At 40.0% G+C, this 57,671-nt stretch carries 54 protein-coding genes and 1 tRNA gene (2 of these 55 running past the window's edge); 20 read left to right on the top strand and 35 right to left on the bottom strand.

Annotation, left to right across the window (positions count from 1 at the left end):
- The 3 genes in view from PMI13_RS05465 to PMI13_RS05455 are tightly spaced (at most 20 nt apart) and all read left to right on the top strand, a layout consistent with a single transcriptional unit that may run on beyond the window.
- Window positions 1–952 carry the final stretch of a SusC/RagA family TonB-linked outer membrane protein gene (locus tag PMI13_RS05465; RefSeq protein WP_051957016.1) on the top strand. 2,603 nt of this gene lie to the left of the window's left edge, so 952 of the gene's 3,555 nt are visible here — the last part of the coding sequence; its start codon lies off the left edge, out of view; its stop codon occupies window positions 950–952.
- 20 nt (window positions 953–972) lie between these two features.
- A complete protein-coding gene (locus PMI13_RS05460) occupies window positions 973–2,364 on the top strand; it encodes a RagB/SusD family nutrient uptake outer membrane protein (protein WP_007841473.1) in 1,392 nt (463 codons plus the stop codon).
- 19 nt (window positions 2,365–2,383) lie between these two features.
- The gene (locus PMI13_RS05455) at window positions 2,384–3,805 is read left to right on the top strand and encodes a TlpA family protein disulfide reductase (protein ID WP_007841471.1); all 1,422 of its coding nucleotides are present in this window, start codon (window positions 2,384–2,386) and stop codon (window positions 3,803–3,805) included.
- A gap of 66 nt (window positions 3,806–3,871) precedes the next feature.
- Here PMI13_RS05455 and PMI13_RS05450 read toward each other — a convergent pair whose 3' ends face one another.
- Entirely contained in the window at window positions 3,872–4,177 is a 306-nt protein-coding gene (locus PMI13_RS05450) for a hypothetical protein (protein ID WP_007841470.1), read from the bottom strand.
- Window positions 4,178–4,340: 163 nt separating this feature from the next.
- Between PMI13_RS05450 and PMI13_RS21095 the strand changes: the two genes are divergently transcribed.
- Window positions 4,341–4,559, top strand: coding sequence for a hypothetical protein (locus PMI13_RS21095; RefSeq protein WP_156104379.1), 219 nt, complete (start codon window positions 4,341–4,343; stop codon window positions 4,557–4,559).
- Window positions 4,560–4,741: 182 nt separating this feature from the next.
- On the opposite strand, the gene PMI13_RS05445 is transcribed toward PMI13_RS21095, so the two are convergent.
- The 5 genes from PMI13_RS05445 to traM form a co-directional block, all read right to left on the bottom strand.
- A complete protein-coding gene (locus PMI13_RS05445) occupies window positions 4,742–5,692 on the bottom strand; it encodes a helix-turn-helix domain-containing protein (RefSeq protein WP_007841468.1) in 951 nt (316 codons plus the stop codon).
- Window positions 5,693–6,113: 421 nt separating this feature from the next.
- On the bottom strand, window positions 6,114–6,575 hold the full coding sequence (locus PMI13_RS05440) for a TraQ conjugal transfer family protein (RefSeq protein WP_007841467.1): 462 nt from the start codon (window positions 6,573–6,575) through the stop codon (window positions 6,114–6,116).
- A 14-nt stretch (window positions 6,576–6,589) separates the two neighbouring features.
- A complete protein-coding gene (locus PMI13_RS05435) occupies window positions 6,590–7,153 on the bottom strand; it encodes a conjugal transfer protein TraO (protein ID WP_007841465.1) in 564 nt (187 codons plus the stop codon).
- A gap of 21 nt (window positions 7,154–7,174) precedes the next feature.
- On the bottom strand, window positions 7,175–8,095 hold the full coding sequence (traN, locus tag PMI13_RS05430; RefSeq protein WP_007841462.1) for a conjugative transposon protein TraN: 921 nt from the start codon (window positions 8,093–8,095) through the stop codon (window positions 7,175–7,177).
- A 72-nt stretch (window positions 8,096–8,167) separates the two neighbouring features.
- Entirely contained in the window at window positions 8,168–9,472 is a 1,305-nt protein-coding gene (gene traM / locus PMI13_RS05425) for a conjugative transposon protein TraM (RefSeq protein ID WP_007841461.1), read from the bottom strand.
- A gap of 4 nt (window positions 9,473–9,476) precedes the next feature.
- On the opposite strand from traM, the gene PMI13_RS21665 reads away from it, so the two are divergent.
- Window positions 9,477–9,605, top strand: coding sequence for a hypothetical protein (locus tag PMI13_RS21665; RefSeq protein ID WP_262483285.1), 129 nt, complete (start codon window positions 9,477–9,479; stop codon window positions 9,603–9,605).
- A 167-nt stretch (window positions 9,606–9,772) separates the two neighbouring features.
- Here the strand turns inward: PMI13_RS21665 and traK are convergent, their stop codons facing one another.
- The 6 genes from traK to PMI13_RS05390 all read right to left on the bottom strand — a co-directional run bounded on the left by traK (window position 9,773) and on the right by PMI13_RS05390 (window position 15,394).
- A complete protein-coding gene (gene traK, locus PMI13_RS05415) occupies window positions 9,773–10,396 on the bottom strand; it encodes a conjugative transposon protein TraK (protein ID WP_007841460.1) in 624 nt (207 codons plus the stop codon).
- Window positions 10,397–10,524: 128 nt separating this feature from the next.
- On the bottom strand, window positions 10,525–11,535 hold the full coding sequence (gene traJ / locus PMI13_RS05410; RefSeq protein ID WP_034669314.1) for a conjugative transposon protein TraJ: 1,011 nt from the start codon (window positions 11,533–11,535) through the stop codon (window positions 10,525–10,527).
- A gap of 23 nt (window positions 11,536–11,558) precedes the next feature.
- Window positions 11,559–12,188 carry a DUF4141 domain-containing protein gene (locus PMI13_RS05405; RefSeq protein ID WP_007841458.1) on the bottom strand — a complete coding sequence of 210 codons (630 nt, stop codon included), beginning with the start codon at window positions 12,186–12,188 and terminating at the stop codon, window positions 11,559–11,561.
- A gap of 66 nt (window positions 12,189–12,254) precedes the next feature.
- Window positions 12,255–14,756 carry a TraG family conjugative transposon ATPase gene (locus PMI13_RS05400; RefSeq protein ID WP_007841457.1) on the bottom strand — a complete coding sequence of 834 codons (2,502 nt, stop codon included), beginning with the start codon at window positions 14,754–14,756 and terminating at the stop codon, window positions 12,255–12,257.
- Window positions 14,753–15,085 (bottom strand): DUF4133 domain-containing protein, encoded by a 333-nt coding sequence (locus tag PMI13_RS05395; protein WP_007841456.1) that lies wholly within the window; start codon window positions 15,083–15,085, stop codon window positions 14,753–14,755. Before PMI13_RS05395 ends, PMI13_RS05400 begins: the two co-directional genes overlap by 4 nt.
- 3 nt (window positions 15,086–15,088) lie before the next feature.
- On the bottom strand, window positions 15,089–15,394 hold the full coding sequence (locus PMI13_RS05390) for a DUF4134 domain-containing protein (protein ID WP_007841455.1): 306 nt from the start codon (window positions 15,392–15,394) through the stop codon (window positions 15,089–15,091).
- 344 nt (window positions 15,395–15,738) lie between these two features.
- Here PMI13_RS05390 and PMI13_RS05385 point away from each other — a divergent pair, with 344 nt between their 5' ends.
- Window positions 15,739–16,338, top strand: a complete 600-nt coding sequence (locus PMI13_RS05385) for a hypothetical protein (RefSeq protein WP_007841452.1) — start codon at window positions 15,739–15,741, stop codon at window positions 16,336–16,338.
- 68 nt (window positions 16,339–16,406) lie between these two features.
- On the opposite strand, the gene PMI13_RS05380 is transcribed toward PMI13_RS05385, so the two are convergent.
- The 4 genes from PMI13_RS05380 to PMI13_RS05365 are packed head-to-tail and all read right to left on the bottom strand — an operon-like array spanning window position 16,407 to window position 19,110.
- Entirely contained in the window at window positions 16,407–17,237 is an 831-nt protein-coding gene (locus PMI13_RS05380; protein ID WP_007841450.1) for a hypothetical protein, read from the bottom strand.
- A gap of 52 nt (window positions 17,238–17,289) precedes the next feature.
- Window positions 17,290–17,895: a conjugal transfer protein TraD gene (locus PMI13_RS05375; RefSeq protein ID WP_449384733.1), complete on the bottom strand. Its 606-nt coding sequence runs from the start codon at window positions 17,893–17,895 to the stop codon at window positions 17,290–17,292.
- 35 nt (window positions 17,896–17,930) lie between these two features.
- On the bottom strand, window positions 17,931–18,338 hold the full coding sequence (locus tag PMI13_RS05370) for a DUF3408 domain-containing protein (protein ID WP_007841447.1): 408 nt from the start codon (window positions 18,336–18,338) through the stop codon (window positions 17,931–17,933).
- Between the two features lie 4 nt (window positions 18,339–18,342).
- Complete coding sequence (locus PMI13_RS05365) at window positions 18,343–19,110, bottom strand: ParA family protein (RefSeq protein WP_007841446.1); 768 nt, start codon at window positions 19,108–19,110, stop codon at window positions 18,343–18,345.
- 713 nt (window positions 19,111–19,823) lie between these two features.
- Between PMI13_RS05365 and mobA the strand changes: the two genes are divergently transcribed.
- From mobA to mobC, 3 genes are all read left to right on the top strand, one after another.
- Window positions 19,824–20,261, top strand: a complete 438-nt coding sequence (mobA, locus tag PMI13_RS05360) for a conjugal transfer protein MobA (RefSeq protein WP_007841444.1) — start codon at window positions 19,824–19,826, stop codon at window positions 20,259–20,261.
- Window position 20,262: 1 nt separating this feature from the next.
- Window positions 20,263–21,573, top strand: a complete 1,311-nt coding sequence (gene mobB / locus PMI13_RS05355) for a conjugal transfer protein MobB (RefSeq protein WP_007841442.1) — start codon at window positions 20,263–20,265, stop codon at window positions 21,571–21,573.
- 131 nt (window positions 21,574–21,704) lie between these two features.
- Window positions 21,705–23,723, top strand: a complete 2,019-nt coding sequence (mobC, locus tag PMI13_RS05350; RefSeq protein ID WP_007841436.1) for a conjugal transfer protein MobC — start codon at window positions 21,705–21,707, stop codon at window positions 23,721–23,723.
- A gap of 210 nt (window positions 23,724–23,933) precedes the next feature.
- On the opposite strand, the gene PMI13_RS05345 is transcribed toward mobC, so the two are convergent.
- Entirely contained in the window at window positions 23,934–24,728 is a 795-nt protein-coding gene (locus PMI13_RS05345; protein WP_007841435.1) for an SDR family oxidoreductase, read from the bottom strand.
- 88 nt (window positions 24,729–24,816) lie between these two features.
- Here PMI13_RS05345 and PMI13_RS05340 point away from each other — a divergent pair, with 88 nt between their 5' ends.
- A complete protein-coding gene (locus tag PMI13_RS05340) occupies window positions 24,817–25,158 on the top strand; it encodes a winged helix-turn-helix transcriptional regulator (protein WP_007841434.1) in 342 nt (113 codons plus the stop codon).
- A 139-nt stretch (window positions 25,159–25,297) separates the two neighbouring features.
- Here PMI13_RS05340 and PMI13_RS05335 read toward each other — a convergent pair whose 3' ends face one another.
- Together PMI13_RS05335 and PMI13_RS05330 are read right to left on the bottom strand one after the other, a co-directional pair.
- A complete protein-coding gene (locus PMI13_RS05335; protein ID WP_007841433.1) occupies window positions 25,298–30,784 on the bottom strand; it encodes an N-6 DNA methylase in 5,487 nt (1,828 codons plus the stop codon).
- Complete coding sequence (locus PMI13_RS05330) at window positions 30,774–31,208, bottom strand: DUF1896 domain-containing protein (RefSeq protein ID WP_007841432.1); 435 nt, start codon at window positions 31,206–31,208, stop codon at window positions 30,774–30,776. The genes PMI13_RS05335 and PMI13_RS05330 overlap by 11 nt, the downstream gene beginning before the upstream one ends.
- 165 nt (window positions 31,209–31,373) lie before the next feature.
- On the opposite strand from PMI13_RS05330, the gene PMI13_RS05325 reads away from it, so the two are divergent.
- Window positions 31,374–31,553 carry a histone H1 gene (locus PMI13_RS05325; RefSeq protein WP_007841431.1) on the top strand — a complete coding sequence of 60 codons (180 nt, stop codon included), beginning with the start codon at window positions 31,374–31,376 and terminating at the stop codon, window positions 31,551–31,553.
- Window positions 31,554–31,792: 239 nt separating this feature from the next.
- Here the strand turns inward: PMI13_RS05325 and PMI13_RS05320 are convergent, their stop codons facing one another.
- Window positions 31,793–32,026, bottom strand: coding sequence for a helix-turn-helix domain-containing protein (locus PMI13_RS05320; protein WP_034669245.1), 234 nt, complete (start codon window positions 32,024–32,026; stop codon window positions 31,793–31,795).
- Between the two features lie 308 nt (window positions 32,027–32,334).
- Here PMI13_RS05320 and PMI13_RS21090 point away from each other — a divergent pair, with 308 nt between their 5' ends.
- The 3 genes from PMI13_RS21090 to PMI13_RS05305 all read left to right on the top strand — a co-directional run bounded on the left by PMI13_RS21090 (window position 32,335) and on the right by PMI13_RS05305 (window position 35,840).
- Window positions 32,335–32,526, top strand: a complete 192-nt coding sequence (locus tag PMI13_RS21090; protein ID WP_007841428.1) for a hypothetical protein — start codon at window positions 32,335–32,337, stop codon at window positions 32,524–32,526.
- 514 nt (window positions 32,527–33,040) lie between these two features.
- The gene (locus PMI13_RS05310) at window positions 33,041–34,783 is read left to right on the top strand and encodes an ATP-binding response regulator (RefSeq protein WP_007841426.1); all 1,743 of its coding nucleotides are present in this window, start codon (window positions 33,041–33,043) and stop codon (window positions 34,781–34,783) included.
- A gap of 109 nt (window positions 34,784–34,892) precedes the next feature.
- Window positions 34,893–35,840 carry a terpene synthase family protein gene (locus tag PMI13_RS05305; protein ID WP_007841425.1) on the top strand — a complete coding sequence of 316 codons (948 nt, stop codon included), beginning with the start codon at window positions 34,893–34,895 and terminating at the stop codon, window positions 35,838–35,840.
- Window positions 35,841–35,980: 140 nt separating this feature from the next.
- Here the strand turns inward: PMI13_RS05305 and PMI13_RS05300 are convergent, their stop codons facing one another.
- The gene (locus PMI13_RS05300) at window positions 35,981–36,346 is read right to left on the bottom strand and encodes a winged helix-turn-helix transcriptional regulator (protein ID WP_034669248.1); all 366 of its coding nucleotides are present in this window, start codon (window positions 36,344–36,346) and stop codon (window positions 35,981–35,983) included.
- 122 nt (window positions 36,347–36,468) lie between these two features.
- Here PMI13_RS05300 and PMI13_RS05295 point away from each other — a divergent pair, with 122 nt between their 5' ends.
- The 4 genes from PMI13_RS05295 to PMI13_RS05280 all read left to right on the top strand — a co-directional run bounded on the left by PMI13_RS05295 (window position 36,469) and on the right by PMI13_RS05280 (window position 42,154).
- Window positions 36,469–36,843 carry a DoxX family protein gene (locus tag PMI13_RS05295; RefSeq protein ID WP_007841421.1) on the top strand — a complete coding sequence of 125 codons (375 nt, stop codon included), beginning with the start codon at window positions 36,469–36,471 and terminating at the stop codon, window positions 36,841–36,843.
- A gap of 24 nt (window positions 36,844–36,867) precedes the next feature.
- Window positions 36,868–37,746, top strand: coding sequence for an SDR family oxidoreductase (locus tag PMI13_RS05290; RefSeq protein ID WP_007841419.1), 879 nt, complete (start codon window positions 36,868–36,870; stop codon window positions 37,744–37,746).
- An 894-nt stretch (window positions 37,747–38,640) separates the two neighbouring features.
- The gene (locus PMI13_RS05285; protein WP_007841417.1) at window positions 38,641–39,015 is read left to right on the top strand and encodes a hypothetical protein; all 375 of its coding nucleotides are present in this window, start codon (window positions 38,641–38,643) and stop codon (window positions 39,013–39,015) included.
- 676 nt (window positions 39,016–39,691) lie between these two features.
- Complete coding sequence (locus PMI13_RS05280) at window positions 39,692–42,154, top strand: S8 family peptidase (RefSeq protein WP_007841412.1); 2,463 nt, start codon at window positions 39,692–39,694, stop codon at window positions 42,152–42,154.
- Between the two features lie 662 nt (window positions 42,155–42,816).
- Here PMI13_RS05280 and PMI13_RS05275 read toward each other — a convergent pair.
- From PMI13_RS05275 to PMI13_RS05240, 7 genes are all read right to left on the bottom strand, one after another.
- Window positions 42,817–43,446, bottom strand: coding sequence for a hypothetical protein (locus PMI13_RS05275; RefSeq protein ID WP_007841409.1), 630 nt, complete (start codon window positions 43,444–43,446; stop codon window positions 42,817–42,819).
- A 278-nt stretch (window positions 43,447–43,724) separates the two neighbouring features.
- Window positions 43,725–44,519 carry a DNA adenine methylase gene (locus PMI13_RS05270; protein WP_007841407.1) on the bottom strand — a complete coding sequence of 265 codons (795 nt, stop codon included), beginning with the start codon at window positions 44,517–44,519 and terminating at the stop codon, window positions 43,725–43,727.
- Window positions 44,520–44,580: 61 nt separating this feature from the next.
- Window positions 44,581–46,665: a type IA DNA topoisomerase gene (locus tag PMI13_RS05265; protein WP_034669318.1), complete on the bottom strand. Its 2,085-nt coding sequence runs from the start codon at window positions 46,663–46,665 to the stop codon at window positions 44,581–44,583.
- A gap of 68 nt (window positions 46,666–46,733) precedes the next feature.
- The gene (locus tag PMI13_RS05260; protein WP_007841403.1) at window positions 46,734–48,194 is read right to left on the bottom strand and encodes a DUF3945 domain-containing protein; all 1,461 of its coding nucleotides are present in this window, start codon (window positions 48,192–48,194) and stop codon (window positions 46,734–46,736) included.
- 101 nt (window positions 48,195–48,295) lie between these two features.
- Window positions 48,296–48,595 carry a helix-turn-helix domain-containing protein gene (locus tag PMI13_RS05255; RefSeq protein WP_007841401.1) on the bottom strand — a complete coding sequence of 100 codons (300 nt, stop codon included), beginning with the start codon at window positions 48,593–48,595 and terminating at the stop codon, window positions 48,296–48,298.
- Window positions 48,596–48,830: 235 nt separating this feature from the next.
- Window positions 48,831–49,676 (bottom strand): RteC domain-containing protein, encoded by an 846-nt coding sequence (locus PMI13_RS05250; protein WP_007841400.1) that lies wholly within the window; start codon window positions 49,674–49,676, stop codon window positions 48,831–48,833.
- 851 nt (window positions 49,677–50,527) lie between these two features.
- Entirely contained in the window at window positions 50,528–51,712 is a 1,185-nt protein-coding gene (locus PMI13_RS05240; protein ID WP_007841396.1) for a helix-turn-helix domain-containing protein, read from the bottom strand.
- Window positions 51,713–52,121: 409 nt separating this feature from the next.
- Between PMI13_RS05240 and PMI13_RS05235 the strand changes: the two genes are divergently transcribed.
- Together PMI13_RS05235 and PMI13_RS05230 are read left to right on the top strand one after the other, a co-directional pair.
- Window positions 52,122–52,406: a helix-turn-helix domain-containing protein gene (locus PMI13_RS05235; RefSeq protein ID WP_007841394.1), complete on the top strand. Its 285-nt coding sequence runs from the start codon at window positions 52,122–52,124 to the stop codon at window positions 52,404–52,406.
- Window positions 52,393–52,695 (top strand): hypothetical protein, encoded by a 303-nt coding sequence (locus PMI13_RS05230; RefSeq protein WP_007841392.1) that lies wholly within the window; start codon window positions 52,393–52,395, stop codon window positions 52,693–52,695. The genes PMI13_RS05235 and PMI13_RS05230 overlap by 14 nt, the downstream gene beginning before the upstream one ends.
- A 63-nt stretch (window positions 52,696–52,758) precedes the next feature.
- Here the strand turns inward: PMI13_RS05230 and PMI13_RS05225 are convergent, their stop codons facing one another.
- The 7 genes from PMI13_RS05225 to PMI13_RS05195 form a co-directional block, all read right to left on the bottom strand.
- A complete protein-coding gene (locus PMI13_RS05225) occupies window positions 52,759–54,153 on the bottom strand; it encodes a site-specific integrase (protein ID WP_007841390.1) in 1,395 nt (464 codons plus the stop codon).
- 269 nt (window positions 54,154–54,422) lie between these two features.
- Window positions 54,423–54,496 (bottom strand) — tRNA-Asp (locus PMI13_RS05220).
- 126 nt (window positions 54,497–54,622) lie between these two features.
- A complete protein-coding gene (gene trxA, locus PMI13_RS05215) occupies window positions 54,623–54,940 on the bottom strand; it encodes a thioredoxin (RefSeq protein WP_007841388.1) in 318 nt (105 codons plus the stop codon).
- A gap of 84 nt (window positions 54,941–55,024) precedes the next feature.
- Window positions 55,025–56,197: a cysteine desulfurase family protein gene (locus tag PMI13_RS05210; protein WP_007841386.1), complete on the bottom strand. Its 1,173-nt coding sequence runs from the start codon at window positions 56,195–56,197 to the stop codon at window positions 55,025–55,027.
- Window position 56,198: 1 nt separating this feature from the next.
- Entirely contained in the window at window positions 56,199–56,666 is a 468-nt protein-coding gene (locus tag PMI13_RS05205) for a hypothetical protein (protein ID WP_007841385.1), read from the bottom strand.
- Between the two features lie 23 nt (window positions 56,667–56,689).
- On the bottom strand, window positions 56,690–57,277 hold the full coding sequence (locus PMI13_RS05200; protein WP_007841383.1) for an HAD-IB family hydrolase: 588 nt from the start codon (window positions 57,275–57,277) through the stop codon (window positions 56,690–56,692).
- 4 nt (window positions 57,278–57,281) lie between these two features.
- Window positions 57,282–57,671, bottom strand: partial view of an SDR family NAD(P)-dependent oxidoreductase gene (locus PMI13_RS05195; protein WP_007841381.1) — the 3' portion only. 336 nt of this gene lie beyond the right edge of the window; the window shows 390 of its 726 coding nt (coding positions 337–726); the start codon falls outside the window, past its right edge; its stop codon occupies window positions 57,282–57,284.

Genomic DNA, 57,671 nt, shown 5'->3' with positions numbered 1-57,671 from the left:
AAGTAACAACCGGTTTTCAGGCAGTATTGAATATTACCGGAAAAATGGAATTGACCTGTTCGGAAATATGCCCTTACCGGGATACTCCGGTTGGCCGACATTTAAAGGAAATTATGCGACGACAAAAGGAAGTGGTTGGGACGTAGTGCTAGGCGCCCAAAACATCCAAAAGAACAGCTTTTCATGGCATACCCAACTCATATTCAGTAAAGCACAGGATATTGTAACCCGGTACGATGTTAAAGGTGATGTTGGCAACTATCTGTTATTCAGCAATGGAAATAATGGGTTAATATATCCACTGGCGGGTAAGCCTCTATTTGCAATCTATGCCTATAAAAGTGCCGGCCTTACCCATGATACAGGAGATCCACAGGGTTACCTGAACGGTAAACTAAGCACTGATTACAGCGCTATTCTCAATGCCACCACGATTGATAGTATGGTCTATATGGGTCCTTCCCGGCCCACTATCTTTGGGTCGTTAAGAAATACTTTTTCATTTAAACAGTTTTCAGTCTCCTTCAATATTGCCTATAAACTCAATTACTATTTCAGAAGAAATTCAATATTTTATTCCCAGTTGTTTACTTCATGGAACGGACATGAAGATTTCACCAAAAGATGGCAAAAGCCAGGTGATGAAGCATTTACCGGTGTGCCTTCTCTTCAATATCCACCGGCAAACTCTGCCCGTGAAACCTTCTATCTGAACTCCCAGGCTTTGGTGAACAAAGGTGATCATGTGCGCTTACAGGACATAACATTAAGTTACGATATTGATAAAAGCTCATGGAAAGCCTCGCCCTTTAATCACCTGCAATTATATTGCTATGTAAATAATATTGGGATTCTCTGGCGAGCCAATAACCACGGATTAGATCCTGACCTCAATGGAAGCGGGTTGCCGCTTCCCCGAAGTTTCGCCGCAGGTTTACGCATCAATTTTTAACCACTTTCACACATTCGATCATGAAATTCTTAATCCATAAATTGAGTTACTTCCCGGCCGTACTCTGCTGTGTGCTGCTGCTATCGGGTTGCGACAAGCAAAACGAGTTTCTTCAGGCCAAGCCGGACCAGGCGCTGACCATCCCTAAAACCTTAGCAGACCTGGATTTGATTCTTAATAATGAGGAAGTTTTCAACGCCTATTCATGTCCTTCAATGGGGTTTATATCTTCCGATGAATATTACCTGACCACAGAAAATTATGATAATTCATGGGATGAGATGGGTCAAAAGGTGTATATTTTTGGAAGCGATATTTATAAGGGCGGAACCATCCCGGGTGCAGATTGGAACAAATCCTACAACCAGGTATTTGTTGCCAATACAGTGCTGGAAGTACTCAAAAGTATTAGGTACAGTGAGGACGAGGCTAATCATTATAACGAAATCAAAGGAACTTCTCTTTTCTTCAGGGCTTTTGCATTCTATAATCTCGTTCAGACTTTTTCCCTGCCGTATGATTCTATGACATCCTCCACCGATATGGGCGTGCCCCTTCGACTCAACTCTGACCTTACCGAAAAAATTAAGAGGGCATCTGTAAAGGAATCTTATGACCAAATCATCCGCGATCTTACCACGGCTTATGATCTTTTACCCCTTAAAGCAAAAACCATTACAAAACCGTCAAAGGTTGCTGTTAATGCAATGCTAAGTAGAATATATCTGGGAATGGGGGCTTATAGTGAATCATTGAAATACGCAAAGCTTTGTTTAGCTCAGTATGGCCCAATCACCGACTATAATCTGATTACTCCGACCAAATATTCTATCAATTCTGATTTTCTGGCTGAGGATATTTTCCATACTTCTTTAATTAACTACAGTATCATGTCTCCTGCGATACCTGATTCCAATATCTATAGATCGTATGAAAACAATGATCTCAGAAAAAGTTACTTCTTCAGGGTGGCGGGTGATGGGAGTCTGCGGTTTCGCGGGTCTTACGATGCGAGGCAAAGCAATAAGTATTGTGGTGTAGCCACTGATGAGATCTATCTTAACAGGGCTGAATGCTATGCACGGGAAGGAAACAAAGAGGACGCTATGAAAGACCTCAATTTACTGTTAGCACACAGGTACAAAACAGGCACCTTTACACCTTTAACCGCTACTACCAGTGACGAAGCCCTGTATCTTATATTGGAAGAAAGAAAAAAAGAACTTCTATTCCGGGGGCTACGCTGGACGGATTTGAGGAGGTTAAACAAAGAAGCAAGGTTCAAAAAAGATGTCATCCATATAGTAAGGGGAATATCCTACCTGCTTAAACCCCAAAGTATGAATTATGCCATGCTTATACCTGATCCGGAAATTCAGCTAGGTGGATTAACACAAAATCCACGACAATAACCAGATAATTAACAACTACATGATGAAACAGCTATTATTAGTGGCCCTGCTTATCGTGGGTGGTCTGAGCGCAGCAGCAGGTAAGGATTCTATTACCATATCCGGATACTTTAGATATCTCACGGATCGGGACTCCGTTACCCTTAGAGTATATGACTATTACCATACATCGTACAACCTAAATGCAGAAAAAATATATCAGGCTAAAGTAAAAGGAAACTCATTTATCTTTCACATTCCGCAGAAAGGTGTTCCTCAATACGTAGATCTGATTCTCCCTAACGGCACCGAGGACTCTACAAGGAATTTGACTCTCTACTCCTATTTATTGACGGACGGGGATTCGATACACTATTCTGATCGGATAAAAGATCACTTTGCAGGAAAAAGGGCTGAGAAATGGAGAATCCGGAATCAACTTGAAAAAATATACATCTTCTACGCCTCAAAAGCGAGCCAATTTGAGGGACATAGTATAAAAAGCACTTTTTCAGCATCCATAATGGATACTCTGCTTTTACGCCAACTGGCACTGATCGAACTGTATAAAAATACATTGTCCAGGCAGACTTATGACCTCCTGAAAGCAGATGCCGTAGCCAGTACAATTGCTGCTAAGCTCACTAGCTTATCCTACATGAATGCCTATAATAAAAATGCTGTCGAGGATTTTCATGATTCCGGGATTACTGATTCCCTGCTCAGCTCATTGAGCAGAAACAAGGAAATGTTATATTCTCATGATTACTACAGTGCTATATTAGGATCTTTTAAAATCCTGTGCTTTTCTAAAAAACAAACCTTTGAAATACAAAATTGCTACAACTACATAAGGGAAAACTTCAGTTTTCAGGTTGCTGAAAAGGCAATTACCGGTCTCTTATATGATAACAGAAACAGAAGCTCAGATATATCTGAAATTATACCGGAGGCACTATCATGGACGAAGGATGAGAATTTTAAACGCATTTTATCAAACCTTCAACAAACCCGGCTAAAAGGGGCATCAGCTAAAAATTTTGAATTACCCGATCCCAAAGGGAAAATAGTAAAGCTTTCCGATCTAAGAGGAAAGGTCCTTGTAATGGATTTTTGGTACACAGGCTGTGGAGGATGCGCCGGCCTTGCTCCAAAGCTTGTCAAAATCAAAAAGCAGCTTTCTAATAAAGACGTAATTTTTGTGTCTATCAGCGCGGATAAATCAAAAGAAATATGGCTCAAAAGTATTAAACAAGGCATATATACAGACAAAAGTAATACTAATTTATTGGCTGAGGGACTAAGATATAACCATCCGGTCTTAAAGGACTATTCGGTAACTGGATTCCCAACCCTGATATTGATTGATAAACAAGGAAAAATCATGAATAATCCGGTTGATCCGGGCAAAGATGAAGGAAAGAGCTTGATTTCTATCGTAAAACAGGGACTCGCTGAGTAATAATATAACAAGACTGGCAACTTCCTGCTGCCAGTCTTGCCTTTTTTATTTAAAAAATTTAACATATTATTTCGGCTGAAGGACCATGTTGGTTTGCGTGTAGCCCGCCGGAATGGTATTGGGTGCTGGCGGTGTGTCTGCATTAAATCCAGCACATCCAGCTGCTCCGGCTACACATTCATAATCGTTAAGGTTAATCTGCTGCCACGAAAAAGTAGAAGGGCCGGTTCTTACAGGATAATAAGTATTGAGTACTTTTTTATGGTCATCGTTAGCATTTACTTTGCTGTCATTCATGGTAAATGACATTGCTGCAGCTCCGATTACTAAGGTAACGGCGGCGGCTCCTAATGTTGCTTTTAGGTTTTTCATAGTGATCATTGCTTTTCTCAATCAAAAAGCATAAAACTTTAGTTTTATTATGCCTACTCTTTTAAAGGATTTTCGACAACCTCCCAATGATATAATGCATTATACTCTATAGTTATTTTCTATTCTTAACGGCATACCTTGTGTCCCCAATCTGTCCTCATCAATGACCCCAATCATAACAGGCAGGAATATCCAGGAATTAAAATATCACCGCCCTTACAGTCCATTGATTCGAAGGCAGCAACATCTAGGAACAGGATATGCCGTGCATAAAATTCAGCACCTAATAACACACCTGTTTGCACAAGAAGCGGGCTGCATTGAAAACATCTTTCATTTTTTTGCAGGCAATATGTCGAGGGTTCCGGATAGTGGATTATAAATAAAGCCTGCAGAAGGTATCTTGTAATACAATGTCCGTATTCTCTTTTCAGTGAAGTAAAGTTAGCAGCTCATTTTTAAGTACGAAACCAAAAAATGGACAAAATTCAAAAACTTTTGTCCATTTTCTGTCCATTTTTTTCCATAACCTATAGATTTCCCCTTGTAGAAGGACTTTCATAATTACCTCAAACCTTCCCAATGTTTATTGTAGGCAATTCGAAATGCTTTCTCGTTTCGATACCCCACCAGTTCATAGACCTCTTCAATACTCCTATGATCTACTTCAATGAGTTGCCTGGCGTGATCCATCCTGAGTCGGGTATAATACTGGTGCGGAGTCATCTGTAGTTCTTCTTTAAATTGCCGGATTAATGTTTTTTCCGTCGCAGAAAAAATCTCCGCCAGCTGTTTGTTAGAAAGGTCTTTATCCTGGTAATGGATATCAAGATACTGCATTAAGCGATGGGGAAGTTCTCTGGTCTTAGTGTCTATCATCTCATTGTAATGCTGCAAAATATATGAAATGTACTTACGAATATGCCCATCCATAATACCTTTTGAAAATTTTCCAAAGGAAAGCACATTTTGAAGTAAACGAAAAACCCGGTTGTCTAATTTTCCATGATGATAAGAACCGTAGGATTTGAAATTGTTTTCATACTCATATAAAAGACATTTGATATGCTGAAAATCATCGCTGATCTCCTCAACCCACAGCGGTGATATACTTAATGCCAGTCCTATCATATTCCCCTTTTCCACCTGGGCAAGATAGCTGCCTTTATCAAAATAAGACATAAAAAATTCTTCCGGCTTTGCGCCGGTTATGGGGGTTCCATCCTCAGTGGCAAAACATACATATCCTTCCAGCAGGAAAATCAGAAACAACTGTTTTTCCGACACATCAAACCTAATTTCAAACATCTCTCTTTCGGTATGTATCTCTATCAAATCAAAATAAAAAGGCCGGTGATTATACCGCTGACTCACAAGGGCAGAAGTTGCAAATTCATAGATATAAACTTCCTCACAGAAATCCAATGGGTAACTGCATAACTTATATTTATGCCGGGAGGCCACTTTTGTTATTTTCACCGGCTCATCAAAGTGTAAATCGTAAGGCTTATTCATAACTGCTCTTTTGGAAACGGGTAGGAAAAAGTAGAGTCCATCTTTATAAGGAAATCGCCGTTGCCGAAAAAGGCAGGAATACTCCTCTAAATGGGCACGAAACCTGGCCTTTGAACGGATATCCAAATATTTCCAGTTGTATTTCGATCGGACATTACTTTTATAAGGGTTATAAAAATAATGCACTTAAAGTTGCGAATGATAATGGTAAATTATCTCTTTAATTTAATTTTGGTTGTGTAGGATTCCATAGGTTGTTCATGTTTTTGAGGGTTAATAGTTCACGTAAAAGAGAATAAATAAAAATCAAATGTACGATATTTTATTTTATAGAACACTTAAAGCCAACCTGTTAGGTTAGCTTTAAGTGTTTATTACAGATCACACCAGCCCGAATACCCGGCAAAAGTGTTTGTGTTACTTAATTAAAGGAAAATTCAGCCATCCTTTCATTGCCAAAGTTATCCGAAATCCAAATCTCAAATTCGTGGGACTCTTTTGATTTCGGTTTGTATAATAATTTGAATTTCTCTCCTTCCACAGGGTACAGCACATTCATTTTAAAAGGTTTATAATCCGGGAACATCAATGCTCCCTGCCCTTCATACTGAAAGTAACGGATGAAGTACCTGGTTCCGCTGTACTGCCCTTCCTTCTTGATTTGACAGAGTATTTCCACGGTCTGGTCTGCAACAATGTTTTTGGGTACCGGCATAAACTCCAGTTCAAACGGAAAATTAGTCTGGATCTCCAGCTCTTTTTGACAAGAGGTTAAGAATATACTGATCAGCGCGATAAAAATGATCAGCGCGATAAAAAGTATGGTTACCAATTTTTGTTGTATACCTGGTTTCCTTACAAGAGGATTAATAGAATATTTCATAGCTCAATTTTTTATCAGAATATATAACGAACACCAATCCCGCCACCCGGCCTGAATCGTTCAAGGGAAGTTCCCAATAGGTATTTGGTATGGCCCCGCAAGAGCACTACCAGCTTATCCCCAAGATATGTTTCTAAAGAAACGTTCAATCCACCACCATAGATAAAAGAGTCTTCATTCTTTATAATGGCACCACTGGGCAACACATTTTCACTGTTGTTAATAACTTCATAGCCACCGACGGCGCTTAGCCCCATATTAAGTGAAATCGTTCTTCGCCAGTCCCCAAGAAGGTACAAGCTGTGTCCTACTTCAGCCATATAGCTTTGAACAGGAATGCTTATTCCTTCAAAGGTGTGCTGCTTCCGCATATACTCAAAGGCCCCGAAGTTATAATTCCCTTTTGCCCTGTTAAGGGTAATTCCAAGCCTCGTGTAGAAGAAGTCATGCAGGGCTTTTTCTCCTGAAACAATTCCCGCTCCGAGTTCCAGGCCCTTCTGTCCCTGAAGCTGGCGCTGGGCATTACAGGTCACAAAACCCAAAGCAAACACAAATAGTATACTGAATATTTTTTTCATTTCATTAAAAATTAGTAGGGCTTACTTTGAATTAAAATCCAGATACATTTCCTTAACCGGCCGGGCCTTCACCAAATCTGAATTTTCTATCTTTAGTACCTGGTGCCTGCCACCGTTCTTCTCAAATATTTCAATGATAAGCAGCTTATCATCCGGTATTGTCATCTGTTCCAGCAGGTAAATGTTTCGTTCTAAAGAGCTGCCATCTACCTGATTCAATGATAAATATTCACGCAGAGGCACAATAGTCCGCTCCTGGATAACAGTACGCTTAGCAATCTTCTTATCCACGACCTTGAAACTGATAAAATCGATTGTGAAGGGAATGTAGGTTACATTGCGAAACGAAAGATGGAAATAGAGTTTCCCATCAAGCGTATAAATGCCTTTGAGAAGCACCTGTATTCCGAAACTTTGAGACCCGATATGGCGGAATACCCGCTTATTTTTCTTGTAAACTGTTTTCATTACCAATTCCGGAACTGATGCCCTTTGTGTACCCAGTTCATTAAAAAGAATACTTCCATCTGTATCCTGATCAGGATAACTCGCCTTTAAACCGGTGCCTGATGCAAAATTAAAAGTGAGAACATCAGGATATTCGCTATACCATACATTGAAATTGTAAAATCTACCATCTTCAGTAATGACGGAAAAATTAGTTCCCTCTGTAAAATCTTTTACAGCCGCTTTCACTCGGAGGACATTCTCCGCATCTTCCGCCTTTCCTGCAGTAATATTTTCACTTCCCAAATCAACATAGCGGATGGCAGAAGGAAAAATCAGATGTGTAGTCTTATCAAAGGTTACCAGGAGTTCATGCGGAGAAATGATGCCGTAAGAAGTATCCCTGCACACCTCCGTCGAATCGATCGGCAACCGGATAGAGTCGCTTGTTTGGGCATGTCCTCTCAGTGGCATTGCCATGAACAGGAATACCATTACCGGTGTGATTATTTTTAAAATATTTTTCATTATTACATTGTTATAGTATTAGTTTGACACGTTAATTGTTCATTGCTTTTTAGGTACCAGGAAAAGGGGGTCCCCGGACTTAACCGTAATTTTCGGGCTGCCAATTCTCTTGGCCACGTAGCCTGAAACTCCCTGTACCACGCCTTTGGTCAGATCTGAGGTTAATTGCTGTCCGGTGGAGGAACTCAGGACAATGTTGGTACCCGCCGAGCTGCTCATTCCTGAAGCGATCTCCTTAAAGGCATTCACATCCGGGGAATAAGGCAGGTTAAGTCCAGGCTGTCCATCCAAACCATACGCAGACAAATCAACCGGTACGATATTTCCCTTGTATTCAACCGAACTTACCTGTAGTTTCAACCTTGCATCGCTATTAACCACTATTGCTGTCAGCAGTGTACCTGCAGGAATATTCATCCTGGCTATGCGTGCCCCTTCCAATAGGCGCAGCGAAATACTGCTGCCCAAAGTCACAACCTGTGTCCTGTGGATACAGGCGCGGATACTGTTTCTTATTTCCAACTGGGGATTTGGCGAGGCCGAAGATTGCCCGTTAAATAGCCGGTCGGAGCTTCCGTTTAATACAGATTCCATAAACTCCCGATCACTCTGCTCTTTATCCCTGTACAGGGAAGACACCACGTTTCTCTTTGCCGTATACACGGGTTCAACATAACGCTCCGGGGTTACCACTTTTTTTACAGAATCGACCACCTGTTTTTGAGGCATTACCTGTGGCAGATACTTTGCAGCCATCTGGTAGGATTTCTCCATCAGCTCTATGGGATCAGGCGTTTCGTTTTTTTCGGAAGATTCCGCCTTTGCTTTTTCTTTTAGTTCCCTTATTTCCCTTCTCAGCGATTGATTCTCCGCATCGGGCTGGTAAAAGCTTCCCAGGGTATTCTGTATTTCCCGGTAATTTTTTACCCCTTCAGAGGCAGGATCACCGGGTTCAGGTTCTCCGCCAACAGCCGGTAAAGATTTAGTGGAATCTGTTTCGTCATTCCAGTAATCGGATAAGGACAGCATAGATTTACGGCGTTCGTTCTCCTTTTTTTCAAGCAGTTCCCGTTCATAAGCTTTTTCCTTATCTCCCACGAGTTCCGCATTGCCGGCCTGGGGAACAGCATTATTCAGTCCCTCATCCACTCCCTTTTCTTCACTTTCATCCGGGCGGAAAATAAGATACAGGCATCCGGCAAAGGCAACAGCCATCAGTATGTAAACGAGCATCTTTCTCATCCTGCCCTTACCGAGTAGTGGAGATCTTTCACCTGTCATTTTCTCCTCAGTCACTTCATGGAGAAAGATCCCTGTGTTTTTATTACTTTCTTTCTTTTCCATAATTTTGATTCGTTTTATCAGTTATACTACTGTCACCATCAGGTACTATAAAAGTCTCTGGGCTTTGCTGTATGATGGGAACGGGGCTTTGGATATGCCTGATCTCTATTCCCTTGTTCCTGGTTTCATCTAGGTATATCCACAAGAAAACACCGAGGGACATTAGAAAGTAAATGATGGAGATGATCAGCACCAAACGGAGCCTTTGTTTATGACTCAGGTTATTGCACCAGGAATTCAGTCTTAATTGCCAATTGCCGGTAGGGTTTTTAATATATTTCATAGCCTTATTTTATGCTGTTAGCGGTCTACCGTTTGCAGATCCTTATTTTCAACTACAGTAAATTTCTCGATGGTAAATCCCTGCGGATTAGTATCTGATCGTACAGAGTTGATCAGTATGCAGGAGGTAACAAGACTCCGTTCTGTAATATTGCTGCTTCGGGTAATGTACTGCTTGGCATAAGTGAGCACCGAGTAAGGATAACGATCGAACTGGCAATGGATGCTGTCTATTTCGATCCGTTGTTGAACGTTGCCTGAAATGATCCTGTTATAATATCCTTTTTCAGAAAGATCTTTATAATAGGTAAAAGCGGTTTTATCGGAAAGAAGCAAAGCCCTTTTAATGTTACTCTCAATGGCGTCTTTGTCAGGGGCAAGTGTAAAAAAAAGTTCATGGAACCGCCTGATGTGCTCCCGGGCTTCCACGGGCCTGTTGATCTTTGCATCCTGGGATAATGCCAGCATTAATGATTTACCGTTATCCAGAACATAAATCTTCTGGCGCTGAGCTTCAGCAAACCGGTATGATTTCCACACGATGAATAATACGAGTGCCAGGCAGAAGACTGAATACAGAAGGGCATATAGCCTGATCTGCTTAAAACTGTTTTCTATATTTCTTAATACTTTAAATTCCATAATATCGTAGTGTTAGAGAGAATGAATAAAAAGGTTAGTCGGGCCGCCCAGGAGACTGCCAATAGGGCGCGTTAACAAACCGCACTGCCTCCGGCAGCCCTTCCAACCCGTTAATATCACATGGGGAACTACCGCTTGTCCATCAGTTCGCCTTTTATGATCCCCGCAGCATTACCTGCCGCAGCTCCAGCTCCGGCTCCCGCTATACTTCCTGCTTTACGGGCAGACTGATTAATATTGCGGCTGAAATTGCCTCCGCCTCCGGATTGTATTACCCAACCGGTCACTGTGGGAATCGTAAAATATCCAACGATACCGATAAGCATAAAGATGATATACGTCGTATTTGAGCCATCAGGAATAAAGTTGGGGTCTGAGAGCTGGTCTATATCATTCTGCACCATCAGCACCTGTATCTTAGCCAGCATGCTGCTGAAAAGATCTGCAACCGGAAGCCATAAATAAACGCTTACATACCTTGATATCCATTGGGTAAGGGTAGAATGAAAACCATCCCACACCGAAATGGCAAAAGCTACAGGTCCCAGGATGCTGAGAACAATCAAAAAGAACGTCCGTATCGTATCGATAACCAGCGCAGCTGCCTGGAACATAATCTCCAGGAGTTCCCGGAACCAATCACGGATCTGCTTTTCAAAATTGTACGAAGCCCGTTCTACATACATTCCGGCCATTGTTGCGATATCCGAGGGTGACCATCCCAATTCATCCAGCTTTTTATCAAATTCTTCATTTGACGCCAAAAATGCAGTTTCATGATTGCGTAATAGCGCCTCTTTTTCCAGCTGGTCCTTCTGCATTTGCAGCTTGTGGAGATCAAGGGTCTGCCCTTCAAGTATCTGGTGTGTTCCTGAAACTACAGGACTTAAAACGCTATTGATCGTGCCCAAAACGATAATGGGGAAGAACATTACACAAAGCCCGACAGCAAAGGGCCGGAGAAGTGGGTACACATCAATGGGCTCAGCGCGGGACAATGCCTGCCATACCCTGTAGGCCACATAAAAGAGTGCGCCCAAACCGGCAATTCCACGGGCAACCCCGGCCATCTGTGCACACAATGGCATCATTTCATCATACAGTGTGCGAAGCACTTCATGCAGGCTCTGAAATTCTATTGCTAATAACATACACTTAATTTTTACCAGTATTTTAATTGATCCGAACCATAGAGCTTAAGAACCCTCGCTGCATCATTCTCCTTTTTGGCTCTTATATAACTAACCGAAATATTTTTGTTCGTGTAGTATCGCACCAGGTTATAATATTCACGTACCTCTTTGTATACCTGGTCAATGATATCCATCCTTTCTTTGTCGTTTAGTGAGAGTGAGGAACTGTTCACAATCTGTTTCAGGTCTTTCAGAAGCCCCGAGCTTTCTTTCAGAAGCTGTGAGTAACCATAAGCAATGGCAGCAACTTCCTGTGGTGAAAAATTTTTATCACCGATCATTTTTTTAAAATTCACTACGTACATCTCAGAGATATCACCAACCAGAAGCACGGTCTCCTGTACCTTACGGGCATCCTTTACCAAATTGTTTACGGCCTTAAGTTTGTCGTAATACTCTTTCCCCTGCGAGTAGACCTTCTCCACCTCCTTGAAATTCTTAACCACATTGGATACAGTGGATGAGGTCTGAACAATTTCATTGGCAGAGTTGAGGATTCCCGAGATCAGGTTACCCGGATCTGTTACCACAAACTGCGCATTAACGTTTGAAATGCAGAGCAGCATTGCTGCACATAGCATTTTGATCATATTTTTCATTGCTTTATAATTTTATTTTTATTCGTTTGTTTAAGTGTATCTGACGTTCGGTAATAACCCTTGCAGCTATTCCAAACCTTTCTTCTCAGCAGCAATCCGCCGGATCGCTTCCTCGATATTTCCGTCCAGCTGTGATGCCCTCTGCATTAACTCATGTTTCTCAGATTCTTCTGTGGTAAATGCTAAATATTCTTCTGTACTTACTTCAGTCGCGTACACGGCAGAATGGTTGCCTCCAAGCCCAATCCACACTTCTTTATATAATCTCGATGGATCATTGTTCTGGTTAATGGAGAGAATCTGCGACTTCTCCTTGTCGGTAAGGCCAAGCATGGCCTGTATATCATCAAACTTGTTCATGTACTTGCGCTGGTCCAGAAGAATCTTACAATCCGAATTGTTAATAATGGATTCCTTAACGATTGGAGAATTAATGATGTCATCCACCTCCTGGGTCACGATGATAGCCTCGCCAAAAAATTTTCTGACCGTTTTAAAGAGGTACTTGATATACTCCGCCATACCTTCTTTAGCAATAGCCTTCCAGGCTTCTTCAATAAGGATCATCTTTCTTATACCCTTGAGACGGCGCATTTTGTTGATGAAAACTTCCATAATGATTATGGTTACAACGGGGAACAAAATCCTGTGCCCGGAAATCGCATCAATTTCAAAAACAATGAATCGCTTGGAAAGCAGGTCCAGCTGCTTATCTGAGTTCAGCAGATAATCGTACTCACCACCCTTGTAATAAGGTTCCAAGACATTGAGAAAATTGGATAGGTCGAAGTCTTTCTCCCGCACTTTCTTCTCTTCGAGAATTTTACTATAGTCATTCTTTACAAATTCATAGAAAGCGTCAAAACATGGACGATGGCCTGAGTCCTTTTTTAAGGATTCGATATAGAGGTTAACCGCGTTAGACAGGGCAACTTCCTCAGAGCGTGTAGGTGGTTCATCATCCCGTTTCCATAGGGTAAGGATCAGGGTTTTGATGCTTTCCCTTTTTTCAATATCAAATATCCCGTCATCCGTGTAAAATGGATTAAATGAAATGGGGTTGTCTTCCGTATAGGTAACGTATACGCCGTCCTTTCCATTGGTCTTGTTTTTTATAAGTTCACATAACCCCTGGTAGGAGTTCCCTGTATCTACCAATAGAACATGGGTACCCTGCTCATAATACTGCCTCACCATATGGTTGGTGAAAAAGGATTTCCCACTGCCGGAGGGACCCAGGACAAACTTGTTACGGTTTGTGATGATCCCCTTTTTCATCGGCATGTCGGAAATATCCAGATGAATAGGTTTTCCCGTGAGCCTGTCCGACATCTTGATCCCAAATGGAGAAGGCGAATTCTGGTAGTTCGTTTCCTCGGTAAAAAAACATAGAGCAGGTTCTATGAAAGTGTAAAAGCTCTCCTCACTGGGAAAATCCCCTGCATTGCCGGGAATCCCCGCCCAAAACAGCGTAGCTGCATCCGAGGTGTTGTGCCTGGGCTTACACTCCATCAGCGCAAGAGCGCTCCCTGTATCATTCTTGATCTGCTTTAGCTCCGCCGCAGCATCTGTCCAGGCCATAACGTTAAAATGGGCACGGATAGAAGGCAGTCCATAGGAATGAGCCTCATTGAGATAACGTTCTATCCATTCCCTGTTAATCTGGTTGCTCCGGCTATACCTACCCAGCGAGTGCATATTTTTGGCCGTCCGTTCAAACTTTCTAAGATTCTCTTCACTGTTATCAATGAACAGGTACTGGTTATAAATATGGTCGCAACTCAGTAACAGCCCGGCAGGCGCTGCAAAAGACAGTAAGCAATCGCTCCTGTCTGTGGAAAGTTTTTCATACCTGGATTCAGCACCAACCTTTCCAGGAAGATCATCCGTATCAGAAAGGGTGTGCAGGCATAGCCGCTTATTTCCAATCCGCATTTCCTCCGCCCCGAGATATAGGTCATCCAATACTCCTGTAGTATCCACCGACAAACTGAGATACTGAGAAAACAGTCCCTGCCTTTTTTCCGTCCCTACAAGTTCCGCCTCACTCATTCTCTTCATGGAAATAAGACCGCTATCGTTGATGATCCTCTCAAATTGAGCCACAGCTTCTTTAAAGCGGTAAGCGGTTTCTCCGCTCATCTTCTCCTTTGGGATCAATGCCCCTTTACAAAGCGAAGAAAAATTACTCTGCTTGCGCATCCGGTCCTTTGAACTTTGCGTAAGAAACAGGTAGCAATAGTGATTAAGAAAGGGGCGTTCATTAAAATGGCGCTCATAACTTCTGCTCAAAAAACTCTGCTGCTCTTTGTCGAGTTCCGGCAAATAATTTTCCTTAATAAACCAATCCTGCTTATGGACAATACAATAGTCCGGCAGCGTTACTACCGCTTTATGCCAGGTAGCATGAATACTTTCGTATTCAGCAGAAGATACCGTAAAGACTTCCGGAAGCGATACTTTGAAACACGCGGTAATATCGGCCTCTTTTGAGATCACAAAATCATCTTCCACAGCCAGAAGCGGAAACCTGCTTTCAAGGGTCGTCATTTTTGAAATGTTCCTCATGATTTCTGCTTATTTGATGTGGAATGGAAATACCGGTAGACCGCTTTACGGGACACGATGTAGCGGGGATGCCTTTTGCGCGCGGCAGCTTTCATTAGGCCGTACTGCCCATACTTTTTATTCAGGTGGAAAGTCTGCCAGATGATAACAGAAGCCCCTACAGCTCCCGTTCCTATACAGGCGTAAGGCGGTACACCTGCCATATAGAGGACCATAACCAGGATCAGAGTTCCTAGCAGGCCGCCGGCAAAAATGAACAGGTATTGGGCTTTCAGACCTTGAAACTCTACGCTGCGTCCTATTCCTTTGTTGATGTGAAAGGTTCCCATAGCTTAAAGGAAAAAGGATCTTAAAATGGTAGCCGCAACAATCAAAAAGATGCAGGCCCCAAACCAGCTTGCCGCAGTTTTCGAGGTATCGGGATCACCGCTGCTGAATTTGTTATACACTTTTACGCCCCCTATTAACCCAACCACAGCACCGATCGCATAAATTAACTTTGTCGCCGGGTCAAAGTAGGAGGTCACCATCTGGGTCGCTTCATTAATTCCTGCAGACCCATTTCCCTGTGCCATCACCCAGGAGCCGGATAACAGCATAACTGCCGTCATGAGAATCTTTTTCTTTCTTTTTTCCATGATCAAAAAATTTTAATTGTTACATCATGGAACAAATGTATCAGCCTCTAAAACCCGCTACACCAAAGCGTCTGGCAGGGGCATTGTTTGGCGTTACATGGCTTTAACAGCGCATAAAAATGCGCTTTGGCATTACTTTACAAGCAGTACCATTCTATAACTATCCCATTGGGGCAACACGTATCATCAGGATAACTACTGAAAAATGAGAAGGAGAAAAACGGTGAACCGAAGGACATCGATACAAGGTGTCAAAAAAGAAATTTAAAATAGGTATAAGCACTGATGTATACAGGAAACCTCAAACCAATTTCTTATATTGGAAAGACTAAAAGAAGAATTAAATGACAGAAGCAATATTTGGACTAATCGGGGTTTTACTTGGATCTGGAATTTCCTGGTTCCAGTCCTATTGGTCAAATCAAAAAGAAATCAATAAAAGTGCAAAATACCTTGCAATACGGATTGTTTGCATACTGGATCAATACCTTGATCATTGTACGGATGTAGTCAAAGATGATGGACTATCCTACGGGCAACGTACACCGGATGGATGCCTTCAGGCGCAGGTAGCAACACCTCCTCCCCCGGTTTATCCCGATGATGTTGACTGGAAAAGCATCGATCATGAGCTGATGTTCAGGTTACTTTCCTTCCCTTCAGAAATTGAAGACGGGAACAGAATGATTAAAGCAACATGGGAAATTGCAGGTCCACCAGACTATGAAGAATGGTTCAATGAACGCAAATACCAGTATAGCATATTTGGCTTAACAGCTTATAGGCTGTCAAATGATCTTGCAGAAAAATATGGAATCAAAAAGAAGGTTTACAATAACTGGAATCCTGTTACTGAGCTGAAGAATGAATTGGAGAAAGCTGCCAGAAAACGGCACGTACAAATAGAAGAACATAAAAAATTGATCAAAAGAATCTTGGGGTAATTTTTTATCATTGCTTCAGCAATTTCCATATAAAATACCAGGAATATTTCATGCCAATAATTAAGATGTTATCTCTTACAACCCTTTTTTAACTGTTGTTCTTCGTCCGAATCTGGCTGTATACCTTTATCTTCCACTTGTTTTCCCTGTTGTAACCGGTTTTCTTTTATAATGTCGCAAAGAAAGGTTTTCTCCCACGGGATGGTCTCGGCATTAAAATGACTCTGAGGCCCTATATACTTTAAGTCGCAAAGCTCGTCCATACCACTGCACCTGTTCCAACCTATAGGGTCAAGTACCCATTCGCAAGGAAACCGAACAGCAATAAGGTCTTTTGGATACTCGGTAATCCGTTCACAGTCAATATCCTGGAATTCATGGGTCAGAGGATTGTAGGGAATGAGGTATTCATCTGTTATTTCTAAATTATAGGACTCTATCTCTGAAAACACAATTCCATTGGACGCAAAATCGTCTTTGGGGCGAAGCATATTCATCCGGAGATCTACATAAAAAATATGATCTGCGATTCTCACCGTTGGAAGCATTCCTTCGTTTATCCGCCTGTTAAGTGCCTCCTGGTCAACCATCACGTCAAAATCAGTTTTCCCTTGAAGCTTCTCTGGGGTAAGCCCGTATTTCTCAGCCATACCCACCGGGTCAAGCGCAACCCATTCCGGAATTTTTACAGTAATACTACGGTTGCTATCCCTTCCAAATAACGGCGGAATATTCCTTCTACCCGGACTATAGGAAAAAACATAACCGTCATCAACATCCCGCATATCCTCAAACGAAATAACATTTTCCGGATTGTCTTTCTCATGTAATTTAAATGCGTTTACATCTACCATAAATTCGGTTCCTTCAATGGTTATTACAGGCAATTCTCTTTTCACGATATTTTTGTTTTATGGTCAATATAAAAGGGAGCCTGCGTAAGATTCAATCTCACACAAACTCCCCAATATCAAAATCTTCAAGGTCATTCTTCCGCATAAAAGAAGAACTGGAACCCGCTTCACCGGAAAGACTCCTGTCCAATAAATCAGCAATCTTTCGTGAGGCCCCTTCAATAGAATTTTCCAGTAGGCTTAACAATTCGGTCCCCTGTATCTTTTGAACCAGCCCGATCGCTATGTTTTGTTGGGATGGCTCAAGCACTTCCTGGCTGAGCAGCATCCCCACGGTGCTTAGTTCTTCAAAGGTAACCCCTGTAGCAAAACCGTTGTCGCCTGCCTGCATCCCGTACCTGTTCCATTCTTCTTCCTCTTCCCACAGGTCAGGGCCACTACTAAAAACTTCATCCAGGTCTTCCTGCGGAATTTCTATGGCAACATCTTCCTCGTCGATTTCAATTTCAAAATTATCAGCTTCTGCTTTATCTTCCTCATGTTGACTCTGTGGGGCAATATTTGGCAGTACGTGGCTTTGAACGGGCCTGGGGCGTCCCATAATATCAGGCAGATCCGGCAAAGGATCTTTCTTAAGGTTATTCTTTGCCGGCCTCTTACCATGTGCTATCCTTTCTTCTACAAGGAGAAAGATTACTACCAAAAGGCAAATTAAGATTAACAGCTCCATCATAATACTTATAAAATAGGTTTGTATTTATTATTAAAACTATCGGTGATCTGGTCACCAAATTCCTGAAAATGATATTCCAGCACATTGTCCAGGTAGGCGTAAATACTTATCTTATCTTCCCCGATGATCTGTACAATACGGGATAAGCGTTCATGAAAATCGGGGCGGATATATACAGACTTTCCATCACGGGCATTAGTTTCAACCTTCTTAAAAAAAATAGGCTCATAATCTACATCCCCTCCTTTTCTAGCCTTGCCTCGTTCCTTATTCACAGGCTTTTCTACCAACGGCTTGGCTGGTATTTCCGTGGGATTCTGCAAGCCTTCTTTTTGTACACCACCGGCCATTAGAGACATCATCAGCGCCTCGTCAATTTCAGGAGTCACTTTTTTCTTATCATCTTTCTCCATAATACTACAATTGAACAGTTCTAATAAATTCAGTCATAAACTCATCCAACCGGCAGGCTTTCATTAACTTCTCATCAGGCGGCAGTAAAGTGGACCGGAATACGGTTTTCGCATGAGCTTCGCTATCTTTTCGGAAACGCAGGCTGCCGGTGACCTGGCTGTTCATCACGCTTAACCCCAGTTCATCAATGAGCCTGTTATAAATATCATATAAGGGAGAGCGCTCCCGCCCATCTACCTGGTTCCAAAACAGATTGATGGTTTCAATACAGTTTTCACCACGCTTCATTATAACATCCTTCATCAACTGCGAGAAAACAAGCGTACTTTCCATTACAACACGGTCCGCTATGATCGGTGTGAAAATATGGTTCATCCCCGCTAAAGCACTTAGTATCCCAGGGGTGTTCACCGTTCCAGGCAGATCAAAAAAAAGAAAATCCAACGGTACCGGTAATGAATCCATAAAGTCATGCGCTGCTTCCAGTACCCCTTCGGCTCCATGCTGTAAAATGGGGTAAGCTTTTTTATTGATGGTCGTAAATTGCTTGTAGGCCATTCTTTTAAATAATTCATTCTCCATAATTGACTTCATATCCCGTTCCCGCATTTTTATAAGGCTATGTTGGGGGAAGTCACAGTCGTAGACCGCCACATTGTAGCCGAGCCTGTAATGGAGTGTGCTGGCAGCAAGTGCCGTGAATGCGCTTTTTCCTACACCACCCTTCTGGGAAGAAAAGGCAATAAATACTGTTTTCTTTTTTGTTTCCATTTGTATAATTATTTTTATTCACTTACTTATGTTTTTAGTTACTTCTGCATCCATGTACTTAACATCCCAGCTACCAAAGGATTTAAGTATGCAGGACCGCACAGAAATAAACACCTGCTTATGATTATATTTCTTTACCTAAATACTTTCGTACGGTACTGCATCTTTAAACAGGTAACTATATCCGTATGCCGATGCACCTGCACATTTGTTTTTACCTGATTATGTACAGCGGTATGGACAAAAGCACTTACGCGGGTATTTTCCCGCATACATTTAATTGTACGTATGTAACTGTGTATACCTGTTTGTATGTAGCTGTGTACAAACCTATGAACAGATATAGAACCAGATTCAGGTACAAAGGAATGCACATACAATGAAGTCTTAATAAACCTGTCGTCGTTTGGCGCTGGGAGGCAGTATATGGCAGTGTGCCACTAAGCAATGCTTCGGTTTTAAAGTCCGTACTTTGTAAGTGACTTAAATAATACATGTTTCTAAATCACGGGAGGTAATTGACGGCCCAACGGGCCACCCTCCCGGCTCTATCGAATCCGCCCCCAAAGGGCGGATTTTGTTATCACCAGATAACAGCAAGTTGTGTTTTGAGCAGCTCCAAATGCTTTCCGCTGCTCAAAACAACTTGCCCTGCCGGGAGCTGAAAAACACCCTCCGAAGTCGGGGTTTTCTAAAATTTAAATGGATTAGTGATGGATAAGGACAACAATAAATCAATACGCAAAGCGGGCCGTAATCCTAAAGACGACCCAGCGGTATTCCGCTACTCGATATCTCTCAACGCGCAGGAACATGCGCAGTTTCTTTCGCTTTTCGAGCAGTCAGGTATGCAGGTTAAAGCCCACTTTATTACCGCCTGCATTTTTCAAAAGACGATCAAGACCGTCAAAATAGACAAAGCGGCTGTTGACTACTATATAAAGCTTACCAACCTATATAGTCAGTTCAGGTCGGTTGGCGTGAATTACAACCAGGTAGTTAAGATACTATTCCGCCACTTTTCGGAAAAAAAAGCAGCGGCATATCTCTTTAAACTGGAAAAACAGACGATCGAAATGGCGGTTTTATGTAAGAAAATAATACGGCTAACAGAGGAATTTGAAACAAAATATCTGAAAAAAGAGACGTAAAATGATAGCAAAAATTGGCAGGGGAAAAAGCCTGTTCGGTGCACTCTCATATAACCATCAAAAAATTGAGAAGGAAAACGGTCAGATTATCCATACCCATAAGATGATGGAAACACCTGATGGCACATATTCCATTGCCACTTTATGCCGTTCTTTTGAATCCTACCTGGCTGCGAACCGGAATACAGAAAAACCCGTTCTGCATATCTCCCTTAATCCAGGTCCGAAGGATCAGGTCAGCGATGAAAAGTTCAGGGCTATGGCTGCGCAGTACATGCTGGAAATGGGCTACGGTGAACAGCCCTATGTGGTATACAAGCATACCGACATAGAGCGTACTCATATTCATATTGTATCAGTCTGCGTAAATGAAGAGGGTAGAAAAATTTCAGATAAGTTTGAAAAAAGGCGCTCTATGGCCGTATGCCGTAACATGGAGAAAACATTCGGATTGTTACCAGTAGATAATAAAGAAGAGAAACAGAGCGAAGGCATGGTGTTCCACCCGGTGGATTACACAAAGGGAAATATTAAAAGCCAGATTGCTTCTATAGTGCGGTATCTTCCTTCCTATTACAAGTTTCAGACATTAGGTGAATATAATGCTTTGTTATCCTTATTTAACATTACAGCTGAAAAAGTCGAGGGTGAGCTTCATGGAAAGCTCAAACATGGACTTGTTTACTTTGCCCTTAATGATCAAGGTGAGAAATGCAGTAACCCGTTCAAAGCCTCCCTCTTCGGCAAGAATGCCGGATTTGCTCAGTTAGAACTTCATTTTGCAGAGTGTAAAGAAAATGCTAAAAGCAATGATACAAGAAACAAGGTAAAGATGATTATTGCTGAAGTCATGAAGGCAGCCCGAAATGAAAAAGAATTTAAAAATCTCCTCGCAATGCAAAATATAAATATCGTTGTCCGCCGGAATGATTCCGGTAGAATCTATGGAGTTACATTCATAGACCATAATTCCAAAACAGTATGGAACGGCTCACGGCTGGAAAAAGAATATTCTGCCAATATTTTTAATAATTGGTGGGAAAATGGCAGGAAGCCTGAGATCAAAAATCAAGAAGAAAATAATATTGCTTCAAATGAGAAGTGGGCTGAAGCCATTCCTCCCTCCTTACCTCCCCGTGACATATTCCAGTTTCTGGAAAGAAGCGCAACTAACACTACCAACGAAGGCTCTCCCTTCATAGAGGTCACCGGAGAACTGTTCCCGGAGGCTCCGGGTGATGATTACCAGGAGTTATCTTTCCTGGGCCAAATGAAGAAAAAGAAGAAGCGTAAACCCGGTAGACAAACTTAGAAAAAAGGCTACACCAAAAAGTGCCTCTTAATGATAAAGCCAAATAGTCCCTCTTAAAGCCATTCTCTCCCCTTCCCTTATAGCGCGTAGAGGGAACTTCTACATTGACCTTCAACAAATTTTCTACAATTATGCAAGGGGAGGACGATTTAAGAGGGCTGGCCAAAATTATGGCTTTTATGCGCGCAGTAAGCATTCTTTTAATACTGATGCACCTGTATTGGTTCTGTTATGGGGCATTTCATGAAAGGGGGTGGACCCTTGATATTATCAATAAAATATTACAGAATTTCCAACGGACGGCAGGACTTTTCTCTCACACCCTGTATACAAAAATTTTCGCTGTGATCCTTCTTGGTTTAAGCTGCCTCGGTACAAAAGGAGTTAAAAATGAAAAGATCACCTGGCCTAAAATCAATACCGCATCAGGTACCGGCACTGTCCTATTCTTTCTAAATACCCCGTTATTAAAACTTCCTTTTGAAACAGCTACATTCTTTTATATACTTAGTACCAGCTTAGGATATATCCTTTTGCTAATGACCGGGGTATGGATGAGCCGATTACTGAAGAATAATCTGATGGATGATGTTTTCAACAATGAAAATGAAAGCTTCCAGCAGGAAACCAGACTTATAAAAAATGAATATTCAGTCAACCTTCCAACTCAGTTTTATTACAAAGGAAAATGGAACCCGGGATGGATTAACGTGGTCAACCCCTTTCGTGCCACGATTGTTTTAGGAACGCCAGGCTCAGGTAAAAGCTATGCTATCGTAAACAACTACATCAAGCAGCATATTGAGAAAGGATTTAGTATGTATATCTATGATTTTAAGTTCGATGACCTTTCCACCATTGCGTATAATCATTTACTAAAGCACACCGACAAGTATAAAATACAACCGAAATTCTACGTCATCAATTTTGACGATCCACGCCGGAGCCATAGATGCAACCCCATCAATCCTAACTTTATGACAGACATATCCGATGCTTACGAGGCGGCTTATACAATCATGCTTAACCTTAATAAAACGTGGATAACCAAACAAGGCGAATTTTTTGTCGATAGCCCAATTATCCTTCTGGCAGCCATCATTTGGTATTTGAGAATCTACGAAGATGGTAAATATTGTACTTTTCCTCATGCCATAGAATTGCTAAATAAAAAATACGCTGATGTATTTACCATACTTACTTCATATCCTGAGCTGGAGAATTATTTATCGCCCTTCATGGATGCCTGGAAAGGCGGTGCGCAAGACCAGTTGCAAGGGCAAATAGCTTCAGCAAAGATCCCGCTATCCCGGATGATCTCGCCCCAACTCTATTGGGTAATGACCGGCGATGATTTTTCGTTGGACATCAATAACCCGGCTGAACCAAAGATTTTGTGTGTAGGCAACAACCCTGACCGACAGAATATCTATTCCGCCGCATTGGGCTTGTATAATTCCCGTATTGTAAAGCTCATCAACAAGAAAGGGCAACTAAAGAGTTCTGTCATCATTGATGAGCTGCCCACAATTTATTTCAGGGGATTGGATACACTTATCGCGACTGCACGTAGTAATAAGGTGGCAGTCTGCTTAGGATTTCAGGATTTCAGTCAGCTAACAAGGGATTATGGCGACAAAGAAAGTAAAGTGATCCAGAATACTGTGGGTAATATATTCTCAGGACAGGTAGTTGGAGAAACTGCAAAAAATCTCTCAGAAAGGTTCGGAAAAGTGCTACAGAAACGACAGAGTATTTCGATCAATAGAAATGATACATCTACCTCTATATCGACCCAGCTCGATAGCCTTATTCCATCTTCAAAAATTTCCACACTAACACAAGGGATCTTTGTAGGTTCAGTATCTGATAATTTCGATGAGCGTATTGAGCAGAAAATCTTTCATTCTGAAATTGTCGTGGATAACGAGAAAGTAGCAGCGGAAACAAAAGCATACAAGAAAATCCCGCAGATTCTTTCATTTTGTGATGATAACGGAGAAGATGTAATGAAACAGAAAATAGATGCCAATTACCGGAATGTAAAGGCGCAGGTTAATCAGATCATCGAAAGCGAAATGGACAGGATTAAAAATGATCCGGCGCTACAGCATTTGATACCAAATCCAGATCCAAAAAAGAAGCCATAAAGGGGCTTCTTCTGGAATAATATTAATTTATCAATTATCTAAATAAAAGAAGACTGCAAAGTAAAATTTGGTATATATAGCATCACTTATTTATTGTATTTTGGAATATTTGACTACCTAACCAAACTACATGACGACCTAGATTCTTTATTTATTATCCTAAGAGATATCACATCTGTTGCTCAAATCGTACCTCAGTACACCGCAGCATCACTCAGAGTCAAAGTAATTTTTTTTAATTTCTTTTCTTGAGGCTTCCGCACCGATTTCCATACGTCTGTCGTAAATGGCCTGCGATCCTTTGCCTGCAAAATAACGAAGCTGGTCTTTGTTGTCTGTTGCCGCCTGATAGATAACTTCAGCTATTTCTTCAGGAGTTGAGACAGGCTTAATCTTACTCAACATTTTCCCCTCAGCTGCTTCATAAAATGGGAGAGGTTTCACGTCCGAATTGTGGCTAAACAGATCCGTTTTCGTAGCGCTCGGTGCAACAGTTTTAACACCAACGCCAAACATTGACAATTCGATTGACAAACATTCACTCCAACCTTCTACCGCCCATTTTGTTCCGTTGTAAACACTTGTGAATGGAAAGCCTGTATGTCCTCCAATAGAAGTTACATTAATAAATAAACCGTTTTTCTTCTCTCTGAAATGAGGTATAAAGGCTTGTGTAACGCGAACTGTCCCTAAAAAATTGGTGTCTATTTGTTTTACAATATTCTCGTCAGTAAATGATTCCAGGGAACTCATCAAACCATAACCTGCATTATTCAACACTACATCTATTTCCGCTAATGAAATGGCTTTGGATACTGTTGACTTTATTTGTTCAAGATTCGTAACGTCTAGGGGCAAAATAGTTATATTTTTTAATTGCGTTAGTTCAGTTTCTTTTTCGGTATTTCGCATTGTTGCGATCACATTCCAACCTTTTGATTGAAACAATTTTGCGGTTGCTTTTCCAATTCCTGATGAAGCCCCTGTGATGAAGATTGTTTGCATTTTACGTTATTTTTATTGTTTACACAACAAAGGTAAAATGAAAATAGTATACCTTTGATACTTGTATCCAAAAGGATACTTAATTATAATGACAACGGAAGAAAAACGATTTCAGGAGAAAATAAATGCGATTCAAGATACCATGTTTGTAATTGGTGGTAAATGGAAAATACCAATAATTCTTTCTATTTACAGCGGAAACAAGCGGTTTAATGATATTTCAAATTCAATTCCGAAAATTACAAATCGTGTTTTGTCAAAAGAATTAAAACATTTAGAAGAAAATTTTTTGATTACAAGAAGCATAGTTAGCGATTATCCTGTTCGGATAGAATATACTGTAACTTCTTATGGTTTGGGACTTGATGAAATTGCAAAACCATTGGAAAGGTGGGGCAAAAAACACAAGCTAAAAATTAAAGGGGAGTAACAATTTGTTTTCATTGCTAAAATACGGTAACAACACTTCACCTACCATTATGTCATCTTTAGCTACTACTTAACCCTACAAAGATTCTTGTACTGTCAGATCAAGGACTAGCTATTACAAATTATTCCAATGCCGGGTTCTAAAGTTTAATGCTCTTACCTTTCTCATTATCACCTATCTCGGATGTAACATTTCCTTCCGGATGGTGATTCTGCTCTACCGGTGTTATTGATAAGAGGATTTTCCGGTCGATTGCAGCCAGCTCTGTTTTAAGATCACTCAGCTGGTGCTCTTTTGTCCATACACCACCAACAACTTCCTGGAGTACCGGGAGATCTTTTTCGATTGCTGCAATTTTCTTTTGATCCTCCGCTATATATCCGGGAAGCTTCTCTAAGGCATTGAGGAAATTCATAGAAGCCAGTTTTGCATCAGAAGCTATAAGGCCGTTGTTGTATGTATATTTGATATTACCTTCCCCTTGTACCATAAAGCGGTTAACTTTAGTATCCACTGCATCTTTTTCCAACACCTCTGTCTTAACCAATAGCGAAAATCCATACAAGGTTCCGATTTCCTCATACTGTCCTCCAGTACGAGCCTGATCAGCGATTTCATTAAGCTTTGCCCCAATTAGTTTAACATCGGCATCACGGTGTAGCCCTATCAAATAAACCGGGTTAGCGCTCGTTCCATCTTGCTTTTTCTCGATACGCTGCTGTAAATTCTTCCAGTCAAGAGTCATTCTCTCCATGCGGGACTCAATGGACTTCAGTTCAGTTTCAAGATCTTCCAACCTGTATTTGGAACTGGATCTGGAACGGTTGAATGCCAGTCTCTCGCTTTCCAATCCGGCAATCCGTTTTTCCAGCTTTGCCTTTTCCAATAGATCAGTATTGCCAGAGAGGATCGCCACATATTCCGAGTAATTCATCCCTGTTTTTTCATCCATGCTACCCTCGTCAATAGTCCGTTTTCCGAGGTTGTTGCTCTTTAACTGGTCGATGAAAAACTGCTTGTTATACAAGCTGTTGAATTTATAGCTATCCAATGATTTCTCCACCGCGTAGATGAACACATCGACCTTGTTATCTGCAAAGAATTTCGCAATTTCATTACCTGTTCGGATAGCCCTGCCATCGCGCTGGGCAAGATCACTCGGCCGCCACGGGGTATCTAAATGGTGCACCGCTACTGCGCGTTTCTGTGCATTAACACCGGTACCCAACATATCAGTTGAACCAAACAGAACCCGTATTTTCCCTTCATTAACCGCTTTGATTAATTCTTTTCGTTGCTTTTCATTTTTTGCCTCCTGCATAAACCTGATTTCGTGAGCAGGAATGCCGTGATCTTCGACAAGCTTTCGCTTAATCTCTGAATAGATATTCCATTCACCTGGTTTATAGGTTCCCAGGTCTGAAAAAACAAACTGTGTTCCTTTCTGCGCATTAAACTTCCTATAGTATTTTGCAATATTGGCGGCACAACGGGAAGCCTTATTATCGGGATGGTCGTCGTACTGGCTACTGATCAACCGCATATCAAGCGACATTTTACGGGCATAGTCCGTAGCAATGAGCATCTTGGCTTTCTGTTCACTTTCTGATAGCTTGGCCCGCCCTAATAAGGTCGCATCACCTGTTTTGGCAAACGCCATTAGCTTTTTTATGAACTCTTCTTGTTGCGGTGTAGGCGGTATATTGTAAAGAATCTCATTTTTTTCCGGTCGGTCTATCCCTATATCTTTTGCGGTACGGTAATCTGTAATCTCCGAATAGAACTGTGCCAGCTCAGGCACCTTGATAAAATACCTGAAACGTTCTTTCTGAACAATGGTATTGGCTACTGAAAATTCATAATCTGTCGTTTTTCTTGCGAATATGGCCGCCCACGCATCAAAACAATTAATACCCTGCTTTTCCAATGCTTTAGGACGCAGATATTTAAACAGCAGGTATAATTCAGTCAGAGAATTACTGATAGTGGTACCGGAAAGAAACGTAGCTCCCATATCCTTTCCTGTCCTCTCCTGGATGGTACGAATAGCAAATAGCAGATTCAATGCTTTCTGGCTACCCTGCATATTACCTAAACCCGCCACACGCTCATGGCGGGGATTAAACATTAAATTTTTAAATCGATGGCTTTCATCTACAAGGAGATGATCTACTCCCATCATTTTAAAATCGACCACATCATCTTTACGGGTTTCGATATCATGTTCCAGCGTTTTAAGTTTAACTTCAAGATTCTGTTTTCGCACGATCACTCCCTTAAGCATTCCCCTTGAAATCTCGTTTCCCTGTTCCTGCAGAACCGCAAGATTTTCCTCTACACTATCGAGTTCAGCCTGAAGGATCTCTTTTTGGAGTTCAGCCGATTGCGGGATCATCCCAAACTGTTCATGGGTAAGGATGACACAATCCCAATCATTATTCTTGATATCGCCAAAAATCCGCTGCCTTTTCTGGGGGGTAAAATCTTCTTTCCCCGGATAAAGGATCTTAGCATGGGGATAAGCCCTACGGTAGGTTTCGGCAATTTCATGCACATTGGCTTTCAATGCCATAATCATTGGCTTATGGACCAGCCCCAGGCGCTTCATTTCTTGCGCTGCGGTACACATGATAAGCGTTTTTCCCGCTCCCACCTCGTGATCACAGATCGCCCCTCCGCCCAGCTTAATCATCCAAACAGCATCTTTCTGGCTTGAATAAAGATCCTTTATTCCCAAGCCTTTTAGATCCAGACCTGGAAACTCCTGGTGGCCCCCGTTATACTGCGGTCGGACAAAACAATTGAAAGTATCATTGTACTGATCTGTCAGCCTTTTTTTAAATTCATCATTCTGCCCATATAACCAGTCGGTAAAAGCGGTACGGATTTCGTCAATCTTAGTATTAGCCATCTGTATGGCTTCTATATCCCTCACTTTAACTTCCTGTCCATCAATGGTCACCTTTTTAGTGATATCCGGGGTTGTATTGACCAGGGCATGTTTTAAAAGTGAGATTCCGTCGAAAGTCCTGCTGTCAGCTTTTACAGCATACTTTTCGGATATGTGTATATTTTTCTGGGAGCAGCTCACAGAAAAATCATCCGTATTTTCTGTATAATGAATGGCTACTTCGGTTTTGAATAACGCGGAAGCAAAGCGGGCATAGATCCCTGTCGGTATCCAGCGTTCCCCTAAGTTAAAATCCAGTTCTTCAAACTCAATATGGCGCGGTCTGGCTTCCTCCAATACACGCAGGCTCTCCTCCACCTGCTTATCATCCCGATAGCTTGCCAGATGCTTTCTTATTTCTTCCGCTTTTTCAACCACATTCCCCGATATCCAACGCTCTGAAATTTCATATTGCTTTTCTAAGGGATTGTAAAAAATACGGCCCTGCAGTGCGTTTCTCAGATCATCAGCAGAAATCCCGCTGACCTCAGACATATAGTCCAGGTTAATAGTGCCGTACTTATTCAGTGAGGCCGCCAGAGCTTCGTCGGGATCATCAGTGGAAAGGACTGCTGTTGAAAAGCTCACGGGATGATAAAAGATATCAGATTTATGTACAACTCCACCTACGATACGCTCCAAATAAGGAATTTCCCTGCCGGCGCTATCAGTTTTAATCAGCTTGATATTCTCGGAACTGTTGAAATACCCATACCTTTTCACATAGGCATCATAATGTTGGTTGAGCATCTCTCTTTCCCCCTGATGCTCTGCCAGAGTTTCCGCTTCTTTCTGATACAAGTCAAGGTAGAGGTCACGCACCCCGATATAGGCTTCAGCCCTCGCCCTTTGAGAAGAGGTTAGATCAAGGGGATGAAATACCGCCTGCTTCTCTTGATGGTCAAGGTTTCTCAGATAGCCAACCAATTTCCGATCTGATACAAGACATTCATCCCTGTGGAATGGTTGAATAATGCCTTCATAACGAGCTGGCACTGACACAATTTTACTTTGCCCTTGTATTTGATCGTCACTGTTATTACCAGGATCAAAAAACAGGTCACCGATAACTTCTTTTTTATTGGTATTCCCCGGTGTGACACCGCTACCTTGCGAAGGTGGAATAAAGGAGGTGAGATGTTCCGTCTTTCCACTAAACAGGTCTTCCTGCAGTCCCCGCTTTTCTTTTTTCTTTTCAATCTGCCGTTTAGCGGGCTTTGTTGTTATCACAGCAGGAAGGTCTGGTAGAGGTTGTACAAAATTTTCAAAGAGATCAAAAAGACTCAGCTGCACCTCTTTTAAGGCAGATTGTCCTGTCAACCCTGATGCTGGTCTTGTTTCTTGTGGATGCCCTGTTTTAGAAAGGGTGCCGTCCTGTTTATGATTGGGTAGCAGGTCAGCCGCTAGGTTGGTAACATCCGTTAGTGGAGGTGTTCTACTTTTTTCACGCACATTATAACCAGGTGATAGCTTGGAGGCAGGTTGTCGGGATAGACCGGTCTTTGGCTGCACAACCGTCTCTACTGAAAATCCCTGGTATAAGTCGAGGTTAAGATATTTCTTGAAATCATCGCTCAATATCTCCTTCGCATCTTTTGCAATACCACTTACACCTCCATTATGCAGGAACAGCGTGTAGGGTTTACCATACAAATCCGTTGATTCGATGATTTCATTAAAAACAACCCGGTCCTCAAATACCAACGCGTTAGTGTTGGTATTGTTTTTAGTTTCAAAAGTCCGGCAAAAGTCCTTTTCCCTTTGAGAAGAGCTCTGTTTTTCCCGGTTCTTCTGAAGTACGATAAGATCACTCCCTACGTCGGTTCCGGCATGGTCTGAAAAAAGGTTATTGGGAAGCCGCACTACGGAAATAAGATTATGCTCTCTCATTAATGCTTCTCGTATAGCCTGATTAGCAAGACTATTGAGTACTCCCTGTGAGGTAATAAAAGCCAGGATACCACCATTACGAATAGCATCGGTTCCTTTCAGAAAAAAATAATTGTGAATACTGCGGGCAGCCTGCACCCTTGCCGGATCTTTGCTCCTCGAATAAGAGAGGTCAAATACCGAACTGGTGCCAAAGGGAATATTTCCAGCTACGACGTCAAAACTATTCTCTTCTTTTTCAGGTAGTTCTTCAAAGCCCTTAATACGGATTTTCTCTTCTGGATAGAGGTGTTCCAGGATCTTACCGGCTAAAGGCTCTTTTTCATAAGCGGTAATCTGTAGTGCTCCTTCACCGGCAAGTGGATCAATGAATGCTCCGACACCGGCAGAAGGTTCGAGAAAATTCCGGATGATGATACCATTTTCACGGAATACTTCGTAAAGTGAACCAATCATTTCAGGTGGTGTATAGAAAGCTGTCAGCACTGAGCTTCGTATACTCTCCACGTATCGTTTATATTGCTTTTCGCTGTCTGCATTATCTCTCAGCACCTGATGCAGCTCCCTTGTCATTTCAAATAATCCCCGGTCATATTCCATCCATTGTTTGATATCGGTTGGTTTTTCTGCCGGGTTGAGCACAAATTTTAGCCCACCAAATCCACTGTATTGCTTCAGTAGTAGTCTTTCTCCTTCACTCGCCTTTCGTTTCTCATCATCCAATTTAAAAGCAATTCGCAAAGCATCAATATTCCATTGGAGGTGCTCACGCTTACTAAAGCCCATTTTCGTCTATCCAGATTTGAATGGTCCCCGTCAATTCTGTATAAAGTCTGTCAAACACCGTTGTGTAAGCAAAATCATCAGTCAATTCGTAATTTGCGAAAACAGGAATACAAATGGGAAACATCTTCATTGCAAAAGGACGGAGCTCTTCATCTGGCAGAAGGCTGTCAAATTCCTGGCATACCACCTGGAATACCGTATCAAACTTTGAAAAGTAAAGTCCCTCAAACAAAATCTGATCGGCAATCGCACTGCACTGATCAATAGGATTTCCACTACGGAACGCCTCCTGATAAACATAGGCCGCATCCGTTGAGCGCTGATTAATAAATAAGGTATCCGCCGCCAGTTCAGGAAAGCTCGTATACAGTAACTCTTGTAATTTTAACCTGAAGTATGACAGGTCTTTCTCTGGTGTATTCATATATTGAACTTTGAATTGTTATAAAAATCCAAAGTATCAACTGTATACTTAGAACCGCGAACCGTGGAAGTGATTGGCGCTCCTGGTGCTGTAATTGGCTCTACACTATTGTAAGGCCGTTGTGAAAAGCTTAAATTAGCCCAGCAATTAAAAATATTTATTTACATGAAAGAATTAGTCGAGAAAATCAGTGTGGAGTATGAAGCGTTTAAAACTGATGCAAATTTGCAAGGGGAAAAAGGTAATAAATCAGCGGGGATGCGAGCGCGCAAATCTTCCCTTTCATTGGAAAAGCTAATGAAGGATTTCCGAAAGGCATCGCTTGAAGAAAGCAAAGCTAAGTAGTGCAGATCTCCCCATTGAAGGAAAGTATTTTTTTACTCAGTTACCTGGTTAGGATAAACGATCATTATCATGAGCAGCCTCGGTGCTTAATTGCTTTCTAAAAATTTGAGATTAACCAGCCTATAACATTGCCGCTGAGTAAAAAAAATTAGTATTGCAAACCACTTGCATGTGGCTTTTTTAAAAAGGTATAGAGTTTATTTAATAGAACCGGGGCTCACCCCGGTTTTTTATTAGTTTTATTTCCTACTATATGGTATTAGGTCATTGGGTTCAATATCAAGTTCCCAGATAATCCTTATCAGTGTTGTAAACTGTATATCACGCATACCGCGTTCAAGTTCAGATATCCTCGAAGGCTCGGCCTCGATAAGTAAAGCCAGTTCTTCCTGCGTGAGGCCCTTGCTTTTACGTGCCTGCCTGATCTTTGCGCCCAACTCCAATAGTACTATTTTATCATTCCCTTTATCCATTGACGCAAAATCATGGCAATTTTTGGCATACAATCTGCCATATTTGGCAGATTCAAAACTTTTATATATTTTGGATTATTAAAAGAATTTTTTAAGCGAATATTAAAAATGATCACCATAATCAATTAATAATCAATTATTAAAACCTTAAACCATTGCACAAGATAAGATAAAATTCAACTTTCACAACAGTACTTATCTGGGTTCTTACCTGAGTTAAGATGTTCCGGCTTGATAGTGCTTTTATACACCAATCATTTTTTTATCTAACCCCAGGGAATCCCCCCTGCCCTAAACCCGTCATTAAAATGAATGATCAATCAGCTGATGAGCTTCGTTATTACCGCTATTTGTCACAAACTCTTATTATTATTTTAGGTTTAGTAACCATGCTTTCCATTTTATTGTCGATTATGCTGGTGTATTACAGCATGAAATTCGACGACCTTCAACCCAATCTCTTTCAGTTAAATGCCTATTCAGACTTTATGGTACTATAAAACCTAATATAATTAAAGTATACCCGATCTGCTATTAGTGATCTTTACCTTAACCATGCAATCATCTCAGATATGAAAACAGTTTCTTTCTTTATAATCCAGATAGAATCCCATGTAGATACCGTTGGCATTTTAAATATTCGTTACGCAGCTGGCAGTTGCCTCGCCGCATTTGAGCGGTTGGTCACTACTGGCACTCCTGCCACACATGATTACTTAATCGTACTATTATTTGTTCCCGATGGTAGGTTTCTGCACAGGTGCGAGGAAATAAACAAAAAATATATTAAAGATAAACAGGAACTAATGACCAGCTTTTCTGATATTTTCTACGCAGGTTAGGAAAGGCAAAAAAATAGATCTCAGCCCTAAAAGATTGGAAGCTAATGTATAGCACAGGTTCGTTTTTCCCGATCAATGCGGAATTTTCTAATTTGTTAATACAAATTCATTTGCAAAGTATTTACACTTTTTAGTATAGTTAACATTTACTTTGCTCCAAACCCTTCTGCTCATGAGTTATTCCCTCAATTCAATTCGTTATATTGGTACTCATGGTACCAGTGATAGCCTGAAAAAAGTAATAGTTACCGTTAACACCATTTCACTAATTACAGGATTATTGGCTTTTTGTATAGGTCCATTTCTTTCGATTTATACGGGAAACCTTGCTATTTTATGGGGCGCCTATTGCGAAGTATTGCTCTTTACCACAGTTATAGCGCTCAATTATTTAAAAAAATATGGCATAGCGACTATAGCCACCCATATCTTCCAAAATGCTTCTGTCCTTTATTTCGGGCTGCTTTTTGGGGCCCATGTGGATGTAAAATTAATGATCGTCTTTTTAGGCATCATCCCTTTACTCATATTTAAAGACAAACCGGTAATCCTTACTTCCCTACTCATTACGGCGCTGACCTTATTTATCCTGGAATACAATTACCAGTATCATTTATTTCCTTCTATGACCATGAGCCTGGAACATGAGCGTTTTACACGATGGCTTAGTTTGGTAGTTATTTTATTTTTGGTTGTAACTGTAGTCTGGATAACAGAACAGGATAAGAAGAAAGCTAATCAGGCTTTACAAAAGGCCAATGCAATGCTTGAACACCTCACCGAAAAGCTACAGGAGTCGGTAAATGCCAAAGCGGCTTATGTTCGTGAGATCACCCATGAGATCCGCGGGCCATTCAATGCCATTTTTTCAATAGCACAGCTACTGCTCAATAGCACATCAAAAAGTAGCACACTTAAAGAGGTTAAGGGGGATATTGAAACCCTTAATGCCGGTTGTTATCAAACCCTAAGCATTATCAATAGCGCTTTAGATGTTTCTAAATTAGAAACCAGTATTTTTCCAGTAGAAATCAGCAGCATAAATCTACGCTCATGGATACAGGAAATCGTATCCATCTTTAGTTACATTGCCTCTCATAAACAGGTAACATTACACCTCAAAGTAGGCGTAATACCATCTATTGTGGAAGGAGATAGTGAAAAGCTAACTCGCATTGCCAATAACCTGATCTACAATGCGATCAAATTTACCCGTAAAGGCAGTACGGTTACCATTAGCATTGACAGTACAAATTCTAAATGGACCATCAGTATTGCAGACCAGGGACCCGGCATGAGCCAGATCGAGCTGGATGATGCTTTTAAAATCTACCGGAGCAGTAGCAAAGATAGCTCAACAGGAGCGGGGCTTGGACTATATTTTGTCAAAAATACAATTGACCTTCTTAAAGGGGAAATTAGTGTTTTCAGCCTCAAAGGTAGAGGGACTAATTTTACCGCTTCTTTTCCATTGGCTATCGGTAAATTAGAAGCCTCTAATCCATCCACAGAAGTTCCCTCTGATGAAATTAATATGGGTGGTAAAGAAATTTTGATTATCGATGACGATGTAATGCAGACCACCTACATTTCCAAATATCTCCAAAGCATTGGCGCGTCTGTCCGAATTGCTGAAACAGCAAGGGAAGGATTTAAAATGTTAAAGGAACAGACAGCAGACCTCATTCTTTTAGACAATACCCTACCGGATATGTCTGGTCTGGAGGTCTTGGAGGAACTAGGTAGAAATCCATTCTATGTTCTCATTCCCACGGTGCTGGTCACCGCTGATAACGCTGTGACCCGGGAGGAAAGCTTAAATGCAGGCGCATATGATTACCTCTTAAAACCCATCATATTTAAAGACTTAAAGAAATTGCTTAGTTTTAACCAGATCGCTTCCTACAGGCAATAGACCAGAGTTGTGAGTATCTAAATGCTGCCGGCAAATCGCAGTCCTTTTTACTATCTTTAAAAGGATAATGCAGGATTAAGCCTGCTTATGATATTCACAACGAAAGAAAATGCCCGTAACAGTCTCCCGGCTTTATTGTCCTTACAATGAAGCACTTAATCCTCTTGTCCAATTGGCCGCCCGGCATACTGATGCCTGGTTGCAGCAATTCAATCTCCTTCCTGATCTTAAAGCATATGAAACCTATAGCAGTCAGGGCTTTGCTTACATGGTATCACGGATGTTTCCCACGGCTAAAAGGGATTTATTATTTGCCCTTACAGATCTTAACAGCCTGCTATTTTTAATCGATGACCAGATCGACCCTGTAGTAGGCGATCCTAAAGATAAGGGAGAACTACGTCATTTCATTTCAGATTTTATGTCCGTGCTTTTCACCGGTGATGTAAAAAAATATTCTCATCCTTTCCTCTCTGCCCTGGATAATGTATGGAACCGCATACAGGCAATGACCTCTGATTTATGGCAGTGGCAGTTTGCTACAGCTTTATGCCAAACCTTTCAATCCGCCCTATGGCAGCTGGATAATATCAAAAATAGCTATACTCCGACTTTACAGCAATACAGAATGCACCGCCCTTATTTAGGTGCAGCCAATATTGCAACACAATCCATTCCAGCTGTTTTGGGAATATCCGGAAACTGGGAGAAGCTTTCGCCACAAGTAGAAGAACTTACAAGACTGGCAGAAATTATCGTCTGCTGGGCCAACGATTTGTATAGCCTGGATAAAGAAATCAAACACGGCGACCTGTATAACCTCGTGCTGATTATTCAAAACCAATACCAGATAGAGCTACAAGAGGCATATAGGAAAGCAGTTGCCATTCATAATAACGATATGACACGCTTTGATATAAAAGCCAACAAACTAACAAGGGTTGCCTATTCCGGTGCATTGATCAGTTACATCGACGGCCTTAAGCATATTATCAGGGGAAATGTGGACTGGTCTGAGCGGGAAACCACCAGGTATCAATTCCAGGACTTAAATTAATAATATCTTTCGCTAAGAAAGCCTTAAATTACTCCGGGCAGCTAATCGAAATACGTGTCTTCTCCATTATAAAGTTTAACAATTCTCCTCCACCGGATGCGGTAAGCGAAAATAATATTGCTTAGTTTGTATAGCTTTATTTATAAAACATTGCTGCGATGTGTCAGTCCCCAATTTATCATCACGTCAATTAGATCAACCAAACTTTTTCCTGATTCCGTTAGTTCGTACTTAATTAGAACGGGGGTATTATCATAAACATGGCGGATTATAATACTATTCATTTCCAGTTCTTTAAGTTCTTTTGATAACATTCTTGGCGTAATCCTGTCTATATTTTCTAATAATTCCTTAAATCGAGTCTTTCCTTTCAGTAAAGAGGCTATTATCGGCAGTTTCCATTTCCCACTAACAACGTTCATTGTATCCGTTAAAGCCAGAACATAACTGTTCGGGCATTGCTTTGCCTCCTCTTCCCTTACTACAATTTCTTTAAATTTATCCATAGCTATTATAATTTCACTATACAAAAGTATACCTATATTTTTAAGTAACAAAGTATAAAAAATATATTCGCCTGTGTAATTTTGTTCTGTCAATTAAACAATAAAAACTTTAAGAACAAGAAATGAACAGAACAACAAAAATCACGTACTATGTTACAACAGGAATTATCTCCGCAATGATGGTTTTCATTGCTATTGAAACGCTTACCAAACCTGAGGTTAAAGTGTCGATGGAGCATTTAGGATTTCCGGATTATTTTAGAATTGAATTGGGAATTGCTAAACTAATAGGGGCTATTTTAATATGGCTACCAGTCCGTCTATTGAGAGAGGCAGCATACATTGGCTTCGCAATAATGTTTGCTTCGGCTTCATTAGCGCATTTTGCAGTAAATGATCCTCCAAACAAAGTTATTACTGGAATTATTTTTCTTTCAATTTTAGTAGTGTCTTATGTTACAAACTCCAAGTTCAGACAGCAAAAAGTAAATCAATAAATGTAAACCATTAAAGAAAATTGTATGATTTTAATAACAGGTGCTACTGGTCAGTTTGGTTCAAAAGCGGTTGACCATGTGCTAAAAATGGGAATTGATCCTAATGAGATTTCAGTTTTAGTTAGAGATGTCGCTAAAGCAGACCATTTAAAAGGGCAAGGTGTCCATATAAAGGAAGGCAATTATGAAGATAATAGTTCGATGGTAAAAGCCTTTAATGGTGTAGACAAACTGCTATTGGTTTCCAGTAATGATAGAGCCGCTGTTGAATACCGTACTAATCATCATAAAAATGCTATTCAGGCAGCTAAAGAGGCGGGTGTAAAGCATATTGTGTATACATCTTTTGTGAGGAAACCAGGATTTGAAGATACATCCATTGCAGATTTTCAAAATTCACACCTTGCATCAGAGCAGTATCTCAAGCAGAGCGGTGTCGACTATACCATACTCCAAAATAGCATTTATGCCGAAATGATCCCAGCTTTTATTGGGGGCGATTTTATGGAAACTGGGACTATCCTGTTTCCTGCTGGAGAAGGCAAGGCCAGCTGGGTACTCCGTGAAGAGCTGGCAGAAGCTGCCGCCCACGTCCTATTAACAACGGGTCATGAGAACAGGACCTATACACTGACCAATAACAATTCTGTGGGTTTTAAAGACATAGCAACAGCGCTTTCTGAAGTATTGGGTAAAGAAATCAATTACACACCAATTGACATGAATGAATATAAAACTGCTTTAAGCAAAGCCGGTGTACCTGAACTGTATATTGGAATGCTCGTAATGTGGGGGGCCGCCCTGGCGCAACATACCATGGACAAAGAAGATAATACATTATCCAAATTTTTGGGTAGAGCTCCAACCGCAATAAGTCAGTTTTTGAAGAAAATTTATAGTTAGTTGCCTAAAGACTTTCTTTTTGCAGCTCTGTGGAGGCTCTTTTTCCTGTACTCTCTTAATTAAGGAGGAGGAGGCTGTATTGCTCTTCAAGTGTGAGCAGATCAAAGAGATTTTGACGTTTTCAGCTTTACTAGATCATTACAAAAATGATGTTGTAATAGTTATCCTTATAATCAGGAACTAAACAAAATAAATAAATCCTTACAGATAGAAGTTTAATAGAACAAAAACAGCGGTGTTATTTTTCGACCGCCGTTTTTTGTTTCCAGGATTTTATAGTCAAAGTTTAACGTGATGACAAGAAATATTACTTATTTCGGCTCTCTCTTATTGGAGGAACCAGCGGCTTTGACTTTATTAATGAAGGTCATAGCTAATTTATCCCCAGGCTTGATGCTGCTGGTTTATCCTTGTACTGACAATGGCCTTTCACTTATTGTGTCATAAGATCTGAATTGTTTACCATTATGTCTTAAAACAATCAGTTAAAAGATCGCCTAAACTATGCCCGGCTTAAATTGGTTTTAATTTTAAATAATCTGCTGAACGACTATGGATGTTCAAATCCAGGCAATCTCGGAAACAGAAAGTTTGCTCGTTGACAATATTTCCTTTGTATATTCAATGAGTTTGTCGTGGATGCGCTGCTGCGTGTTCAATCCTGTTAATGAGCGGAGCACATCGCTTAAATAGCTTGCCGAAACATCAATTTGTTCTGCAAAATATTGCACAAATGGAAATCTCTTTTGTAGGCCGTCATTTCCATTAAAGTAGCGGGTTAGATTACCCTGCAACAGGCAAAATCTGTTTATAAAATAACAGAAATAAAGCAGATTGTCTTTGCACCTTAAAATCTTTAATGGCAAATATTAAGCAGCCAATAAAATAACTAATATGAAAATTAAGCACTCCAACAGGATAGAGATTTTTGATACAGTGGCCATTGTTAAACTGAAAAAGGAATTATTATCCAGGTATAGATTATACCTGAAGTCGGGGAAAAATTTTGATCAGTGGAGTGAAACTGATGATGGTTTTAAATATCTGCTGTTCGACTTACTGGAATTACAAGATGGAGAGGTTTATATTCATATAGATGGCAAAGCAACCCACTGGGAATGCGATGATAATACAGATGGGTTCATGATTTATCCGAATATTCGGGAAATTGTTTTAAATGGAAATAATCTTACGATAAGCTTTACCAATGGAGAGCACCAAAATTTTAAATTCTCAAAAAAATATGAGCACTATGAAAAACTAAACTAATCTTTTATGCCTCACATTTAACCCTATACTATTGAAAAGTGCGTTTCCACGTACATTCGCAATTCGCGAGCTATTGGTATAAAAGAATATCGAAATCGATACTTTAAACCTATAGTATAAATTATTTATGAATATGTTATATGGTTATTATCAACAATTAATGAATCTATTTTATCATGTGCAAGATAACTAACATATACAAAGGATTATCTGTTATCTTTAAGAAGATTGATTGTAACCTTATTGTGAGCCCGTTCGTTCTTCAAAAGAACAGAGATAAATCCACATAAAACTTATTTCCTATGAAAATAGTGCAATTAAATTTCTTAGCCTTATTCATTTTAATTGGTTTAACGAATTGCAAAAAAGATAAACCAGATTGTGGTTGTAATTCTCCAACTGTCAAAACATTTACGAACTCCGGTGGCCTGCTTAATTTTGATTCTACTCAGCATCGGTATGTGATATATACTCCTTATCCCGGTGGCGTCCAGAAGAACTACATATGTGATTCTACGGTCGGAAAACTATATACAATATACACCGGCGGTGTTCTATCTGTACCTGTAAAATTTTCGGGGGAGCAAGCTAAATTTTGTACAGTAGATACAGTAGGATATATTGATTTCCCAACATATATACGACTTAGCTCTATTTCACAATAAAACAATACTATATGAGGTCATTTTTACTCGTAGCGGTCCTTGTCTTGGTCGCCTGGACTACCAATGCCCAAAAACGATATGCCTACTTACCTGAGGGCAAAACAGAATTCGAAACTTCCACTGAGAAGATTGTAATCCGCTATAAAAGCTCGGTTGCAGCGAACCAGCGATTACTAAAATTTGTAGATGATTCCTCCTTCAATCAAGTTCGGACCGGAATATGGAATATCGTCACACTACAAAAAACACTGAGAAACAGAGATTCATTAGCAGCGGTATTGAATAATCTTAAGCAAGATTCATCCCTCTTAAATGTTGCACCCTGCCTGATTTATAAGGGTAAAATCTTTCAAGGCATGACTGATCAGGTGCTGGTACGCTTAAAAAAAGGTATGGAAATAAAAAACCTGTCCGATACATTCAAGCGGTTGGACATCCAGACGGTTAAGAAAGATGAATATATTGAAAGGGAATTTGTACTTACAATAAATCCAAGAAATAAGTATGACGCCCTTGATGTAGCAAACCAATTATATGAAACTGGGGCATTTGAATTTTGTGAACCCAACTTTCTGGTCCTAAATGCAATCAATACCGTAGACCCCTACTATAGTAAACAATGGAATCTTCAAAATACCGGCCAAATACCTGGCAGTACAGCAGGCGCAGATATTAAAGCCTCACAAACCTGGTGTATCACAAAGGGTGAAAATATAATCGTTGCCGTTTTAGACGAAGGAGTTGATCTAACTCAGCCAGACCTTCAAGGTCGACTGGTCACTGGATTCGATGAAACTGGGCAAGGTAGCAATGGGGCTCCCTCCGGTAATGACGCGCATGGTACTGCATGCGCTGGTATTATAGCCGCTAACGCAGATAACAACATTGGCGTCACGGGAATTGCTCCCAATGCTAAAATAATGCCAGTTAGAATTGGTTATGACGGAATGGTAGATATTTCTGCCGCCTCAGCAGGTTTCACTCATGCCGCTGCAAGTGGTGCAGAAATAATCAGTTGCTCCTGGCAACTAGGAAGCTCCTCACAATACTTACAGAATGCTATCAATAATGCCCTTAATACGGGAAGAAATACTAAGGGATGTATTGTTTTATTTGCTGCCGGAAATGATAACAATGGTTCCATTAATTATCCAGCTAGCTTAGCGGGAGTGATTGCTGTCGGAGGCTCAAATATGTGTGATCAGCGCCTCTCTGTTTATGAGTCAACACCCCCCAATAGTTGTAACTACGACAACCGTGCAGACCTAGACCCTATTTCTTGGGGGAGCAATTATGGCACCGAGCTTTCTGTGGTAGCTCCATGTATAAATATCCCTACTACTGATATTAAAGGTAATGCAGGATTCAGTGCCATATCTGTACTTGCCGGATGGAAAACTCCAAATGTTGATTATTTGCTAAATTTTGATGGAACCTCCGCTGCTGCTCCTCATGCCGCTGGGGTAATGGCATTAATACTTTCGATAAATCCCGGTTTGCATTATACAGCAGCAAGAACAATTTTAGAGTCGAGTTGTGATAAAGTTGGGGGCTATAGTTATTCTACCTGGTTGGCGAATGGTTCGTGGAATAATGAAATGGGATATGGTAGAATTAATGCTTTACAAGCAGTAAATAACGCATTGGGGAGCATCAAAATAGCTGGAGCAGATTATTTTTGTACTGGATCATCTGTCTTTAGTGTTCCTAATCTAACGAATCAAACAGTTACTTGGTCCGTGGCAGGATCGTCCGCTTCCTTAAGCTGCACCAATTGCAATCAGACAACTTTAACAAAAACTGGTACGGCACCGGTAACCCTCACAGCTACAATTTCCAAAGCCTGTAAATCCACAGCTGTCTCAAAGTTAATATATGTAGGTTCTGCGCCTGTAAATTTAACCAGCGCACAAGGTGGCTGTAACAATGGGTTTCAAACGTGGACGCTGACGGCAGGTCCTTCAGCTAATGCAACTAATTGGAGCTGGAGTGTGGATTATCTTTCACCAGGAAGTTCCATCAATCTATCCAGTTCGATTGGTCCTGCGACCTATGCAGAAGTCAAAGGTGGTGGTACGGTGAAAGTAACTTATACAGATGTCTGCGGTACCACCGGCAGCAATGGCATGACGGTATACAGTATCTGCCCCACAGGATTAAGCGGAAATAGTTTTACGGTTTTCCCTAACCCAGCTGCTTCAAATGTTACTATTACACCAATTTCTGGCATTGCTCCAAAAGAAGCCAGTTCCAACTTCAAAAAATCAGGCGGGATTGGGAAAACAGTGCAGGGAAAAATCCATAGCATTAAGGTTATTGACATGACTGGCAAGATTAAAAAAGTCTTCCAGTACCCGACCGGAGGTATTGACAAAGCTAATATTGATGTAAATGGATTGCTCCCTGGTGTTTATCTGTTAGAAATTTTTGATGGCAAAAATGTTCGGCAGCAAAAACTTTCCATTCAAAGGTAGCTGTTTTGCAAAACAACTTATCAAAAATTTCCAGACGCATTAAATAGACATTTGTGGTGGTCCAACGTCTATCAAAGTAAGCTGAGAGGTAAAGAAAGCAGCCGGGTGTTTTCCTGGCTGTTTCTTTTTTGTGCCAGGCTCTTGTCATAGCTCTAGGGTTGGCGCTTTGCAATAGATCATGAGCTGTAATAGTCACTACTCGACCTGACATTTGTCACAATTAAGTTAGAAGATGATCTTACACATGATTGATAAATATAAATTGATTAATTTCAAAAACGCCCACTAATCCAAGTTTCATTAATTTGATTTAAACCAATCTTTTAGATCTCAGAATTCATTCAATTTATGCACCAGAAGGAATTTACCCTCGAACAAAAGAAAGTGATTGAACAGCTTCGTGAGGCATCGGCAAAGTGCCAAGAGATGAAGGTTATGGTAGCGGAGTTTATAGACTATAGTGCTTTTGAAACAGTAGATAGCACCGGGAAACCCTTTATTAGTATGTTTTAATTACGTAGCATGGTGAATCCATTTTTGTGTAAGTTGAAATTTTAATGGTTTTTTCAAGAGTTATCCCTATCCGTTAGTATTCTATGAATCGACTTTTGAAAATCAAGATCCTGAAGCAATTATTCTAATATATCATTTTTCCAATTATTTCAATATCCCCGTTTCGAATTCCATTTCTTGTCAAACTCGTCGGCGATAATATTAAGGTCGCTAATTCTAATTCGTACAAAATAATCTCCCAAATTATCCCTGGTTTCCAAACAATAAAATGTTGTTGCTTTTTTCTTTTCCACCTTTTGTAAAATTTGATACTTATTATTGTTAAACTTTCTTACTTCATCTGTGGTAATATCTTTATAATCTTTGTTGGTTGACAATAAGTTTTGGTATTCAGGCTCACTCAGGTACATGGCGAAATCTACTCGTCTAAACCGGTTTTGATTGTCAGTATAAAACGAAACAACCTCTTTAACTTTTAAATTTTGAAAGCTATACAAGCCATCAGTATTTTTGTGCTTAACTCTGTAAATAAACGCCACCGGATCATTTGAAATTTTATTTTGAAGTGTATCGAAGCGGGAATTTGTATCGGGTATCACAATTAAATCAAATTTATTTATTTTAGAAAACAAGGTGTCCAGGTTTTCCTGAAATGTAACTTTATTCAAATCAAAACTTACAAATTGTTTTCCGATGTAATTGGGATTTTCCTGCGCAGTACAACTGATAAACAAAAATGTAACGGCAAAATTAAAAAGAAGTTTATATCGCTTGTTCATTATTTGGTTTTAATTTTTTTTGGGCAGGCCGTCAGCAGCAAGGCATTTTCTTACCCATTCATTTTACTCTTGCTTATAAGCCATATCTAAATTAAGACAATGTTCTTCCCTATGTATAGAAATTTTAAACTTTCCTCATCACTAGCCCCAATCTAAAATAGAAAAATTTGCTCAAAAGTTTCACATACAATAATTTCATAATAAAAAAAGGAACTTCCTTGTTCAAGAAATTCCCTTTATGTTTTCTAATTTTAAAATACGTTAGGAAAGACAAATTCTTAATCTGTTAACGGATAGTTTGCAGTGAGAATTTCCATCTTCCTCTTTCCTTTTGCTCCCACACCCGAACAAACTGCTAGTGGAAAATCTATCATTTTGTTATACCACCCATTTCTTTTTGTATAACAGGTAAGCAATTCACTCGAATAACTGCTGAGTAAAAATTTTCCTTCAATGAGTTCCAGCGTTTTTAATAATTCCTCAAATTCGTATATCGTATACCCTTTGTAGTGCCCACAACTTGCATTAAAATACGGCGGATCACAGTAATGGAATGCCTGGGGGTTATCTCTGCTTCTGATTACTTTGAGTGCATCTGTGCATTCTATCTGTACCTTTTCAAGCCTAAGCGCATAATCAAACGTAAATGAATTTCTTTTGTTGGCAATAACACCCGTGATCTTTTTCACTCTTTTCTCATACCCCCAACCACTCCCTAATTTGTAAGCAAATGACTGGCTGGCAAGGACCCAAACTGCCCAGGCCCGCTGAACTTTGTTAAACAAATGGGGGTTGCTATAAATAATTAACGCATCATTATAAATAGATCGGCTGTGAAGGCTTTTACGGATGTACTTTTCAAGCTCAATAAATTCATTTTGTACCATCTCATAAAAATTAATGAGTTCACAGTTGACATCATTAATCACTTCTACAGCAGAAGGTTCTTTGGACCAAAAGAGTGCTCCACCACCGATAAAAGGCTCATTATAGGTTAGATGTTCGGGTACTAATGGGTGAATCACGGATAACAGTTGTCCTTTCCCCCCGTATAAAGTAATTGGTGTTTTCATAATTTTTCACAAGCTCATCTATTCATCCTTCAATAAAACCCGGTCTTAACCGTGGCAACATTCATCGTTTCTTACTTTTTCCATTCTCAAATTCAAAAGAAGATTCAGCCTTTTCGTTGAGAACAATATAGGCATCAAATATTTTTCCTGACTTACTTTTCATACCTCTCAACAGGCTTGTTTTACCTCCGACAATAAGGGTCTCCAAATCTGAAAAGCCTAAATTTATCCCGCATATGTTGCGGAATTGTATCCATGCACACTCTTCACAAGGACATTTTACAAAGCGGTCCTCAATGATCAGCTGATGCGCTTTACATTTGGGACAGGTAAGATCTTTATGTTCTACATTCTGCCTTGGTAGAGCAAGCAGTTCGCTGGTGATTAAAGACGCAAATTCTTCCATTTCCTTATGAAAATTAATGCTACTCTTATCACTATTCTCAATCTCGTGTAAGGCCAGTTCCCAATTAGCAGTCATCTCTACCTCGGCAATCTTCATATCTTTGATAAGCTCATAAACTTTTTGACCTTTTTCGGTAGGGATCAGAGATTTCTTTTCTCTTACGATATAATTTCTACTAAAAAGAGTTTCAATAATAGAAGCCCTGGTAGCAGGAGTACCGATGCCAATGTTTTGCAATATCCGTCGCTTTTCTTCATTTTCGATCTTCTTTCCAGCGGTCTCCATTGCAGACAAAAGACCGGCTTCTGTATAAAGAACCGGTGGTGATGTTTTCTTTTGCAATACTTCAGCACTCTTAATTTTTATTTCTTGACCTTTCTGAAGCTGTGGAAGTTCTTGTGTCAATTCATTATCTTCCTCCGAATAATAGCCTCTGATAGCACGCCAACCAGGTTCGATAACTTTACTACCTTTCAGTACAAAGTCATAATGCAGTACCTCCGCCGTAATATCCGTCAGCTCCTTTTGGCAAGCCTGGGAAAGAGCTTCAAGTAACCTACAGGCAATCATATCATAGATAGCATTTTCCTTAGCGGTCAAAACTGATGGAAATTTACCTGTGATAAGCAGTCCATGATGGTCTGTTACCTTCATGTCATTCACAATGCGTTTGTTAAAGCTACCCCATTTCATTTTGCTTGCAGCTTCTTTGAGCGACTCCCGGTCATTTATAGACCTGACAAGATCAGGGATCTCACTCCACAAATCCTCCGGAATATACCTGCTTCCTGTTCTCGGATAAGTAATAAGTTTCTTTTCGTAAAGCCTTTGCGCTGTATCAAGAGTTTCTTCCGCAGACAGAGACAGTTTGCGGTTGGCTTCTTTCTGAAGCCCCGTAAGGTCGAATAACAATGGTGGCTGCTCTGTAATAGGCTTCTTTTCTATAGAAGATATTATAGCTTTTCCCTCGTGTATAACTGCTCGATGAACATCTTCTGCCTGCCGTCTATTTTCCCACTTAATAACAGACAAGCTTTTAAAATCCATGAAATCCTGACGGTGTTCCAATCTGATTTGCCAGTATGGCTCTATTTTAAAATTTTTATGATCCTGGTATCTTTTACAGATCAATGCCAGTACAGGGGTCTGCACCCTACCGAGAGAATAAATACCATTACCTACGGCAACAGAGAGAGCCTGTGAGCTATTAATCCCAACCAACCAGTCTGCCCGGCTTCTAGTTTCGGCGGCCTCATACAATCTATCAAAATCGCTTCCCGGTTTTAGATTTTCAAATCCTTTTCTTATTGCTTTTTCTGTCAGGGAACTGATCCATAACCGCTCAAAAGGCTTTTTACATTTTAAAAATTGATAAATATAACGGAAGATCAGCTCTCCTTCCCTTCCCGCATCGGTTGCCACAATGATACTATCACTCCGGCTGAATACTTTTTCAATAATTTTCAGCTGTCTTTCAGCTCCCGGATCTACGTCATACCCCTTGTTCTTTTTTATTTTCCGTACTGTCAATTTAAAAGGATCGGGAAGGATCGGGAGCACCTCTCTTTTAAAGCCCAAAAGTCCATAATCTTCAGGCATTCCCAATCCCACCAAATGTCCCAAAGCCCACGTTACCAGGTAACCATTACCTTCAAAATATCCCTCATGCCTCTCAGAAGCACCTAAGAGGGCTGCAATTTCTCTTCCTACACTGGGCTTTTCTGCAATTACTGCCTTCATAACTCTCTCTTTTTTTACATTGTCAAAGGGAATACCTTGCGGCATTCCCATTTTTATTTCCTTTTCCGTCATCTTTTCCTGCCTCGCCCTTTACCTGGAGTATTATCTTCTTCTTGGTGTTCTTTCTGTTTATTATTGTCCGGCTCATTTTGGCCCGATTTCAGAGGTTCCGTTATTTTTTTTGTCGACTCATTGGTTTTACCGTCTGAATTAACAGCAAACTGTGTTTTATTTGCATCAGCAGATTTTATCTGTTCTTTGATTCTTTCCGGATTATTGAAATTGAACCCTGTTTCCCCAGTCTCTTTATTATACGTGATATACCCGTGGTAAGGCTTTCCTTTTTTATTGGTAAGGCCATCTACATAGATAGTTTGCCCCTCTTTAAATTTTTCGTATTGTTCCTTATCAAGCTCTTTTTCTCTGAAAAATCGTGGGGCTTCCTTTGTCTGGCTTCGATCTCCGGCTTGTGCCTGTTGGTTGGATTTGGTCCTATCAAATAAAAACTCTATATATCGTTTGTCAGCATTAAATTGTACCGGAGCATCAAATGGTTCTCCTTTTTTAGATAGCATCCCTTTAAGGTAAAGGGGTTTCCCTTCCATTAAAATTTGCTTCTGCTCGTCATTCAGTTTTATCCCCTTGATCTCATCTGGAATCTTGATCCACTCGGCGCGAAAAGCTACCAGCTCATTCGTTAACCGGTCGACACTGATAACCGATGGAATAACTTCTTTTGTTTTAGGGTTGGCCAGGTCAACAATGCGTCCCATATTTCCTGTCTTCAAAAGGTTCTCTTTATCTTCAGGTGTAAACTCGTGTCCTAAAAAGGGATAACTTAAGTTAGCTTCTTTTCGGATACCATGAATAGCCGCTACCACTTTTCCCTCTGCATTCTCCTGTAGGGAGAGCCTTGCATCCAAACGGATAATAGCAGTACCCAGGTTTAAGCTTATAGGCACTAATTCATTTATTTTATATCCTTTTAATAAGGGATCAAGTAGATTTAGATTTTCTAATTTTTCTCTACCTAGCCCGAGGTTAGCCATTGTTTCCCAGTCTATCTGTTCCGGTTGATAGCGATAAGTACCGGTTTCAGGCTCAATGGGTTTTGTGTCTGTAGTTGATGCTGTTTCCATTGCATTTTGATTTTTTTGTTGTTTGTTAGTAATTGCATGAGTACTAAAAATTTTCTTTCCTTGCTCAGTCGGATTATCAATTTGTTGCTGCATTTTTGCCGCAGTATCTATAGCGATCGGGGCAGGCACCTTAAAAAACGAGAACCGTGTAGGATCTTTCAGTTGCCGGATGAAGTTTGAAAAGAAATTTGTAAGCAGATCACCATTTAGATCCACACGCATAAACTGGCTTTGATTCTTCTTTGTAGGGTCTACGGTTTTAAGTTCTCCGTTTTCACTGATGCTTTTTACAGCCTGGATTTTCTTCTCATCTTTATCCAGTACCAGCAGGATTTCTGAGAGTTGCTCCTGGGTAGATGCTCCTTCTTGTTTAGGGTTTTCTTCATTCATATCCTTTTTGTACCGAATGTAACAGGATAAGAGGAAGAATCTATAACGTTGTCCTCGATGGGAACTTTTTGTCTGTCAGTGGCTTCCGAAGCATACACTTATCACTTCTTCGGATTATTATAGCTCTCCCGGATAAGTTGCTGGACATCCGATAACTTATAATAGAGTTTACCACGGATACTATAGTATGGAAGTTTACCACTGGACCGATAGCGTTGAAGAGAGCGGGAGCTTATTTTGAGCAATTGTAGCACGTCCTGATTATCTAACAATTCATCCCCATCGACAACGTTATAGTGATTTTCAGATGCTTTCATTCTTTCTCCCAAAATATCCAGCCTGTCCATTATGCGCTTCATCCAGTTTACAAATTCTATTCTGTCCATACTTTCTATATTCATGGTCGTGAGTTTATAGGTTATTGTAACAAAGCTCAATAACTATTACTCCATTTCCTACCCATTGACTTTCGAGAAACTATGAAGGCAAAAAAAAAGTCCAGGGAGGGCAGGGAATCTAAGAAGCTAAAAGGTTTAGAGGTGTATATTGCCAGAATAACAACAGACAAATGCCAATGGGTGGACATGGGTAAATATCTATCATCATAAAATATCGATTTTGATAAAGTGACACAGGTTATGGATTCTGCGCCATATAAGATTCAAGACTTGATTTCAGCCGGTCCAGGTAAGGACTTTCATTACGACGGTACTTCATGCGGTGGAATGCATGATGTACATCTCCTAACTGAATATCAAATAAAATCTGAAACAACGAGGTAATCTGGCGGATACCCAATTTACCATAACCTATGGATTCGGATACATGGAGAGCGTAAATAAGCTCTATTAAGGCATTCTTGGATTCCGTCCATAGCATCTTCTCTTTGCCGAAACTTCGCAAATCTGGCATTTCAGACCGCTCCCGGAAACCCTCAATGCGAAAATGAAGATATTCGTAAAGAAGATCACGCTCAATAATTCGGGCTACTTCGTAATCATAATACGTCGAAAAACGTATATCTGTCTCAAAGACCCGGCTTCGTAAGCCTTCATGTAGGTCAATCTGCCCTCTCACAAAATAGCTCCGGTCTTTATCTGATCGACCGGATCGATAATATCGGTAAAAATCAGAAACCGATATATTCTTTGTATAATAGCTTTCTAATTTTGAAAGTCGACTTTTAAAATATTTCTTTCCGACATTTCCCATTTCAATAGGCCGCCCCGTCTCAATACGGAACAGCTTATTGTAATACAGAAGTTTCCCGGTAACCATTGGCTTTAGCGTTCGGAAAAATTCAATCTCATCCTCTGGATCTTCGAAACCATACTTGATAACATGCTCCTTTAATTTTTGAAGCAATTCATTCAAAAGCAGGGTCATTCTGCGAGATTCGACCACCACCTGCTCGGGTGTGAGGGAAATTTTATCTTCTTCTTTTTTGATTCTAAGATATATGTTTCTAAAAAAAGTTTTCATCGCGGATAGTTTACTGGGTTAGACAAACGATTGGGGTCATTTTTCCAATCGTGAACTTGAACATCAATAATACATATCAAATTATTGTTATTTTATGGCTTTTGAGGGTTATGCATATAGCTCCACTATCTTGCTGTGGCATAAGCTAATGTCAGATCAATAACTTGTTTTACAAATAGTGACTCGATATTCGCTAATAGTAAATCAATATTTGCCGGGTTTCCAAAAAACATCGGTTGCCACAGTGGCATTGTCACAGCTTTTAATAACCTTGATCTGCCTCAAAGCTCCAGCATCTGGTATGGATGCCTTATTATTTTTTATGTTCCTTCGGGTCAGCACAAAAGGATCAGGCAGGTTTCGCTTCAAATCTCCTTCTTCTGGGTAATTTATATGGCACCAGTCAATTTCTGTCTATGTCCCATTAATTCTCTTTAAAAATATCTTATGGTAAGCATCATCAAGAGTAGATCTATTGTTTTCCACAATGAAAAAAGGAACTCACTGAGCCATCAGAGAAAGCTTTCTTTGGATTCGGATTTCGAAAGGTTTACATAGGCTAACAGAAGGTCCATACCCAAATTCACTGCTATGCAATGGTTAGTTAAAAATATTGATAATAGCAGTGACATGATCCCCTATGAAGTAGATATAGAAATAGTATTTTCCCCTGCATAAATTTTGAAGTGCATTTTCGGGTTTTTCTGCGAGAATTTTGTTTACACTCACATGAAAATGACCAGCATGGTAAGGCATGAATAATTTTGATGTTGATGTCATGGTAAATGTTTGGTGCAAATAAACAATACCTCGAAAGGTCAACCCACTCAAAACATGTTTTGAGCGAACTTTTAATCCCCTTGTTGTATTGACTGCATAAAAGATTTAGGAGAATAGCCTGTATATTGTCTAAAGATCCGGTAAAAACTAGCTTCCGAATTAAACCCGCAATCAAAAGCAATACCAGTAAGATTGAGATGCTTGTACCGGGGATCATCGAGTCTCTTTTTTACCTCTTCTACCCGGTAACTGTTCACCCAGGTGCGAAAATTTTTACCAAATCCGGCATTGATAGCCGCAGAAACCTGCCCAGCCGGGAAACCAATTATTTTTGATATTTCCTTTAAGCTTAGTTCCGGTTCCATAAAGAGTTGCTGCTTTTCCATGATCTCCATTAGTGCAGATTGAATCAGCGAAAAATCCTCGTCGAAACCGGATATTTCTTCAGCGGCATCAGAGTAATCAATGACCGCTATATGGTTCGAAGAAGTTCCTCCAGATAGTGGTAACACCTGTACATCAGAAATCAATAGCATCTGATACCCCCGAAAGGTGAGAAAGTATATAAGAATAGTAAGATAGCTATAAAAAACTTTGACATAAGCAAAAGAGTCAGCAAGCCCCAGTAAAGTTACTGGCACTGAAGATAAAAACAATACGGCGCCCAATATACCTGTACCAATAAGAAGGTTTCTGAGCCAGGTCAGTTCGGAATATTGGGTGGAAGATTGGCTCATAAACAGCCATTCACGATAACTGGCTGTTTTTTTGAAACTCAGATACCAATAAATTGCTGCAGAAAAAAGCGCCGCAATATCTTCAATCAATTTAACGGTATTATAGAACAAGTACCGCTCTGCAATGACATACTTTATATGAAAATCAATCTCCATAACAGTCATTACATATACTACAATAGCATGGAACTGGAATAAAACCACGGGCAAAAAATACCATAGTTTCCTTTCGTTAAATGCAAAATTCTTTTCAGTCAATGAACAGGTGTATAAATAAATCAGAGGTTGAATCAGTGTATCTATTGCCAACGGAAAATATTGCAATGCAGGATGTTCTTTGAAACCAATAATAGGTATTATGATTTTGAAATTTAACAATGACAGGGCAATTAATATAGCAGACAATAATTTCTTATCAGGAGAGTTGGAAGGATAAGTTCCAACAATACCCGCCCCCACTGCTCCCTGGATGGCCCCCACAATAATGACTATATCAAAAACGCCAATTTCGCTAATCATTATCTATATGACTCTTTAAATTATTTCTTTAGCGAAGAACACACTGGGCTCGGAATATATAATCTAAGCCATATTTCAAAAATACTAATAAATTAACTGACAATCAATACTACACTCTTAATTATATAACATACTATTCCTAAAAACAGTGACAGTATTTATTTCCCTGTACGCCAATCATACAAAGAATAATACGCCCGAGATGCATTGGCATGAGAAATAATAAAAAAATTCCACATGGAAGCCTAAGGTAAAAAACAATCTTCGTAAAAAACTAATGGTTTTGTACAGTTCTATAGTAGCCTAGATTTAATCCAGCGTCAAGCACGTCCTTTCCCGGACAAAGAAGGACAAATACAATTTCGTTCCTTTCTTACTTCTACTTTTATTTCATTAAATACAAAAAGAAATGGAACAAATTACAAAAGACGATTTACGACAATTTAGAATGCAATTGCTAAATGATATTGGAGTGCTATTAGATCAACATTCAGCTAAAGGTGGGCAGAATAATCAACTGGAAAAAGAAGCCGAATGGCTGAGAAGCAAATCGATCCGTGCCCTTTTAAACATTTCACCAGCATCGGTACAAAATCTGAGGATTTCGGGAAAAGTCCGTTACAGAAAAGTAATGGGATCATACTACTACAACAGAACTGATATAATGAAACTTTTTGGCGATGACAAGAAATAATGAAAACCTTTGGCTCAATTTTTTGAAGGAGGTTTCTTCCGATCATAGATTGAATGTGTGGCATCTGGCACTGCTCGCGGGGTTAGCACAAATTGCGTACATCCAGAACGAAACCAAAGTAATACACGTAAGCAGGAGTAGGCTGATGGCGGTATCACATATTAATAACCTCATGACTTATCATAAATATTTTAAGCAGATACAGGATATGGGTTATGTAAAATATACACCTTCCTATCATCCCGGTTACCGCAGCACGGTTGAATTTCTAACACTTACATTTTTATAGCAAAAAAAGGTGGCTTTGATATCCGATCAAAGCCACCTTTCATTTCAATTCAGTTACTTACAATCATCCACCCATTTGCTCTTTCAATTCATTGATTGATTCTTGCAGTTTAGCGATTTTAGATAAAACGCCATCTGGACCTACATATAGCTTTTTGCTTTTCAATTCGTTCAAGTCATTCTCAAGATTCTGCAATTGTCTTTCGATACTCTCAGGGTTTTCCGTTTTGGTATCACCAGTCAACTTTTGACGTAATTCTTTCATTTCCTTACTCACAGTTTCCAACTCTGTAATCGCGTATTCCTCAGTTTGTTTTATAGAGTGGTGTCCCAACATTTCTTTTACTACGTTAATGGAAACTCCATTACTTAAGGTTACAGTACTGGCAAACGTACGTCTGGCCTTATGTGTATTAAGAGAGCTGGTGATGCCACACAAGACTCCAATCTCTTTAAGGTACTCGTTCATTTTCTGGTTGGATTTCACGGGCAAAACACTGCCCCTTGAAGCGCAGATAGGGCTATCCTTATATTTATCAATAATTTCCAGTGCTTTAGGTAATAGTGGTACGTCTATATTCGATCCAGATTTTTGAGTTTTTTGCCTACTGCTCATAATCCAGGGCTTACCATCTAAGCCATCTTTTATATCTTCCTTTTTCAATTGGTATACATCAATGTAAGCCAGACCTGTGTAACATTGAAACACAAATATATCTCGTACCACAGAAAGCCGATCGGTTGAGAATTGCTTATTTTCTAAACGATCAAGTTCACCTCGGGATAACGGCTGTTTTTTTTGCTTTGTTTTTTTACCCTTGAACAGCGCAAAGGGGTCTTTAGGAATAATTTCTTTTGCTACCGCACCAAGAACAATTTTTTTGAATTGTGTGATATATTTTAGTGCCGTATTATTTGCACATTTCTTAACGGTCTTTAGGAAGAATTCATAGTCCTTAACAAACTCGTAGTTGAGTTCACGAAATTCAAGATCATCTTTATTAAACTTGTAATGAATAAACTCCCGCACATGAGACAGCGCAATCACAAAACGTTTGTACGTTCCAATCGCATATTCATCGGGAATCAATGCATACATCTCTTCGTTATGCTTTTGAAACTCCTCAATTACTTTATTTTTAGATAAAGTTTCTCCCTTTATAAAACCTATAATATTGGAAGCCGTAATGGTCCGGTCTAAATTGATTAGTTCAGTCTTATAAATATTGATTCTGTTGACTAATGAGTCTAAAAAATAATTAAGGGCTCTCGCATCTTCTTTCGTACCTGTTGCCCTTTCAAAATTCTGATCCCATCTGTGGACATCCCATTTTCGTTTTGTTGATGTTTCTCTTGGAATACCATCAACGGTTACTCTCATATAAACATACCTGTTTCGAATTGATTTCTTTTGTGGACTCTTTAAAAAAAAAGTAAGTCCATAACTTTGTTCTAACATTGTTTTAGATTTTTAATTAATAAATGTCGAACTAAAGTCATCCCGACGCAAGTCGTATAGGCGTTTTACATGTTGAAAATCAGATACTTAAATCAATTCTATGGCATTTTTTTTTAGTTTTTTTTAATTGCCACGAAATTGCCAGAAGATTATGAGCATTATTGTAAAAAATAGCAATCTGCCGTAAAAAGAAAAAGTCTGCAATTTTAAAAAATTGCAGACTTTAAAGCTTTTAAAGCATGTAATAGAGTTAGTCTAATGCTTGTTTGCGATCCGGACGGGACTCGAACCCGCGACCTCCGCCGTGACAGGGCGGCATTCTAACCAACTGAACTACCGGATCAAATTTGTTAAAGAACTCGTTTCTTTTTTGTGTTTGCAAAATTACACCTTTTTTAATTCCCTGCAAATTATTTTCTAAAAAAATGCCTCCCAAAGCTGGAAGGCATTCATTATCAAACTTATTTTTTTATAAGTGAGCGCTTAATTTCTCAGCAATCACTTCTTTTGGAGCTACACCAACTAATTTGTCAACCACTTCCCCATTCTTGAAAATAAGAACAGTAGGGATATTTCTGATTCCATACTGCATAGAAATCTCCTGGTTGTTGTCTACGTCAACTTTTCCTACCAAAGCTTTTCCTTCAAAATCTGAAGCAACCTCTTCGATGATTGGTCCTAATGTTCTACAAGGTCCGCACCATACTGCCCAAAAGTCTACCAATACAGGTTTATCAGATTTTAAAACCGTGTCCTGAAATGAGCTATCCGTAATTTCTAAAGCCATTTTCTATTTTTTTTATTAATTAATATTCTTTTTATTTTCAACCCTTAATTGAATGTTCAAAATTACTACTTTTCAGTAATAAGCCTATCTATGCTCAACATTTGTTTTTTCTATAACGAAATCTGCCGAAATCTCCTTCAACGCATTGACTAAAGCATCAATATCTGCTTTAGCAGTCATGTGGCTGAACGAAATACGTAATGGGGTACAGTGATCCATTTCATCTTCAGATAAAACCATCATCATGACCATAGAAGGTTTTGAAGCTCCCGAAGAGCATGCACTTCCCTGAGAAATGGCAATTCCTTTCATATCAAGCTGCAACCCTATCAAAGGGTTTTTATAGGGTAATAAAGCACTTAACACCGTATAAAGGCTTTCTTTCTCAGCACTTCTTCCATTGAACTTAATCCCAGAAATTTCTGCGGATAATCTTTCGATTGCATAGTCTTTAATTTCCTGTATATGACGGGCATAATCTGCCATATGATCAAGAGAAAGTTCCAATGCTTTCCCCAAACCAACAATCCCGGCCACATTTTCGGTTCCTGCTCTAAGGCTTCTTTCCTGAGGTCCGCCGGTAATAATCCCTTTCAGACCTGTAGACTTTCTGATGAAAGCAAAACCTACTCCTTTCGGACCATGGAATTTATGGGCACTACAGGAAGCGAAATCTACACGGATATCAGAAAAGTCAAGATTCATATGGGCCATGGTCTGCACTGTATCCGAATGGAAAAGAGCATTGTGGGCTTTGCATAATTCTGCAATCTTCTTAATGTCTACAATATTTCCGATTTCATTATTGGCATGCATTAGGCTCACCAAAGTTTTTTTATCTGAAGCTTTTAAAAGCTCTTCAAGTTTATTAAGGTCAATATCCCCTTTTTCATTGGGACGTATATAAACCACTTCCACTCCTTTTCTGGCTTTCATATCCAGGATACTTTCGGAAACACATTTGTGCTCCAGGGGAGAACTGATGATTCTTTCTACTCCAAGATGCTCTACACTGGATTTAATAATCATGTTATTAGATTCTGTTCCGCAAGAAGTAAAAATAATTTCAGCAGGAGTAACGTGAAGATAATCAGCAACCTGTCTTCTTACATTTTCAATAAGAATTTTAGCTTCCTGCCCGAAGCTGTGTGTGGAAGAAGGATTCCCGAAATTCATTTTCATGGTACCTACCATTGCATCAATTACTTCTTCTGAAAGAGGTGTTGTTGCCGCATTATCTAAATATACTTTATCCATTTTATTTTGAATATTTTAATTCTACTGAATTGAACTGATAGTCTGAAGGAGCTGTAAAGATCAGCCATGGCTGTGATATTACCTGTATTTCCATTCCTCCGGATTCCTTCAGGGGAACTTCTACATACAGCACATTGTCTTTTACTGAAAGACTTTTAATTTGAGTGATTGCATGATTTCCGGATCTGAACGTTCCGAGATTATATAAAATTACTTTTTTATTTTCTGGAAATGGAGGATAGTTAACAGGTGGTGTATCTTTACCCAAATCTATCAGTCCGGAGTTTCCTTTGATTATTTTTTGAAGCTCTGCTTCATCTTTTATTATGGTAAATCCGGCTGTCTCTGTTCCTCCCTGAGGTTCAGACGCAAGAATATCACCGCTACTTCCGGCATTTCGGGAGGATTGTGAGGGTGTGGATGTACAACTCATGATGATTGCAAAAAGCAAAACAAACAGCTTATTCATTTTTACATTTTTATCACCCAAAATTAGTGAAAAAATTGGTAATGACCTTCATTTGCCCATTTCAGCATATACTTATCTCCGGAAGTATCCCCAAAAGCTATTATTTTATCGTATTTGGAGTTGGTAATTTCCTTTTTTATCCGTTCCAGTTTCTCTTTTCCGTTACAGTTTTTACCAATGAAATTTCCTGTAAAAATCCCGTTTTTAAACTCTGCCCGTGTGGAAACAAGCTGCATTTGCAGTTCTTCGGCGAAAGGTTTTACCCAGATATCCAGTGAAGCGGTCACCAGCAGGCTCTGTGTATTGTTTCTATCTATATTATTGATAAAGTCTAAAGCATTTTCTCTTACAATTTTCGGGTAATGGTGATCAAAAAACTGTTGCGCCTTTTTTTCTATTTTTTCCTGTGACTGCCCTTTGAGTATAGATCCTATAAAGCTTTTCTTTACTTTTTCAGTTTCAGCCAATTTCAGTTTCAGTAAAATAAAAAGAGGAACATGTTTTAAAAATTGTATCCTGAATTTAATGGGATCGTAAAATTTAAGATACATAAACATGGTATCTTTATAGGTGATTGTACCATCAAAATCAAAACAATACAATTTTTTCATTTTATTAAAGCTTTAATTTTTTAAATATAAATTCAGGAATATTCCTGATAACCATCATAATAATTCCCCATACAGGTAATACATAAGCCACATTTTTCCCGTTTTTGTAGGCTTTGTAAATGCAGGCAGCAGCCTGTTTCGGAGTTGCGGTCAATTTTGGGTTTAACGGTAAACCTTCCGTCATTTTTGTTGCCATAAATCCAGGCTTTACGGTAAGCACATGAACTTTTTTGTCGAAAAGATAATTTCTTAAGCCACTTAAATAGGCCGTGAAAGCTGCTTTTGCACTTCCATAAATAAAATTGCTCTGCCTTCCTCTGTCTCCGGCTACCGATGACAGGCCAATAATGGTTCCCGATCTTCTGCTTTCAAATTTGAGGGCAAAATAATTCAT

It is taken from the genome of Chryseobacterium populi (assembly GCF_000282115.1).
GTDB classification, from domain to species: Bacteria; Bacteroidota; Bacteroidia; order Flavobacteriales; family Weeksellaceae; genus Chryseobacterium; species Chryseobacterium populi.
This window is presented reverse-complemented; position numbering and strand designations above follow the sequence as displayed.

Excerpts from the sequence above, each read along its gene's own strand:
- PMI13_RS05460 (WP_007841473.1), top strand. The coding sequence starts at position 973 with ATGAAATTCTTAATCCATAAATTGAGTTACTTCCCGGCCGTACTCTGC.
- PMI13_RS05455 (WP_007841471.1), top strand. The coding sequence starts at position 2,384 with ATGATGAAACAGCTATTATTAGTGGCCCTGCTTATCGTGGGTGGTCTG.
- PMI13_RS05450 (WP_007841470.1), bottom strand. The coding sequence starts at position 4,177 with ATGAAAAACCTAAAAGCAACATTAGGAGCCGCCGCCGTTACCTTAGTA.
- PMI13_RS21095 (WP_156104379.1), top strand. The coding sequence starts at position 4,341 with ATGACCCCAATCATAACAGGCAGGAATATCCAGGAATTAAAATATCAC.
- PMI13_RS05445 (WP_007841468.1), bottom strand. The coding sequence starts at position 5,692 with ATGAATAAGCCTTACGATTTACACTTTGATGAGCCGGTGAAAATAACA.
- PMI13_RS05440 (WP_007841467.1), bottom strand. The coding sequence starts at position 6,575 with ATGAAATATTCTATTAATCCTCTTGTAAGGAAACCAGGTATACAACAA.
- PMI13_RS05435 (WP_007841465.1), bottom strand. The coding sequence starts at position 7,153 with ATGAAAAAAATATTCAGTATACTATTTGTGTTTGCTTTGGGTTTTGTG.
- traN (WP_007841462.1), bottom strand. The coding sequence starts at position 8,095 with ATGGTATTCCTGTTCATGGCAATGCCACTGAGAGGACATGCCCAAACA.
- traM (WP_007841461.1), bottom strand. The coding sequence starts at position 9,472 with ATGGAAAAGAAAGAAAGTAATAAAAACACAGGGATCTTTCTCCATGAA.
- traK (WP_007841460.1), bottom strand. The coding sequence starts at position 10,396 with ATGGAATTTAAAGTATTAAGAAATATAGAAAACAGTTTTAAGCAGATC.
- PMI13_RS05405 (WP_007841458.1), bottom strand. The coding sequence starts at position 12,188 with ATGAAAAATATGATCAAAATGCTATGTGCAGCAATGCTGCTCTGCATT.
- PMI13_RS05400 (WP_007841457.1), bottom strand. The coding sequence starts at position 14,756 with ATGAGGAACATTTCAAAAATGACGACCCTTGAAAGCAGGTTTCCGCTT.
- PMI13_RS05395 (WP_007841456.1), bottom strand. The coding sequence starts at position 15,085 with ATGGGAACCTTTCACATCAACAAAGGAATAGGACGCAGCGTAGAGTTT.
- PMI13_RS05390 (WP_007841455.1), bottom strand. The coding sequence starts at position 15,394 with ATGGAAAAAAGAAAGAAAAAGATTCTCATGACGGCAGTTATGCTGTTA.
- PMI13_RS05385 (WP_007841452.1), top strand. The coding sequence starts at position 15,739 with ATGACAGAAGCAATATTTGGACTAATCGGGGTTTTACTTGGATCTGGA.
- PMI13_RS05370 (WP_007841447.1), bottom strand. The coding sequence starts at position 18,338 with ATGGAGAAAGATGATAAGAAAAAAGTGACTCCTGAAATTGACGAGGCG.
- PMI13_RS05365 (WP_007841446.1), bottom strand. The coding sequence starts at position 19,110 with ATGGAAACAAAAAAGAAAACAGTATTTATTGCCTTTTCTTCCCAGAAG.
- mobA (WP_007841444.1), top strand. The coding sequence starts at position 19,824 with ATGGATAAGGACAACAATAAATCAATACGCAAAGCGGGCCGTAATCCT.
- mobB (WP_007841442.1), top strand. The coding sequence starts at position 20,263 with ATGATAGCAAAAATTGGCAGGGGAAAAAGCCTGTTCGGTGCACTCTCA.
- mobC (WP_007841436.1), top strand. The coding sequence starts at position 21,705 with ATGCAAGGGGAGGACGATTTAAGAGGGCTGGCCAAAATTATGGCTTTT.
- PMI13_RS05345 (WP_007841435.1), bottom strand. The coding sequence starts at position 24,728 with ATGCAAACAATCTTCATCACAGGGGCTTCATCAGGAATTGGAAAAGCA.
- PMI13_RS05340 (WP_007841434.1), top strand. The coding sequence starts at position 24,817 with ATGACAACGGAAGAAAAACGATTTCAGGAGAAAATAAATGCGATTCAA.
- PMI13_RS05335 (WP_007841433.1), bottom strand. The coding sequence starts at position 30,784 with ATGGGCTTTAGTAAGCGTGAGCACCTCCAATGGAATATTGATGCTTTG.
- PMI13_RS05330 (WP_007841432.1), bottom strand. The coding sequence starts at position 31,208 with ATGAATACACCAGAGAAAGACCTGTCATACTTCAGGTTAAAATTACAA.
- PMI13_RS05325 (WP_007841431.1), top strand. The coding sequence starts at position 31,374 with ATGAAAGAATTAGTCGAGAAAATCAGTGTGGAGTATGAAGCGTTTAAA.
- PMI13_RS05320 (WP_034669245.1), bottom strand. The coding sequence starts at position 32,026 with ATGGATAAAGGGAATGATAAAATAGTACTATTGGAGTTGGGCGCAAAG.
- PMI13_RS21090 (WP_007841428.1), top strand. The coding sequence starts at position 32,335 with ATGAATGATCAATCAGCTGATGAGCTTCGTTATTACCGCTATTTGTCA.
- PMI13_RS05310 (WP_007841426.1), top strand. The coding sequence starts at position 33,041 with ATGAGTTATTCCCTCAATTCAATTCGTTATATTGGTACTCATGGTACC.
- PMI13_RS05305 (WP_007841425.1), top strand. The coding sequence starts at position 34,893 with ATGCCCGTAACAGTCTCCCGGCTTTATTGTCCTTACAATGAAGCACTT.
- PMI13_RS05300 (WP_034669248.1), bottom strand. The coding sequence starts at position 36,346 with ATGGATAAATTTAAAGAAATTGTAGTAAGGGAAGAGGAGGCAAAGCAA.
- PMI13_RS05295 (WP_007841421.1), top strand. The coding sequence starts at position 36,469 with ATGAACAGAACAACAAAAATCACGTACTATGTTACAACAGGAATTATC.
- PMI13_RS05290 (WP_007841419.1), top strand. The coding sequence starts at position 36,868 with ATGATTTTAATAACAGGTGCTACTGGTCAGTTTGGTTCAAAAGCGGTT.
- PMI13_RS05285 (WP_007841417.1), top strand. The coding sequence starts at position 38,641 with ATGAAAATTAAGCACTCCAACAGGATAGAGATTTTTGATACAGTGGCC.
- PMI13_RS05280 (WP_007841412.1), top strand. The coding sequence starts at position 39,692 with ATGAGGTCATTTTTACTCGTAGCGGTCCTTGTCTTGGTCGCCTGGACT.
- PMI13_RS05275 (WP_007841409.1), bottom strand. The coding sequence starts at position 43,446 with ATGAACAAGCGATATAAACTTCTTTTTAATTTTGCCGTTACATTTTTG.
- PMI13_RS05270 (WP_007841407.1), bottom strand. The coding sequence starts at position 44,519 with ATGAAAACACCAATTACTTTATACGGGGGGAAAGGACAACTGTTATCC.
- PMI13_RS05265 (WP_034669318.1), bottom strand. The coding sequence starts at position 46,665 with ATGAAGGCAGTAATTGCAGAAAAGCCCAGTGTAGGAAGAGAAATTGCA.
- PMI13_RS05260 (WP_007841403.1), bottom strand. The coding sequence starts at position 48,194 with ATGAATGAAGAAAACCCTAAACAAGAAGGAGCATCTACCCAGGAGCAA.
- PMI13_RS05255 (WP_007841401.1), bottom strand. The coding sequence starts at position 48,595 with ATGAATATAGAAAGTATGGACAGAATAGAATTTGTAAACTGGATGAAG.
- PMI13_RS05250 (WP_007841400.1), bottom strand. The coding sequence starts at position 49,676 with ATGAAAACTTTTTTTAGAAACATATATCTTAGAATCAAAAAAGAAGAA.
- PMI13_RS05240 (WP_007841396.1), bottom strand. The coding sequence starts at position 51,712 with ATGATTAGCGAAATTGGCGTTTTTGATATAGTCATTATTGTGGGGGCC.
- PMI13_RS05235 (WP_007841394.1), top strand. The coding sequence starts at position 52,122 with ATGGAACAAATTACAAAAGACGATTTACGACAATTTAGAATGCAATTG.
- PMI13_RS05230 (WP_007841392.1), top strand. The coding sequence starts at position 52,393 with ATGACAAGAAATAATGAAAACCTTTGGCTCAATTTTTTGAAGGAGGTT.
- PMI13_RS05225 (WP_007841390.1), bottom strand. The coding sequence starts at position 54,153 with ATGTTAGAACAAAGTTATGGACTTACTTTTTTTTTAAAGAGTCCACAA.
- trxA (WP_007841388.1), bottom strand. The coding sequence starts at position 54,940 with ATGGCTTTAGAAATTACGGATAGCTCATTTCAGGACACGGTTTTAAAA.
- PMI13_RS05210 (WP_007841386.1), bottom strand. The coding sequence starts at position 56,197 with ATGGATAAAGTATATTTAGATAATGCGGCAACAACACCTCTTTCAGAA.
- PMI13_RS05205 (WP_007841385.1), bottom strand. The coding sequence starts at position 56,666 with ATGAATAAGCTGTTTGTTTTGCTTTTTGCAATCATCATGAGTTGTACA.
- PMI13_RS05200 (WP_007841383.1), bottom strand. The coding sequence starts at position 57,277 with ATGAAAAAATTGTATTGTTTTGATTTTGATGGTACAATCACCTATAAA.